The 52,625-nt window shown below is 69.4% G+C and carries 56 protein-coding genes and 3 pseudogenes; 31 read left to right on the forward strand and 28 right to left on the reverse strand.

The genetic code is table 11. The annotated features are described in order from the left end of the window. The 5 genes from ACWD3H_RS39585 to ACWD3H_RS39605 all read right to left on the reverse strand — a co-directional run. On the reverse strand, nt 1-737 hold a 737-nt coding region (locus ACWD3H_RS39585), incomplete at its 3' end, for a hypothetical protein (protein WP_451958670.1). Beyond that, nucleotides 734-949, reverse strand: a complete 216-nt coding sequence (locus ACWD3H_RS39590; protein WP_451958671.1) for a heavy-metal-associated domain-containing protein — start codon at nt 947-949, stop codon at nt 734-736. The genes ACWD3H_RS39585 and ACWD3H_RS39590, both read right to left, overlap by 4 nt. A gap of 69 nt (nt 950-1,018) precedes the next feature. Beyond that, nucleotides 1,019-1,300 carry a metal-sensitive transcriptional regulator gene (locus ACWD3H_RS39595; RefSeq protein WP_399532730.1) on the reverse strand — a complete coding sequence of 94 codons (282 nt, stop codon included), beginning with the start codon at nt 1,298-1,300 and terminating at the stop codon, nt 1,019-1,021. Nucleotides 1,301-1,439: 139 nt separating this feature from the next. Next, a complete protein-coding gene (locus ACWD3H_RS39600; protein ID WP_451958672.1) occupies nt 1,440-2,870 on the reverse strand; it encodes an MFS transporter in 1,431 nt (476 codons plus the stop codon). 142 nt (nt 2,871-3,012) lie between these two features. Beyond that, nucleotides 3,013-3,294: a heavy-metal-associated domain-containing protein gene (locus tag ACWD3H_RS39605; protein WP_451958673.1), complete on the reverse strand. Its 282-nt coding sequence runs from the start codon at nt 3,292-3,294 to the stop codon at nt 3,013-3,015. A 298-nt stretch (nt 3,295-3,592) separates the two neighbouring features. Between ACWD3H_RS39605 and ACWD3H_RS39610 the strand changes: the two genes are divergently transcribed. From ACWD3H_RS39610 to ACWD3H_RS39625, 4 genes and pseudogenes are all read left to right on the forward strand, one after another. Further along, nucleotides 3,593-3,742, forward strand: coding sequence for a DUF305 domain-containing protein (locus tag ACWD3H_RS39610; RefSeq protein WP_451958674.1), 150 nt, complete (start codon nt 3,593-3,595; stop codon nt 3,740-3,742). Nucleotides 3,743-3,965: 223 nt separating this feature from the next. Beyond that, nucleotides 3,966-4,481 (forward strand): DUF4396 domain-containing protein, encoded by a 516-nt coding sequence (locus tag ACWD3H_RS39615; RefSeq protein ID WP_355569390.1) that lies wholly within the window; start codon nt 3,966-3,968, stop codon nt 4,479-4,481. 315 nt (nt 4,482-4,796) lie between these two features. Next, nucleotides 4,797-4,940: pseudogene (locus tag ACWD3H_RS39620) on the forward strand (IS630 family transposase); the annotation flags it as partial. Between the two features lie 47 nt (nt 4,941-4,987). Further along, nucleotides 4,988-5,251, forward strand: coding sequence for a hypothetical protein (locus tag ACWD3H_RS39625; protein ID WP_451958715.1), 264 nt, complete (start codon nt 4,988-4,990; stop codon nt 5,249-5,251). Between the two features lie 121 nt (nt 5,252-5,372). Here the strand turns inward: ACWD3H_RS39625 and ACWD3H_RS39630 are convergent, their stop codons facing one another. Next, complete coding sequence (locus ACWD3H_RS39630) at nt 5,373-6,605, reverse strand: alpha/beta hydrolase family protein (RefSeq protein ID WP_451958675.1); 1,233 nt, start codon at nt 6,603-6,605, stop codon at nt 5,373-5,375. 163 nt (nt 6,606-6,768) lie between these two features. Here ACWD3H_RS39630 and ACWD3H_RS39635 point away from each other — a divergent pair, with 163 nt between their 5' ends. Together ACWD3H_RS39635 and ACWD3H_RS39640 are read left to right on the forward strand one after the other, a co-directional pair. Then, nucleotides 6,769-7,947: a sensor histidine kinase gene (locus ACWD3H_RS39635; protein ID WP_451958676.1), complete on the forward strand. Its 1,179-nt coding sequence runs from the start codon at nt 6,769-6,771 to the stop codon at nt 7,945-7,947. Beyond that, entirely contained in the window at nt 7,944-8,606 is a 663-nt protein-coding gene (locus tag ACWD3H_RS39640; protein WP_355556998.1) for a response regulator transcription factor, read from the forward strand. The genes ACWD3H_RS39635 and ACWD3H_RS39640 overlap by 4 nt, the downstream gene beginning before the upstream one ends. On the opposite strand, the gene ACWD3H_RS39645 is transcribed toward ACWD3H_RS39640, so the two are convergent. Both ACWD3H_RS39645 and ACWD3H_RS39650 read right to left on the reverse strand, forming a co-directional pair. Next, nucleotides 8,544-8,768, reverse strand: coding sequence for a Tn3 family transposase (locus tag ACWD3H_RS39645; protein WP_451958677.1), 225 nt, complete (start codon nt 8,766-8,768; stop codon nt 8,544-8,546). The genes ACWD3H_RS39640 and ACWD3H_RS39645 overlap by 63 nt on opposite strands. Before the next feature lie 127 nt (nt 8,769-8,895). Beyond that, the gene (locus ACWD3H_RS39650; RefSeq protein ID WP_355556992.1) at nt 8,896-9,285 is read right to left on the reverse strand and encodes a RidA family protein; all 390 of its coding nucleotides are present in this window, start codon (nt 9,283-9,285) and stop codon (nt 8,896-8,898) included. A gap of 42 nt (nt 9,286-9,327) precedes the next feature. Between ACWD3H_RS39650 and ACWD3H_RS39655 the strand changes: the two genes are divergently transcribed. Further along, entirely contained in the window at nt 9,328-9,930 is a 603-nt protein-coding gene (locus ACWD3H_RS39655) for a CGNR zinc finger domain-containing protein (RefSeq protein WP_451958678.1), read from the forward strand. A 300-nt stretch (nt 9,931-10,230) separates the two neighbouring features. Here the strand turns inward: ACWD3H_RS39655 and ACWD3H_RS39660 are convergent, their stop codons facing one another. The 3 genes from ACWD3H_RS39660 to ACWD3H_RS39670 form a co-directional block, all read right to left on the reverse strand. Beyond that, complete coding sequence (locus tag ACWD3H_RS39660) at nt 10,231-10,845, reverse strand: class I SAM-dependent methyltransferase (RefSeq protein WP_451958679.1); 615 nt, start codon at nt 10,843-10,845, stop codon at nt 10,231-10,233. Then, a complete protein-coding gene (locus ACWD3H_RS39665; RefSeq protein ID WP_451958680.1) occupies nt 10,842-11,393 on the reverse strand; it encodes a YciI family protein in 552 nt (183 codons plus the stop codon). Before ACWD3H_RS39665 ends, ACWD3H_RS39660 begins: the two co-directional genes overlap by 4 nt. 972 nt (nt 11,394-12,365) lie before the next feature. After that, nucleotides 12,366-13,223, reverse strand: a complete 858-nt coding sequence (locus ACWD3H_RS39670; protein ID WP_451958681.1) for an SDR family NAD(P)-dependent oxidoreductase — start codon at nt 13,221-13,223, stop codon at nt 12,366-12,368. Nucleotides 13,224-13,341: 118 nt separating this feature from the next. On the opposite strand from ACWD3H_RS39670, the gene ACWD3H_RS39675 reads away from it, so the two are divergent. Then, a complete protein-coding gene (locus tag ACWD3H_RS39675; RefSeq protein ID WP_451958682.1) occupies nt 13,342-13,776 on the forward strand; it encodes a MarR family winged helix-turn-helix transcriptional regulator in 435 nt (144 codons plus the stop codon). A 308-nt stretch (nt 13,777-14,084) separates the two neighbouring features. On the opposite strand, the gene ACWD3H_RS39680 is transcribed toward ACWD3H_RS39675, so the two are convergent. Beyond that, nucleotides 14,085-14,723, reverse strand: a complete 639-nt coding sequence (locus ACWD3H_RS39680) for a TetR/AcrR family transcriptional regulator (RefSeq protein ID WP_451958683.1) — start codon at nt 14,721-14,723, stop codon at nt 14,085-14,087. A 77-nt stretch (nt 14,724-14,800) separates the two neighbouring features. Between ACWD3H_RS39680 and ACWD3H_RS39685 the strand changes: the two genes are divergently transcribed. Then, nucleotides 14,801-15,208 (forward strand): RidA family protein, encoded by a 408-nt coding sequence (locus ACWD3H_RS39685; protein WP_355556964.1) that lies wholly within the window; start codon nt 14,801-14,803, stop codon nt 15,206-15,208. 340 nt (nt 15,209-15,548) lie between these two features. On the opposite strand, the pseudogene ACWD3H_RS39690 reads toward ACWD3H_RS39685, so the two are convergent. Both ACWD3H_RS39690 and ACWD3H_RS39695 read right to left on the reverse strand, forming a co-directional pair. Next, nucleotides 15,549-15,834, reverse strand: a pseudogene (locus ACWD3H_RS39690) (transposase); the annotation flags it as partial. Between the two features lie 215 nt (nt 15,835-16,049). After that, on the reverse strand, nt 16,050-16,778 hold the full coding sequence (locus ACWD3H_RS39695) for a MerR family transcriptional regulator (protein WP_451958684.1): 729 nt from the start codon (nt 16,776-16,778) through the stop codon (nt 16,050-16,052). Nucleotides 16,779-16,865: 87 nt separating this feature from the next. Here ACWD3H_RS39695 and ACWD3H_RS39700 point away from each other — a divergent pair, with 87 nt between their 5' ends. Continuing rightward, nucleotides 16,866-17,342 carry a DUF6194 family protein gene (locus ACWD3H_RS39700; RefSeq protein WP_451958685.1) on the forward strand — a complete coding sequence of 159 codons (477 nt, stop codon included), beginning with the start codon at nt 16,866-16,868 and terminating at the stop codon, nt 17,340-17,342. A 307-nt stretch (nt 17,343-17,649) separates the two neighbouring features. Here the strand turns inward: ACWD3H_RS39700 and ACWD3H_RS39705 are convergent, their stop codons facing one another. The 4 genes from ACWD3H_RS39705 to ACWD3H_RS39720 all read right to left on the reverse strand — a co-directional run bounded on the left by ACWD3H_RS39705 (nt 17,650) and on the right by ACWD3H_RS39720 (nt 20,590). After that, nucleotides 17,650-18,888 (reverse strand): MFS transporter, encoded by a 1,239-nt coding sequence (locus tag ACWD3H_RS39705; RefSeq protein WP_451958686.1) that lies wholly within the window; start codon nt 18,886-18,888, stop codon nt 17,650-17,652. 42 nt (nt 18,889-18,930) lie between these two features. Continuing rightward, nucleotides 18,931-19,506 carry a TetR/AcrR family transcriptional regulator gene (locus ACWD3H_RS39710; protein WP_355556949.1) on the reverse strand — a complete coding sequence of 192 codons (576 nt, stop codon included), beginning with the start codon at nt 19,504-19,506 and terminating at the stop codon, nt 18,931-18,933. Next, nucleotides 19,503-20,090 carry a sugar O-acetyltransferase gene (locus tag ACWD3H_RS39715; protein WP_451958687.1) on the reverse strand — a complete coding sequence of 196 codons (588 nt, stop codon included), beginning with the start codon at nt 20,088-20,090 and terminating at the stop codon, nt 19,503-19,505. Before ACWD3H_RS39715 ends, ACWD3H_RS39710 begins: the two co-directional genes overlap by 4 nt. A gap of 200 nt (nt 20,091-20,290) precedes the next feature. Continuing rightward, nucleotides 20,291-20,590, reverse strand: a complete 300-nt coding sequence (locus ACWD3H_RS39720; protein ID WP_451958688.1) for a DUF4158 domain-containing protein — start codon at nt 20,588-20,590, stop codon at nt 20,291-20,293. 225 nt (nt 20,591-20,815) lie between these two features. Here ACWD3H_RS39720 and ACWD3H_RS39725 point away from each other — a divergent pair, with 225 nt between their 5' ends. Together ACWD3H_RS39725 and ACWD3H_RS39730 are read left to right on the forward strand one after the other, a co-directional pair. After that, nucleotides 20,816-21,391 (forward strand): hypothetical protein, encoded by a 576-nt coding sequence (locus ACWD3H_RS39725; protein WP_451958689.1) that lies wholly within the window; start codon nt 20,816-20,818, stop codon nt 21,389-21,391. A 19-nt stretch (nt 21,392-21,410) separates the two neighbouring features. Beyond that, entirely contained in the window at nt 21,411-21,962 is a 552-nt protein-coding gene (locus ACWD3H_RS39730) for a hypothetical protein (RefSeq protein ID WP_451958690.1), read from the forward strand. Between the two features lie 108 nt (nt 21,963-22,070). Here the strand turns inward: ACWD3H_RS39730 and rox are convergent, their stop codons facing one another. Next, nucleotides 22,071-23,507 (reverse strand): rifampin monooxygenase, encoded by a 1,437-nt coding sequence (rox, locus tag ACWD3H_RS39735; RefSeq protein ID WP_451958691.1) that lies wholly within the window; start codon nt 23,505-23,507, stop codon nt 22,071-22,073. A gap of 1,096 nt (nt 23,508-24,603) precedes the next feature. Continuing rightward, the gene (locus ACWD3H_RS39740; protein WP_451958692.1) at nt 24,604-25,263 is read right to left on the reverse strand and encodes a TetR/AcrR family transcriptional regulator; all 660 of its coding nucleotides are present in this window, start codon (nt 25,261-25,263) and stop codon (nt 24,604-24,606) included. Between the two features lie 416 nt (nt 25,264-25,679). Here ACWD3H_RS39740 and ACWD3H_RS39745 point away from each other — a divergent pair, with 416 nt between their 5' ends. The 3 genes from ACWD3H_RS39745 (at nt 25,680) to ACWD3H_RS39755 (ending at nt 26,986) form a co-directional block, all read left to right on the forward strand. Continuing rightward, on the forward strand, nt 25,680-26,105 hold the full coding sequence (locus ACWD3H_RS39745) for a nitroreductase/quinone reductase family protein (RefSeq protein WP_451958693.1): 426 nt from the start codon (nt 25,680-25,682) through the stop codon (nt 26,103-26,105). Between the two features lie 49 nt (nt 26,106-26,154). After that, complete coding sequence (locus ACWD3H_RS39750; protein ID WP_451958694.1) at nt 26,155-26,424, forward strand: hypothetical protein; 270 nt, start codon at nt 26,155-26,157, stop codon at nt 26,422-26,424. 157 nt (nt 26,425-26,581) lie between these two features. Next, entirely contained in the window at nt 26,582-26,986 is a 405-nt protein-coding gene (locus ACWD3H_RS39755) for a hypothetical protein (RefSeq protein ID WP_451958695.1), read from the forward strand. On the opposite strand, the gene ACWD3H_RS39760 is transcribed toward ACWD3H_RS39755, so the two are convergent. Further along, entirely contained in the window at nt 26,980-27,189 is a 210-nt protein-coding gene (locus tag ACWD3H_RS39760; RefSeq protein ID WP_451958696.1) for a hypothetical protein, read from the reverse strand. The two genes, ACWD3H_RS39755 and ACWD3H_RS39760, sit on opposite strands and share 7 nt — an antisense overlap. Before the next feature lie 82 nt (nt 27,190-27,271). On the opposite strand from ACWD3H_RS39760, the gene ACWD3H_RS39765 reads away from it, so the two are divergent. After that, the gene (locus ACWD3H_RS39765) at nt 27,272-27,520 is read left to right on the forward strand and encodes a hypothetical protein (protein ID WP_451958697.1); all 249 of its coding nucleotides are present in this window, start codon (nt 27,272-27,274) and stop codon (nt 27,518-27,520) included. Nucleotides 27,521-28,135: 615 nt separating this feature from the next. Here the strand turns inward: ACWD3H_RS39765 and ACWD3H_RS39770 are convergent. After that, complete coding sequence (locus tag ACWD3H_RS39770; protein ID WP_451958698.1) at nt 28,136-29,896, reverse strand: NAD(P)H-binding protein; 1,761 nt, start codon at nt 29,894-29,896, stop codon at nt 28,136-28,138. A gap of 130 nt (nt 29,897-30,026) precedes the next feature. Between ACWD3H_RS39770 and ACWD3H_RS39775 the strand changes: the two genes are divergently transcribed. The 3 genes and pseudogenes from ACWD3H_RS39775 to ACWD3H_RS39785 all read left to right on the forward strand — a co-directional run. Then, entirely contained in the window at nt 30,027-31,028 is a 1,002-nt protein-coding gene (locus tag ACWD3H_RS39775) for an AraC family transcriptional regulator (RefSeq protein ID WP_451958699.1), read from the forward strand. Between the two features lie 441 nt (nt 31,029-31,469). Next, the gene (locus tag ACWD3H_RS39780) at nt 31,470-32,813 is read left to right on the forward strand and encodes a sensor histidine kinase (RefSeq protein ID WP_451958700.1); all 1,344 of its coding nucleotides are present in this window, start codon (nt 31,470-31,472) and stop codon (nt 32,811-32,813) included. Nucleotides 32,814-32,989: 176 nt separating this feature from the next. Next, a pseudogene (locus tag ACWD3H_RS39785) lies at nt 32,990-33,163 on the forward strand (hypothetical protein); the annotation flags it as partial. A gap of 3 nt (nt 33,164-33,166) precedes the next feature. On the opposite strand, the gene ACWD3H_RS39790 reads toward ACWD3H_RS39785, so the two are convergent. Both ACWD3H_RS39790 and ACWD3H_RS39795 read right to left on the reverse strand, forming a co-directional pair. Next, on the reverse strand, nt 33,167-34,072 hold the full coding sequence (locus tag ACWD3H_RS39790) for a hypothetical protein (protein ID WP_451958701.1): 906 nt from the start codon (nt 34,070-34,072) through the stop codon (nt 33,167-33,169). A 136-nt stretch (nt 34,073-34,208) separates the two neighbouring features. Then, nucleotides 34,209-35,573: an MFS transporter gene (locus ACWD3H_RS39795; RefSeq protein WP_451958714.1), complete on the reverse strand. Its 1,365-nt coding sequence runs from the start codon at nt 35,571-35,573 to the stop codon at nt 34,209-34,211. Nucleotides 35,574-35,640: 67 nt separating this feature from the next. Between ACWD3H_RS39795 and ACWD3H_RS39800 the strand changes: the two genes are divergently transcribed. The 3 genes from ACWD3H_RS39800 to ACWD3H_RS39810 all read left to right on the forward strand — a co-directional run bounded on the left by ACWD3H_RS39800 (nt 35,641) and on the right by ACWD3H_RS39810 (nt 38,050). Continuing rightward, on the forward strand, nt 35,641-36,375 hold the full coding sequence (locus tag ACWD3H_RS39800; RefSeq protein WP_451958702.1) for an AraC family transcriptional regulator: 735 nt from the start codon (nt 35,641-35,643) through the stop codon (nt 36,373-36,375). Nucleotides 36,376-36,537: 162 nt separating this feature from the next. Next, on the forward strand, nt 36,538-36,735 hold the full coding sequence (locus tag ACWD3H_RS39805; RefSeq protein ID WP_451958703.1) for a TetR family transcriptional regulator C-terminal domain-containing protein: 198 nt from the start codon (nt 36,538-36,540) through the stop codon (nt 36,733-36,735). A gap of 424 nt (nt 36,736-37,159) precedes the next feature. After that, the gene (locus tag ACWD3H_RS39810; RefSeq protein ID WP_355556889.1) at nt 37,160-38,050 is read left to right on the forward strand and encodes an IclR family transcriptional regulator; all 891 of its coding nucleotides are present in this window, start codon (nt 37,160-37,162) and stop codon (nt 38,048-38,050) included. A 22-nt stretch (nt 38,051-38,072) separates the two neighbouring features. On the opposite strand, the gene ACWD3H_RS39815 is transcribed toward ACWD3H_RS39810, so the two are convergent. Then, entirely contained in the window at nt 38,073-38,672 is a 600-nt protein-coding gene (locus tag ACWD3H_RS39815) for a flavin reductase family protein (protein WP_355615012.1), read from the reverse strand. 250 nt (nt 38,673-38,922) lie between these two features. On the opposite strand from ACWD3H_RS39815, the gene ACWD3H_RS39820 reads away from it, so the two are divergent. The 7 genes from ACWD3H_RS39820 (at nt 38,923) to hsaA (ending at nt 46,631) form a co-directional block, all read left to right on the forward strand. After that, nucleotides 38,923-39,792: an alpha/beta fold hydrolase gene (locus ACWD3H_RS39820; RefSeq protein ID WP_355615015.1), complete on the forward strand. Its 870-nt coding sequence runs from the start codon at nt 38,923-38,925 to the stop codon at nt 39,790-39,792. Further along, on the forward strand, nt 39,789-41,477 hold the full coding sequence (locus tag ACWD3H_RS39825) for an FAD-binding protein (protein ID WP_451958704.1): 1,689 nt from the start codon (nt 39,789-39,791) through the stop codon (nt 41,475-41,477). Before ACWD3H_RS39820 ends, ACWD3H_RS39825 begins: the two co-directional genes overlap by 4 nt. Next, entirely contained in the window at nt 41,474-42,508 is a 1,035-nt protein-coding gene (locus tag ACWD3H_RS39830) for a ferredoxin--NADP reductase (protein WP_355556876.1), read from the forward strand. The genes ACWD3H_RS39825 and ACWD3H_RS39830 overlap by 4 nt, the downstream gene beginning before the upstream one ends. A 136-nt stretch (nt 42,509-42,644) precedes the next feature. Further along, nucleotides 42,645-43,445, forward strand: a complete 801-nt coding sequence (locus ACWD3H_RS39835; RefSeq protein ID WP_451958705.1) for a 2-keto-4-pentenoate hydratase — start codon at nt 42,645-42,647, stop codon at nt 43,443-43,445. Between the two features lie 10 nt (nt 43,446-43,455). After that, nucleotides 43,456-44,358: an acetaldehyde dehydrogenase (acetylating) gene (locus ACWD3H_RS39840; RefSeq protein WP_451958706.1), complete on the forward strand. Its 903-nt coding sequence runs from the start codon at nt 43,456-43,458 to the stop codon at nt 44,356-44,358. A gap of 18 nt (nt 44,359-44,376) precedes the next feature. Beyond that, entirely contained in the window at nt 44,377-45,399 is a 1,023-nt protein-coding gene (gene dmpG / locus ACWD3H_RS39845; RefSeq protein ID WP_451958707.1) for a 4-hydroxy-2-oxovalerate aldolase, read from the forward strand. Further along, complete coding sequence (gene hsaA / locus ACWD3H_RS39850) at nt 45,396-46,631, forward strand: 3-hydroxy-9,10-secoandrosta-1,3,5(10)-triene-9,17-dione monooxygenase oxygenase subunit (RefSeq protein ID WP_451958708.1); 1,236 nt, start codon at nt 45,396-45,398, stop codon at nt 46,629-46,631. The genes dmpG and hsaA overlap by 4 nt, the downstream gene beginning before the upstream one ends. A 171-nt stretch (nt 46,632-46,802) precedes the next feature. Here hsaA and ACWD3H_RS39855 read toward each other — a convergent pair whose 3' ends face one another. From ACWD3H_RS39855 to ACWD3H_RS39865, 3 genes are read right to left on the reverse strand one after another with little or no spacing between them, the layout of a single operon-like run. Further along, on the reverse strand, nt 46,803-47,174 hold the full coding sequence (locus ACWD3H_RS39855) for a nuclear transport factor 2 family protein (protein WP_451958709.1): 372 nt from the start codon (nt 47,172-47,174) through the stop codon (nt 46,803-46,805). Further along, nucleotides 47,171-48,715, reverse strand: a complete 1,545-nt coding sequence (locus ACWD3H_RS39860) for an FAD-binding protein (RefSeq protein WP_451958710.1) — start codon at nt 48,713-48,715, stop codon at nt 47,171-47,173. The genes ACWD3H_RS39855 and ACWD3H_RS39860 overlap by 4 nt, the downstream gene beginning before the upstream one ends. Next, the gene (locus ACWD3H_RS39865; RefSeq protein ID WP_451958711.1) at nt 48,696-50,180 is read right to left on the reverse strand and encodes an FAD-dependent oxidoreductase; all 1,485 of its coding nucleotides are present in this window, start codon (nt 50,178-50,180) and stop codon (nt 48,696-48,698) included. The genes ACWD3H_RS39860 and ACWD3H_RS39865 overlap by 20 nt, the downstream gene beginning before the upstream one ends. A 418-nt stretch (nt 50,181-50,598) precedes the next feature. Here ACWD3H_RS39865 and ACWD3H_RS39870 point away from each other — a divergent pair, with 418 nt between their 5' ends. Next, nucleotides 50,599-50,820 (forward strand): hypothetical protein, encoded by a 222-nt coding sequence (locus ACWD3H_RS39870; RefSeq protein WP_451958712.1) that lies wholly within the window; start codon nt 50,599-50,601, stop codon nt 50,818-50,820. Nucleotides 50,821-51,080: 260 nt separating this feature from the next. Next, entirely contained in the window at nt 51,081-52,577 is a 1,497-nt protein-coding gene (locus ACWD3H_RS39875; protein WP_451958713.1) for an MFS transporter, read from the forward strand. Nucleotides 52,578-52,625 lie beyond the last annotated feature (48 nt).

Here is a 52,625-nt window from a genome sequence, read left to right on the forward strand (position 1 = left end):
AGCGCGACCAGGTGACCGTAGGCGCCCAGGTAGGGCTGCAGGTCGGTGACCGGGCGGCCGTCCTTGCTCACCTTCAGGGTGAGCTTGCTGGAGGCGCCGGGGGTGAGTGCCCCGTCGAGCTCTACGGTGTAGCCGTCGACCGTGGACGTACGGTTGGCCGCCGGCAACGCCTTGGGCTCGTAGGCGCCGCCCGCGTGCAGGTCGGCGCCCAGGGTCAACCCGGTGCCGCCCTCGGGGGCGAAGTCGGCGAACACCCGGTAGGCGCCCGCTTCGGGCAGTGTCAGCTTCACCGACCACACGCCCTCGCCGGCCGGCTCGGGGTGCAGGTGCTGGAAGCCGCCCAAATCGCGGGAGACCACGATGAAGTGCAGCTTCTTGTCGTGCAGCGTCTGGTAGCCGGTGACCGGGCGGCCGTCGGGGCCGGTGACGGTGAAACGGAAGTCGGTCGGCTCGCCGGGCGTGATGGTCGTCGTCTCAAGGGTCAGGGTGTAGCCGTCCTGGGACACTTGAAGCCCTCCTGGGATGGATGCTGCGGTCGCTGCCTGGCTGGGGGCCGGCTGTGCGTGCGTTGCGTGAGCGTCGGCCGTCTGGTTCGGGGGTAGGGGCGTATGGGCCTGGTGGCCGTTGGCGGCGGGCGGCGTTTCGGTGGAGCCCACCGCGGTGCCGGCCCCGAGGGCTCCGCCGAAGATCACGGCGAGTCCGAGGGCGTAGGCGCCGAGCTTGGCGGGTGTGTTCATGAGGGGGTCACCACTTCGTATCCGGCTTCCTCGACGGCGGCCGTGATCGCGGCGGCGTCGATGGGGTCGTCGCTGTCCACGGTGACCAGGCCGGTGGCCAGGTCCACGGTGACGCCGGTGACCCCGGCGACCTCGCCGACTTCTTCGGTGACCGAGCTGACGCAGTGGCCGCAGGTCATGCCCTTGACGGTGTAGGTGCTGGTGGTGGCCATGACGGCCCTCCTCTTCATGCGTGGATCTATGTGCTGGTCAGGATGGTTGTGGGTGGATCTATGGGTGGGTCAGGAGCGGACAAGGCGGGCGATGGCGTCGGAGGCTTCCTTGATCTTGGCTTCGGCCTCGGGCCCGCCCTTGGCGGTGGCCTCGGCCACGCAGTGCGCCAGGTGCTCTTCCAGCAGGGAAAGGGCGAAGGACTGCAGGGCGCGGCTGGCCGCTGAGACCTGGGTGAGGATGTCGATGCAGTACTTGTCTTCCTCGACCATCCGCTGCAGCCCGCGCGCCTGGCCCTCGATCCGGCGCAGCCGCCGCAGGTGGTCCTGCTTGTTGTCGGTGTATCCGTGCATCTGTCCCCCTACGTTCGGCTTCACATCTCCTCTAACACCATACCCCCCTATGGTATTCCGGGTGGTCGGTGAATCGGTGAATCGGATGCACCGCAGGGAGAGCGGAAGGGGGCGTGCCGGGGCACGCCCCCGAACCGCGTCAGGCGCGCGCCGCTTCCCGCTGCGCGTCGGTGTCGGTGGACGTCGGCTTGGCCTTGCGCATGAGCAGCAGGGTGAGCACGGCCCCTATGGCGGCCACGGCCCCGGCGCCGACGAAGGCGGCCTGGAAGCCGTCGGTGAGCCTGGGCAGATTCCCCAGCTCAGCGGCGCCCTGGGAGGTGGCGATCGCGGTCATGACGGCCAGGCCCAGAGCCGAGCCGACCTGGTAGGTGGTGTTGACGATGCCGGAGGCCAGCCCGCTCTCCTGCGGCCGCACCCCGGACATGGCCGACATCATCGCCGGGATGTAGGCCAGGGACATGCCGACCGCGGCGATCAGCGAGGCGGGCAGCACGTCGGAGACGAATGCCCCGTCCGGACGGACCAGGGACAGGCCCGCCACCCCGGCGGCAAGGATGAGCAGGCCACCGGCGATGAGCGGCTTGGCACCGAACCGGCCGAGCAGTCGGGCGGTGATGCCGATCATGAAGATCATGATGGCGATGGTCATCGGCAGTAGCGCCGCGCCGCTGGCGAAGGCACCGTAGCCGAGAACCTGCTGCAGGTAGAGGTTGAGGAAGTACCACATCGGGATCCAGGCGGCGCCGAGCAGCGCCATCGCCAGGTTCGCGGTGGCCAGGCCCGGGGTGCGCCAGATGCCCAGCGGCATGAGGGGCTCGCGCACCGTGCGCTGGATCACCAGGAACACGATCAGCAGCGCGAGTGCTCCGGCCAGCTCCAGCAGCGTCGCAGCCGAGCTCCAGCCCTGCTCGGGAGCGCGCACGATGGCGTAGACGGCCAGGGCGATGCCCGCGGTGACCGCGATGGCGCCCAGCACGTCGACCGAACCGCGCTTGCCCTGGACAGCAGGCAGTAGAGCCGGGACCGCGGCCAGGGTGGCCAGGCCGATCGGCACGTAAACAATGAAGACCCACGGCCAGCTCAGATACTCGGTGATGACGCCGCCGAGGAACACGCCGGCGGTGCCGCCGGCCGGGGCGGCGGCACCGTACAGGGCCATGGCCTTGCCAAGCTCGCGCGGGTTGTGTCCGAAGAGCATCATGAGCAGGGTCATCGAGGCCGGGGCGATGAGCGCGCCGCCGACCCCTTGGACGCCGCGGCCGAGAATCTCCACCCAGGCGTTACCCGCTGCCGCGGCGACGATGGAGCCGGCGATCAGGATGATCCAGCCGGTGGTGAAGACCTTGCGGGCGCCGAACAGGTCCGACAGACGGCCGCCGAGCAGCAGCAGGCCGCCGAAGGCGATGACGTAGGCGTTGAAGACCCACTGCAGGCTGCCCTGGGAGAAGCCGAGGTCGCGCTGCATGTCGGGCAGGGCGACACCGATGATGGAGGTGTCCATGATGACCATGAACTGCGCGGCGGCGAGCACGATGAGTGCTTGCCACCTGCGTGGATTGACGGCGTTCATGCCGCACTCCTGATTCCGCACATCCCCGCCGGGTGGCAGGATGTGTCGTAGGGGGTTGGGTGTGATTCGACTCGGACCGGCCCCGCAGGTGGGCGTGCACGCCAATGCACGCCCACCATTTGTCTGCTCAGGCGACGTTCCTCTAGGAAGCGCTGACAGGCGAGGTCTCGACCAGGGCGTAACCTGCCTGCTCCACCGCCGCGCGGATCTCCTCGTCAGAGAAGCCGGCTCCGCTGACGGTGACCGCGCCGCTGGCCAGGTCGACCTGGACGCCGGTGACGCCGCCGACCTTGCCTATCTCAGCGGAGACTGAGGAGACGCAGTGCCCGCAGGTCATCCCGCCGACCTGGTAGGCGGTTCCGCCGCTGGTCTCCACCTGCGCGGAGGTGGAGATCGTGGTGCCGCACGCACATGCCGTGCACATGAGGTTCTCCTCTCGCGTGTACCCCGGTGGGGTACCTCGATGTGTGACCTTAACATACCCCCTAGGGGTTCAATTCCCGTAGAGGAATCCGATTTCACGGATGAGGTGGATTACGGCGAACCACCCCAGATGGTCCGGACGTGCACAGCGCTGTGATCACCAAGTCTGCGGAGGGGGTGCTCTACGGCCCAGACATTGCCGGGAGCGGGGCACCCGGGCTGCCCGCCAGGCGCAGGGAGCGGCTGCCCGTGCTGGGACTCGTGAGGCACCTGCCGCAGTGCGCCGTCCCCCTCAGCCGGTGGGCACGCGACTGCTGCTGGTGAAAGCCTCCGGCAAGGCCTTCGACACCGCGTTCCTGCAGATGATGGCCGCCCACCATCGGGGCACGGCCGCGATGGCCGAAACCAAGAAGACCACCGGCTCCTACGCTCCTGCCAAGGGCCCGTGAGGAGCTGAGATCATCACCGCCTCGCAGAGCGAGGAGATCGACCAGATGAACGCCCCGCTCGGCACTAAGTAACCCCCTGTCCTGGCCCGGTGCCGGGGCCGCGTCGTTCGCGCGTCCCCGGTGTCCCGGCAGTGCTCTCTCTTGGCACTTGATACCCCCTATGGGTATATTTCCGGTTGGGCGTCATCAGGCGGGCCCGCAATCGAAAGGGATATGACAGGCCATGGACCACTCAACCCACGACCACAGCACGCACAGCCCCACCGGAAACGGCCACGCCGGACACGCGGGCGCGCACGGCGGCTCCTCCTGGCGCACCGCCGCCCAGGCGACACTGCACTGCCTGACCGGCTGCGCCATCGGCGAGGTCCTCGGAATGATCATCGGGACCGCGGTGGGACTGCACGCGGGCGCCACCGTCGCGCTGTCGATCACGCTCGCCTTCGTCTTCGGCTACGCCCTCACCATGCGCGGCGTCCTCAAGGCGGGCCTGGACATGCGCCAGGCGCTGAAGGTCGCCCTGGCCGCCGACACCGTCTCCATCGCGGTCATGGAGATCATCGACAACACCGTGATGCTCACCGTGCCTGGCGCCATGGACGCCGGTCTGGCCAGCGTCCTGTTCTGGGCGGCCCTGGCCTTCTCCCTGGCGCTGGCCTTCGTGCTGACCGTGCCGGTCAACCGCTGGCTGATCGCCAAGGGGCGAGGACACGCCGTCGTCCACGCCTACCACCACTGACGTATCAGGTCCGCGGCGTGACCTTAGCCTTGATCAGGCTGGGGTCAGAACACGTTAGCCATAGTGCGCCGGCTCACGGCCCGGTCCCAGAGTGACGCAGTAGGCGGCCAGATGTCGCCAGAGAATGCCACCTCATGAGTGACGAATAACGGTCGTCTGCCGTCACACTTGATCGTTTAGCGCTTCGCGACGATGAAAACGACGATAACCCGTGACGTAAATCAATGACGCGCATACTGACCATGAAATCTCGGCGTGACGGTGTGCCCGGAGCCGATTCCAGTGCGCTGTTCGCGCAGGTGTAGAGCTGAAGGTATGAGATACGCGGACAGAAGCGGGGGCTCGTCCGCCCAGGCTCGATCGCAGCGTGAGGAGCTGCGGTTTCGGGCGGCGGACATGTTCGCCGGGGGAATCGGCGCACCGCGGGTGGCCCGGCTGCTGGGCATCACCCGCACGTCTGTGCCGCGACGCGGGCGTTTCGGCATCCGGCCGGCGACGTTGCGCAAATGGGAGCGGGCCAGGCTGATCGTGCCCCGGCTACCACGTCCTACACCTCCGCCGACGTGCGCGACGTGCTGCCGGCCCACCAGCTGCGGCGGGGCGGGCACGGGCTGGAGCAGATCGCGCGGGTGCTGGAGCGGGTGCGGGTGGCGGGCGGACTGGAGCCGCTGCAGGCGACGCTGGGGGAGTGGCGCGACCGGCTGACGGTGCGGGGCCCGGCGATGCCGGCGGACGCGGCCGCGCTCGACACCTATCTGGGGACGCCATAGCGCCTGACGGCGAGTCAGTGGAACGCCGGCGCCGCCATGTCGTGGGATTCGCCGACCGCGGTGGTGGCGGCCCACCACCGCGGTCGGCGACTCGCCCTCGCTCGTCCGTGGCGGCCGGCGGTCAGGGAACCAGCGTGATCTCGGGATAGCGCTGGTCCGGCATGTCGAACAGGCGTGTGGCCTGCCCCTTGAGATGCAGGTCGAAGAAGGCGGTGATGTAGGCACGCTGCGCTGCCACCGACCGTGCCGGATCGATCGTGCCGACGAGATCCTTGACCTGGGGCAGCATGACCTGCAGGTCGGTGAACGATCCATGCGCCGCGCCGGCCAGTTTCAGCTCGCGCTTCCACCCGCTGGAGGCGTTCCAGAAGGACTTCCAGGTACGGTCGCCTGCCCGGGTGTGCGCCTGGGCGGCGAACTGCAGGAACGGCCTGCCCACCCCTGTCCGTGCTATGGGACCCACGTAGGAGCCGTCGAGGTTGACGCCCGCGTCGATGCGAGGGTCGTCGTGGGCGAGCTGGGCGGCCACGGATCCGCCGATGGACTGGCCGAGCATCCCGATCTTCGAGAGGTCCATGACACCGCGCAGTCCGGCGATCTTGTCGAGGCGGTCGAGTACGAACCTCATATCCGCCAGGCGGATCTCGGCATGCTTTCTGAGCAGCTTCGCGATGACGTTCGGCGTCAGCTTCGACGGCAGCGGGACGGCCCGCTCGACCCTCCCCCCGGGGAACTCGACCTGATCGGCCTCGTAGGTGTGATCCACGGTGACCACCAGGTAGCCACGGCTGGCCAGCTCCTCTACGAGCACCGTGCCGAGGGTCCGCGGTCCACCGTCCCCCGGCGCGAACAGTACCACCGGCAGCGCCCCGGCCTTCCGGTCGACCGGCGCCCCTTCCCGGGCGTGGGTCGTCGTGGCAGCCCAGTCCATGCTGCCCTGCTTGATTCCCATCGCGGGTGCCGAATGCCGGTCCCAGTCGGCTGCCGCCATCTGTGACATGTGCGGTGCCAAAGGACGATTGGAGGGTCCGGCCGGATACCAGAGGCTCACCATCAGCTCCCGATACGGCCGCGCCTTCACCAGCGGATCCCGCCGCGACGAGTCCACCAGCCGCAACGCACGAGTGCCGATCGAATACCGCCCCGTGGGGGCAGGCAACGTCAACCTGGTGGCAGGGGCGGAGGAAACGGCGAGCCTGGTGGCTGCCTCGGCGATCGTCGCGCCGCTGCCGGTGATCGCGGCCGTGACGGAGGAGGCGTTGGCGGGGTGGGCTGTCAACGGGATGGCGGCGGTGGTCGCGAGGGCGAGCGAGGCGATGGCCACGCGGCGGCGCGTGAATGCGGTGGTCGGCATGTGGTCGGCTCCGTTCTCGATGCGTAATCGTGGTTCAGGAGCTTTCCAGCGGTCTTCCGGCCCGCACGAGCGGCAGGGAGCTGATCCGGCCATACGACTTCGGGCTGACCCTCCTCCCGCAGGAGGAGAGAATTCGGGCTGGTAGGTCGCTTAGTGTGGCGGTATGAACGGCCGGTCCTGGATGCTCGACGCCCTGCTGGCCGCTGCGATCTTCCTTGTCACACTCGGCCCCGGCCAGGTTCTGCGGGGCGGTCTTGAGGTTGTTCTCCTCCAGGTCGGCCTTGTGCTGCCCCTGGTGTGGCGGCGGCGCGCCCCGCTGACGGTGTTCGCGTTGATCGCGGCGGTGGCAGGCCTTCAGTGGCTGGCTGGTGTGCAACTGCCCGCCGACGTGGCGCTGCTGGTGGCCCTGTACAGCGTCGGCACGCACGCGACGTGGCGGCGCACGCTCGCGGCCGCGGCGGTGGTCGAGGCCGGGGCGGTGCTGGCCTCGGCACGGTGGGCGCCAGAGGGGCGGTTCCTCCTGTCGGTGGTGGCGTTGACGGCGATGACTGCCGCCGCGGCCGTCACCGGTACGAGCATGCGGACCAGGCGTGCCTACCTCGCCGCGCTGGAACGCGACCGCGACCAGCGGGCCCGGCTCGCGGTCGCCGAGGACCGGGCTCGGATGGCACGCGACATGCACGACATCGTCACCCATAACCTCTCCGTCATGATCGCTCTCGCTGACAGCGCCCACTACGTCCGCGCCAGCGCCCCGGACAAGGCGGCCGCCGCCATCGGCCAGATAGCGGAAACCGGCCGCCAGGCCTTGGCCGATATGCGCCGTAGCCTCGCCCTGCACGCCAATGACCACGAGCCGGACGCTGCCGATGGGACGGGATTGCGGGCGGCCGAAGACCTGCGGCGTCACCCAACGCCCGGTCTCGCCCAGCTCCCGGCCCTGGTCGACCGGCTGCGAGCTGCCGGGCTCGCAACCAGCCTCCAGGTGTACGGCGACGCCGCCCAGATCCCGGCCGCCGCCCAGCTCACCGTCTACCGCCTGGTCCAGGAAGCCCTGACCAACGCGCTCAAACACACCTCGCCCGGAACCCGTGCCGAGGTCCGGGTCGAGGTCTCGCCCGAGGCCGTCACCCTGGAGGTCACCAACAACGGCACCACCCCGGCAACCATCGGCGGCGGGCACGGCATCAAAGGCATGCGCGACCGGGTGGCCGCCTACGGCGGAACCTTCTGGGCGGGTCCATTCCCGGCAGGAGGCTGGCAGGTATCGGCCCGGCTGGATCTCACCGCACCCCACCATGGGATCCTCCAGGAAGGCTCGCGAGGCGGGAGCGCGGCGTGACGATTCGAATCCTGCTCGCCGATGACGAGTCGTTGCTGCGAATGGCCTTCACGATGGTTCTCGAGATCCAGCCCGACATGTCGGTGGTAGGTGAGGCCGCCGACGGCGCCCAGGCCGAACGCCTGGCACGTCAGCTCCACCCCGACGTCGTCCTCATGGACATTCGCATGCCGGGCACCGACGGCATCGAGGCCACCCGCCGGATTGTCCGTGACTGCCCGCAGACCCGAGTGCTCATTCTGACCACCTTCGACCTGGACGAATACGCCTTCGCAGGCCTCAAGGCAGGCGCGTCCGGCTTCCTGCTGAAGAACTCCCGCCCGGACGATCTGCTGGCCGCCATCCGCAGCATCGCCGACGGCGACGCGGTGGTGTCCCCGAGGATCACCCGTCGCCTGCTGGAGAACTTCGCCCCGCAACTGCTCAACGGCAGCGGTCCCGGTCAGGACGAACGACTCGCCCGCCTGACCACCCGCGAACGCCAAGTGCTCATCCAGGTAGGCCGCGGCCTATCCAACGCGGAGATCGCTGCGGCCCTGCACCTGGCCGAAGCAACCGTGAAGACCCACTTGGGCAGAATCCTGGACAAACTCCAGCTACGCGACCGGGTACAGGCCGTGGTTTTCGCCTACGAGTCCCGCCTCATCCAGCCGGGTTGACCAGCCCGTACGGGTCCCGCTCCGGCGGCTGGGGGCGATGAACGACAGCAGCTCGTCGGAGACGTCGCGGCCCTGGGCGCGGAGCTCGCCGATCGCCTTGCCGTAGTACTCGGTGGTCCAGGTGATCACGGCGTTGGTGAGCAGGGTGAGGCACCACGGCATCTATCACCTCTGGGTCCAGGGCGCGCATGACGACGGGCGACCTCCACCTGGTCGTCGCTGCCGGGTCGTACCCAGCATCAAAACCGGGTCAACCCGACGACCGGCGGATGGTCCCGCCCCCGGGGCGTCACACGACGGCGACGGCGTCGATCTCGACGAGGAACCCGGGGCCCAAGCCGGCGACGACGTGGACCGTGATGGCCGGGGGTGGGTCGGCCGGGTTCCACGCCTGCTGGAAGGCGGCAAAACCCTCGTTCAATGCGTGGCCGTCCACCACGGCGATGGACCAGTGCACGATGTTCGCCAGGCTCGCCCCCTCGCTCTCCAGGATGGTCGCGAGGTTGCGCAACGCCTGGCTGCTCTGCTCCCCGACTGTGGGACCGACGACCTTACCGGCGGCGTCGACGCCGTTCTGCCCGCCGATGTAGATCGTCTTCGTCGGCTGTTCGACCACGACGGCCTGGCTGAAGGCCGGGTTGCGGTGCAGCCCCTCAGGGTTGATGTGCCGTGTGCTCATGTGTCGCCCTCCGCTGACGATGACACTGGTTATAGTGGTTTCATGCGAGCGAGTGCAACCGGACGGGTGCTGCACGACCCCAAGGGAGGGTCCTTCTGGTTCGACGCCGGCGCCGTCTGCCTGGACTTCGCCCACACGGGCGGCGAGGGCCGGTATGCGGTGTTCGAGACCCTCCACGAGCCCGCCGACCTAGGTGAATGGCTGGCCCAGCCGCCGCTGGCCGCGGTCATGACGGTCCCCGTGACGGCCCGCGAGCTGACCGCGGCCAAGGCCCTCCGCCAGGCGATCTGGGACGCGGCGCACGCCCGGGCGGCGCGTCGCCCCCTCCCCACCGGGGCGGTCGCGGCCATCAACCGGGCCGCGGCCGCGGCGCCGCTGGTCCCCGAGCTCGCCGTCGGCGGCACGACCGCGGGGTGGGCGCCGCCGGTGCGGGCAACGCAAGCGCTGTCGGCGCTGGCGCGGGAGATGATCGAGCTGCTGTCCGGGCCGCTCTCCGGGCGCATCCGCGAGTGCGCGAGCGACGACTGCCCGCTGGTGTTCGTCGACTCGTCCCGCCCCGGCGCTCGGCGCTGGTGCGCGATGGAGCGCTGCGGCAACCGCCACAAGCTCCGGGCTCTCCGCGCCCGGCGGGCCATGAACCCATGACACAGCCTCAAGCTGTTGTCCCAGCCCGTACGTGCCCGTTCCCACTGACTTCCCATGGGGCCGATCGATGGCCTCGTGGCGGCGGGCCGGAGGTGCCCGGCGAACGCCTATGTCCGTTTCGGACCTTGAGTTCTCAGTTCAGGCCGTGCGGTGCTGGGCGGGACCGCCGCGAGCAAGGTGCGGTCTGCGACGTTGCGTGAGAATGGGGTGTGTGAGCCGTAGTTCGGCGGCCCCTTCCTGTGCCGACTGCGGCGGCCCGCTGCCTGCGGGGTCGCGCAGGACCTGGCCGGTCGGCCCCGCTCAGTCCTGCGGTTTGCGCCAGGTGATGCTGTAGCGCAACAGCAGGTGGCGGCGGTACCGGGAGCCGGGCAGGATCTCGGCGGCCAGCGCTCGCATCTGCGGGTAGGTCACCGGTGGCGGCCACACCATGGGGGACGGATGCTCCCAGTGGCCCTTCGTGGCGCGGTGGAAGGTACCGACGGCGACGCCGGCCAGGTCGCGCGGCAGGTCGTTGGGCATGGTGCTGCGGGCGAGGCCGACGATGGCCAGGACGCCGCTGGGGCGCAGCAGCTCGCGCATGCGGGCCAATCCGGTGGCGGCGTCCATGTGGTGCAAGGTGGCCACGGATGCGACGACGTCGAACGAGGCGGGCTCGAAGGGATGGGTGAGGAAGTCGCCGAGGATGTAGCCGATGTCGTCCGGGTGCTCGCGGGCTTGGTCGATGCTGGGCGCGTCGAGGTCGATGCCGGTGACGTGCGGCACGGCCTGCCGCAGTTCACGGGCGAGCATGCCCTCGCCGCAGCCGACGTCGAGGGCGCGCTGGGCGCCATCGGGGACCGCGCTGAGGATGCGGGGGTGGTAATGGATGTTGTGGTTCCATCGCCTGCCGTCACTACCTGGACGTCCTCGGGTCATGACGGCCGCCCGCCGAACTGCCAGTCGTGCACCTCGATGTCGGCGTACCGGTCCGGGGTCAGGATGGCGCGTGCCGTGTCCGGGTCCGGCGCCCGGACCAGCGCCGCCGTGCCCAGCCAGGTGGCGCCGTCGTCGGACAACAACGGCCCGTAGGCGATCAGCACGTCCCGGTCGGGCGGTACGGCGAGGTCGGCGGCCTGCCCCGTGCCGAGGCCGAGCACCAGGTACCGGTTGCCGCCGGTCCGGCCGCCGGGGAAGTCCCACATGGTGCGCCCCAGCGTGTTGCGCCACCGTCGCAGCAGCACGTCCCGGTACACGCCGGCCTGGTAGTTCGGCTCGTCGAAGGCGAACGCGCGGGCGGCGACGGGATCGGGCAGGTCGACGATGTGCACGCTGCCGGTGGGTGTGTCGCCGGCGAGGGTCGGGCCCCGGGCGATCATCTCCTTCGCATACCGGTCCATATAGGACCAATGCTCTTCCAGTAGCTCGTCGCGCAGCGCTACGGAGCCGGGCCGGTCGCGGTGGTAGCAGAAGAACTCCATGCCCATAGTCTTCACCTACCAACAGATCACTTCGCACAAGTCATCCCGGAAACGCCCGGGTGCACCGCGCGATCAACGCCTACTTCGTCCCTGGCCGTAGCTGACCGCTCCCGCGCACGCCTCGCGGGCGTCGACCAGACCCACGCCGTCAGGGATCCGACTTCCGGCGGCTGAGAGCCAGGCCGAGTCCCCGACGAGGAACACCCCATGGACGTCGCGGACGACCGTTTCGTCGTCACGGTGGCCGGCGTGAACAAGGGCACCTGGGGCGGTCGGGAGTGGGTGAGACAGACCCGTACGTCCACCCCGCTTGACCGGGCGGGTGAGGGGCCACGCGGTCCCTCATGTTCTCTCGGAGTCCCGCTTCCCCCGCCCCACCAAAAGCGCAAGATCATTCTTAGCGATAACGGCTGCCCGCAGGTTCCTCAACCCCGATCTCCGACGGCGCGCTGCGGGAGAACATCACCCGTCCCACCAATAATTGGACATACCTCCCTGAATACTGACACCCTTCATGATCTTGCTCTGCGAGAATGTCCTCATTCCTCTCACACGGAGTGAGGGCATTCTCGGGAGCATTCAGGTGAAGCGCTTCATCGCCGGGCTCGCAGGCGCCGCGACCGCTGCCCTGGCCCTGTCCGCGTACGCCACGACCGCGCCCGCCCAGGCGGCCACCCTCTCTTTCCGCCGCTGTCGATCCGGTGAGCGCGCTCAGACAGCAGTTCCGCACCGGGCGCGGTGTGCGGGTCATCGAGACCATCCGACCAGATCATCGACGAAGACCAGGTGGACTACTCCACCAAGCCGGAGACCCCACTCAACTCGGTGATCGAGCAGCCCGCGGGCAACTGATTCCTGTTTCCCGTTCGAGCATTAGCACTGGGCCGTGACCGACCGGCGTCTCAACGTCGGCGGTGCTGCTGCAGCTGCTTCGGGCCGCCGCGACGGTCACATCGGATCGGCTACGGCCTGAGCGTTTCAAGTGCTGTTGGGTTGGCGAGGGTCGTGGAGGAGTTCGGCGGTGGCATCCCACAGCGCGCGCTGGACTGTTTCGCTGCGGCCGACCTCCGGGCATTCCAATGGCCTGGCGGTCTTGGCGGCGAAGTAGCCTCCCGTGATGCCGGCGAAGGCGGGGTCGGTCGTGAGTTTCACGATGATGTCGGCGCCGTGCTGGGGGTTGCCGATGTTCAGCCGGGTGAGGACCTTCTCCAGGGTCTCGGCGAGGGGGAGTTCACGCCCGAGCCCGGTGGCATTGAAGCCCGGGCACAGGCAGGTGACCGCGACGCCCGTTCCCTCAAGCCGGCGACCGAGTTCCTGGGTGAACATGATGTCCATCAGCTTGGTCCGGCCGTACAGCAGGCTCGACTCGCGGCGGGTGAAGTCCGCCGTGTCGGTCAGGTCCTTGAACGGGTCGATGGTGTTGGCCCGGCGTGAGGCGCGGGAGGCGACCGTGACGATCCGGGCGGGTGCCGAGGCGGTGAGCTTGTCGCGCAGAGCGTTGGTGAGCGCCCAGGGCGCGAGGTAGTTCACTGCGGTCATCTCGGCGAATCCCTCGGAGGTGACCCGCTGGGAGAAGGCATGCAGACCCGCATTGTTGATCAGTGCGTCGATCCGCGGGTAGTGCGCATCGATCTGCTCTGCGGACCGCCGAACATCGGCGAGCAGGGACAGATCGGCAAGGAAGACATCCATCGGGGTCTGGGGGGCGATCTGTTCGATCTCCTGCCGCAGCGCGTCTGCTTTGGGCCGGCTGCGGGCGACGATGCCGAGGTGGGCGCCGGTGCGGGCCAGGTCGAGAGCGGCCAGGCGGCCCAAGCCGTTCGTTGCACCAGTCATGACAATGACGGGCCGGGTGTTCATGGGCTCTCCCCTCAAGGGCAGTGATGAGGTACCTCATTAAGGTAGCATTCAATGAGGTACCTCAACAGTTGAGCGGCGGTGAAGAGTGATGACCATGAGTGACCGGATGGCGACACCCGAGGAGATCGGACTGCGGTACCTGTCGCTCGGATACCGCCTGCGCAAAGTCGTCGACGACGGCATGACAGCCGGGGGGCTGTCGCTGGCCCGCACGAAGGTCTTGCAGGTACTCGATCGGCGCGGTGCCATGCGGCAGTCGTCACTGGCGCAAGAACTCGGTCACGCCCCTCGGTCGGTCACCCAGTCCGTCGAGGCGCTGGAGCGCGAGGGGCTGGTCGAACGGGCGGCAGATCCCGAGGACGGGCGCTCCAAACTCGTCAGCCTCACTCCGGAGGGCGCCAGGGCGCTGGCCGCCGGTACGGCAGCCGGCGAGCGCGTCCTGCGCGAGGTCTTCGGGACGCTGGAGCGCGAACAACTGGTGGACCTGGGCAAACTCCTCGACGCCATCGCCGCGGGCCTCGGCGTTTGACACGTGGTGCCGTAGGAGCGAGAACCGGCCGCAACCATCAGGAGGCCTTGCGCTTGGGTTCGTGTCATGAGCCCCAAAGGAGAAGCGTTCGCGCCGACCCCGGGCACCACCGCGACGCATCACCGGACGTGTGGCAAAAACGGTTACCGGGGGTTGCTGGACGCCTCGGACTTTCCGGCGCGGTTCTCACACGTGATCAACACGGCTACGAAGCCGCACACGCCACCAGTCGATCATGATCGTCAAAGGATCCTTTCTCGGACAGCTCCGATACGGGGAGGAACGTATCGGGACTCGCCGTTGCGTTCCTACCCGGCCCCCGGCTCCTGGCCGGGTGGGGGCAGTTGCTTCCAACCCTGCTCGACCGAGGCGCGACATCTGCCGGGCTGATCTCCTGCGCCGATGAACAGCGCGGTCAGCATGGGGGCGCCGTGGTCAAGCGTCTGGCGGGGCAGAGGGCCGTTGGCGACCAGGGAGACCAGCCCATGGCCGATGGCCCAGCTCTGGATCGCCAGTTCCAGCGGGTCGGTGTCGGCGCGGAAGCGGTCGGTGTCCCTGGCCCGTCGGGCGGCTTGGACCAGATACTCCAGGGTCGCGTCCGCGGCCTTGAGGTCTTCGAGGTCGAAGTTCGCGTCGAACATGACCCGGTACAGGTCGGGGTGGTCCAGGGCGTTGCCGAGGTAGGCGGCGACCAGGGCGGTCAGGTCCCGAACCGGATCCTCGGACGTGGTCACCGTCGAGAACTTGGCCCCCAGGCGGGTGAAGCCCTCCTGTCGCAGCGCCTTCCACATGCCGTCCATGCCGCCGAAGTAGGTGTAGACGGCCATCGTCGATACGCAGGTCCCGGCCACCAGTGAGCGCAGGGTGATGGGCTCGCGGGTGCGGAGCATGTGTGCGGCCCGCTCGATGAGCAGAGTGCGGACCGCTGGGTCCTTCGTCCTCGCCATGGCACCAGAATACATAGCATTGCACTGCTATAGTTTCGGGATCCCGAGCCCACGGGCTCTCGCGACAAGGAGTCAACATGGCCATCACCCTGGTGAACCCCGAAGGACTGCCGAAGGTCGACATCTACCGGCAGGTGTCGGTCGCCACCGGATCGAAGCTGGTGTTCATCGCCGGCCAGGTCGCCCGCGATGCCGATGGGGGCAGAGTCGGCGAAGGAGACCTCGCCGCCCAGGTCGAGCAGTGCTACCTCAACATCGCCACCGCCCTGGCCGAGGTCGGCGGCTCCTTCGACGACGTGGCGAAACTGACCGTCTACCTCGTCGACTGGACCCCCGACAAGATGCCCCTGTTCGTGGAGGGAGTCGCCCGGGCCTCCGCGAAGCTGGGCGTCACCCCGCTCCCGCCGCTCACCGGGGTGGGCGTCGCCGCACTGGCCGAGCCCGACATCCTGGTCGAGGTCGAGGCCACCGCGGTCATCAACTGAATAAGAAATAAGTTCGGGGTTCCCGAGCGCCTATGCAGGTCATCTCGCCCCAGGGCCAGGGCGTTCTCTGTGTGGAGCACGTCGCTGTGGCGCTTGAGGAGATCTCGGGATCGGTGAAGCTCCTTCCTCTTCGCTGAGGTTTTGTAGTGGCGGTGAAGCCGAGGAGGTGCGTGCCGGTCCTGGTCGAGGGCGGTTCGGTCCGGTGCCGAGTGCCTTCCTGGGAGAAGAACGCCTGCTCACGCGGGGCGCGGCTCCGTGCACCAGCTCAGGCGCCCCAGCCGCTTGCCGGCCGGGCCGCCCGCCGTCCTGGGCATCGCTCACTGATCTTTAATGCGTGAAGTCACGGTGGTTTGAGGGCCAGGCCGGTCTCGGCCGGGCAGCCGTCTATCAGATACGGACGGTACTGGATCTTCTTCAGGCCGTGTTTGATGACGCTGATCAGGTGGTCGAGGCCGCACACGGCGAGATTGGCCGGCACGCCCCGGTTCGGCAGCGACCAGATAACCTTCGGCCGGGTCGAGGTCAGGGGCATATGACGGCAGCCGGAAGACGGTGAGCCAGTCGCCGCTGGCCAGGATGAACTGCCGCATTTCGGTGTAGGTGTGCCGGTTTAGATTGTCCCAGACCGCCGACGGAGTCGCCCGTGACCGCGATCCGCGACGGGGCAAGGACAAGGGCGGCGCCCCGTTAGGAAACGTGTTACCAGCCGCAAACCGCAACGTCTCCGCAGGTCAGGAAGGTTCGACCCGTCGGACCCATCGCAGCTCCTCGATGCAAGCCGCTGACCTGCGTCTTCTCTCTCATTTTGCGGCTGGTGAGACGTTTCTTAACGGCACCCCACCTACGCGGGTTCCGCGCAGGCAGGGTCGCGGGGTGCTGAGGTGGCGAGCGAGAGCACAGCACTGAGTGCGGCGGCACCGTCGAGGAGGGCTTTGGAGCGAGCCGCGATGCCGGCGTCTCTGGCAGCCAGCGCGGAGGCGACGTCCTCCAATCGGCGGGCGCGCCGTAGCTCCGGCATGAGGGCCCGAAGGGGGGCGATGCGGTAACCGGCCCTGCGCAGTTGGTGAACGATCCGCGCATCCTGCACTTGGTTGGGTGTGTATCGTCGCGTTCCTCGCGCGGGGTCGCGGTCAGGGACGACAAGACCCTCGGCATCCCAGTGCCGCAACGTCGAAGGGCGCACGCCGAGGGCGGCGGCGAGTTCGGAGACGCCCATCGAGTCCGATGCGCGTACGTCTTCGATCGGCTCGCTGGAGATCGCCCGGGCGGCCTCCTTGGCCTGCCTCAGTTCCGTGCGCTCCGCGTCGAGCCGGGCGTGCGCCGCGTCGAGAAGGGCGAGCACCTGCGAGGCAGGTGACCGGTGGACGGCCCGAACGATCTTCTTGGCCTCAGTCGGACCCGCGCCTGCCGCGAGGGCTCGGTAGGCCAACGCGGACTGTAGATGTATCTCTCCATAGATCCGGTAGCCCGTAGCCGTGCGCGCCGCCGGCGGCAGCACACCGTCGCGTTCGAGATTGCGCACCTGTTGAACGGAGCACCCGGCACGCCGCGCGACATCGACGGTACGCATGTCCCACGATTTGAGACCTGGCACCCCGAAACCCCTCACCCTCAGCCCCAAAGTCTCCATAAGCACTTTAATGAAACGCTAGAGCACATGACCATAGACGAGATCATCAGCTTCATCGACGGCCTCGACGGCGTCTTGACCCTCAGGCCGGCACCTGGCGACGGCTCGCCGGAGATCAGCTGGGGTGACACCTTCTTCTACTACGCGCCTGATGGTGTCACCCCGACAACGACCCAGCCCTTCGCGACGGTCGTGACCAAGAACTACCCCGGCGACGAGGCATCGCGCCTGGACCGGCCGGACACCTTCCGCGTGAACATCTCCGCCGGGAAAGAAGCGTTCATCCGGTGGACCGGTCACGCGCCACGCGAATCAGCCGCCACCGAGGTCGACCCCAGCGCTGCCGACACCGTGATCGCGCACCCCGTCTACGGCGCCGCCGGCTGGCTGGCAGTGCTGAACCCGGGCTCGCGTGCTGAAGCGGCAACCCGTGAGCTGCTGTGTACGGCCCATCACCTCGCACGCTCGCGCTATGAGCGACGCGCTGAATCCACGGCGCGCTGACGTGAGGTGGCCCTGGAGATCATGGAGTTTGAGGTGGCGTTCCCCGCCCGAGGTCTGCCTGCTGGTTGGTCTCCGATGGCTCGTCCAAGAGCACCGTTGGGGGCCGCCGTGGGCAGGGAGTGGCCAATCAACGCACCCGGACACCGTCCGGCGCCTGTGGACCGTCTCCGAGGAACTCACCGGCGTCACCTTCCCCGAGCGGCTGCACGCGACAGCCCTCAAGCATGAACCCCAGCTCCCTGGAGCCGACGCCCCGATCGACCCCTGGGGCCGGAAGCGGACAGCGCGTTCGGGGCAAACCCCCAGCCTAGGCCGGGGTGCGGTCCACCAGAACGCGGGCGAGAGCGACGGTGATGACGCCGGCCAGCACGACGGAGAGCAGGCCGACGCGCAGGCTGGTGAGGTCGGCGACGAATCCGACGAGGGGCGGGGACAGCAGGGATCCGCCACGCAGCAGCCAGCTGACGATGGTCAGACCGGTACCGGCGGGCAGTCCGGGTAGTTCGTCCGCGGCGTGCATGGCAGCGGGGACGAGGGTGGCGACGCCGAGCCCGGCGAGCGCGAAGCCGGCCAGCGCGGTGCCCACGGTGGGCACGGCGAGGGCGGCGCCCATGCCGACGGCTGCCAGGGCGCCGCCGGCGTGGACGACGGTGCGCTGGCCGAAGCGGTTCACGACGCGGTCGCCCGCGAGACGGCCGACGGTCATGGCGACTTGAAGCGCCACGACGGCCAGCCCCGCGGTGGCGGCATCGGTGCGCAGGTCGCCGCTGAGGTAGAGGGCGCCCCAGGACGCGCCGGCGTCCTCGACAAGCGCACCGCACGCGGCCAGCACGCCCAGCGCGACGAGCATCCATACGGCCGAATCGGTGAACGAACGCCGGCCTTTGCGGTGGGGTGGCGGGGCTGCCGGATGGCCGCCCGCGGCGCCGAGGTCCTGAGCTTCGGCGGGCCGTTCGATGTCTTCGGGGCCGGGCAGCAGGAACCGGTACGCGACGATGGCGACGATGCTGAACAGCGTCGCGGAGATGCTCAGATGGACCACCAGGGGGATGCGCAGGCCGGCGGCGGCCGAGCCCATCACGCCGCCCAGGACCGCGCCGATGCTCCACACCCCGTGCAGCGAATTGAGGATGGAGCGCCGGTAGAGGCGCTGGATCCGCAGGCCGTGGGCGTTCTGCGCGACGTCGACGACCGCGTCCAGAGCGCCAACGACGAACAGCGCGCCGCCCAGCGCGACCCAGCTCGGCGCGAAGGGGATGACCAGCGTCGCGAGAGTGGTCACGACGATCCCGAACGCCGCCACGCGCGCGGAGTGGAACCGGCGGATGGCGGCTCCGGCGAGCAGCCCGGCCAGCAGCGCGCCGATCGGGTACCCGGCCAGCGCGGTGCCGAAGACGGCGTTGCTCACGCCGAGGTCGGCCTTGATCTGCGGGTAGCGCGGGATGATGTTGAAGAACACGGCGCCGTTGGTGAGGAACAGCGCCGCGACGGCGGCGCGAGCCAGGCGTGTCTGACGGGTGGGCGCGGTGAGGGGGGCAGCGGGCATCGGCTTTCCGATCACATAAGCGCATGCGAGTGAGGGAGGGGATCAGCGCAGGTAGCGGTGGATGGCGTGGCGGACCTGCTCGGGCGTCATCGGGTCGGTCGACAGGGCGCTGTGCAGCACGAGCCCTTCGATGAGCGCGTCGAGCTCCCGGGCGGTGGTGGCGTCGAAATGGCGCTCCAGCGCCCGGCGGCTGCGTGTCATCCAGGCCTGCGTGACAGCCCTCAGGGCCGGGTTGCGCGCTGCGGCCACGTACAGCTCCACGGACAAGACGAGGTCGTGCTGTGAGCCGAGCAGGTTGTCCGACACCAGCGTGATGACGGCCTCGACCGCCGCGTCACGGTCGCGGGCCGCGCTCAACCGCTCGTCGAAGACGCGGGCCGCCGCGTCGGCGTGCCGGGTGAACGCTTCGGTCAGCACCTCCTCCAGCGATGTGAAGTGGTAGGTCATCGAGCCCAGCGGCACGTCCGCGGCGCGGGCGATCTCCCGGTGCGTCGTCCCGGCGACGCCACGCTCGGCGATGACGGTGAGCGCGGCGTCGATCAGCCGGTCCCGCCGCCTAGGGTCGTGCCGCCGCGCCCGCCGTGGAGCGGGTGACCGCGAGGCGGTGGGATCGCTCATGCCCTACCCGGCCCGATCGTGCGGATCACGCGGGCGGGATTGCCCACTGCGACCACGTTCGCCGGGAGATCGCGGGTCACCACCGCGCCGGCACCGACCACGGTGTTCTCCCCGATCGTGACCCCGGCCAGGACGATCGCCCCGCTGCCCAGCCACACGTTGTCGCCGATGCTGATCGGCTTGGCGGCCTCCCACTTCGCCCGGCGCAGCTCCGGATCCACCGGATGCGTCGGCGTCAAAAGTTGCACATTCGACCCGATCTGCACGTCGTCGCCGATAGTGATCGGCGCGACATCCAAGGCGACGAGACCGAAGTTGGCAAACGATCGCGCGCCGATGCTGAGGTGGCTGCCGTAGTCCACCCGCAGCGGCGGCCGGATCACCGTACCCTCGCCGATCGCGCCGAACAACTCGGTGAGCAGCCGGTACCGCTCCTGCGGGTCGCGGGCCGAGGTCGCGTTGTAGGCGTCCATCAGGTCGGCGGCCCGCAGCATGTGTTCGGCCAGCTCCGGGTCATCGGCGATGTAGAGGTCACCGGCGAGCATCCGCTCGCTCATCGAACGGCCATCAAGGTCAGATCTCATACGTACGAGCGTACACATTCAATGTACTCATGTACATATCGGCGAAAAGCGTGACAGCGTCGATGTCGACGTCCGCCAAGACGGTCACCACTCCACTGGGTGCCGACGCATGAAAGGGCTCTGACTTCGCTGGCCCGCAGATCAGCCCTCAGCGCCAACAACCACGACGGAGTCCTTCCACCTCGGTGCGGAACACCACGTCACAGGCATCGCCGCACGTGCTCCACCTCCATGACCGGCACCTCGCGGGCCTCGGCGAAGCGGCCCAGCCGCTGGAAGCACTTGAGTGCGAGCGTCAGCGCCGGCAGGTGTTGATCGGTGTCGGTCTTCTCCCGCGCCCACGCCAGATCCTCCTGGGAGGGGGAGTGGAAGGCGTACAGCTCACGCGTCGTCGTCAACCGCGGGAACACCTGATAAGCCGTCCGCTCCACAGACGTCACCGCACATGCCTCCCGGCACCCCGGCCCAACGGACGAGATACACCGTAGCGAGGCGAACACGTACGCAGCGGCGAAATGGATCAGAACCCGCCAGAGCAATCCAGTGTGGGTTTTGGGTTTATGTGGGCTGACCCCCGCCAGCAGATGACGAGGAGTCGTCCGCAAGCGGGCGGATAGTTGATCATCCGCCGGGCGGACGCCGTCTCCGCTGTGCGCGACTCATACTTTGGCCTGCGCTACGCCGTCTCTCTGGACGTATTCGCACGCAGAAAGGAGCCAAAGAAGATGAGAACGTACAGCAAGGCAGTACACGCCGTGATGGTGGCCGCTTCGGCGGCGGCCCTGGCCGTGGTCTCGCCCGCACCGGCCGCGTCTGCGGCGGCGGTGACGATCAGGGTCGTACCGGCCTACTCCGAGACCCAGGAGGAATCTTCCTCCTGGTTCGTCTGCCCTACCAACCAGGTGCTCACGGGGCGGTCGCACCGCGGGGACGAGAACGCCGACACGACGTACACCTGTAGTTGGATTTTCATCAACGACGAGCAGGTGCAGGTGAGCATCGGTGACTGGAGCCTCGAATACAAGGAGAACAACTCCAGCTACTCCTCCCCGCCGAACCAGGCGCTCGTCGGGCGCCGGCACATCCTCGACGAGAACGGCTGGACCCGGTACCGCTCCGCCTCCCTGGCGTGGCGGGGGCAGACGGTGCGGCTGATCGATCCCGTGTGGACCGGCAACCTCAAGGAGAGCAACCACAACTACCAGACCGGCACCCAGCGGGTCCTGATCGGTCGTGCGCACTCCGGGGACGAGAACGGCGACACCCGCTACCAGCACGCCTACGTGACCATCGACGCCTGACCCCGGAAAGGAGGACGACATGAAGAAGGTCACGTTCGCCGCGCTGGCGGTCGCCGCCGTCGCGGTGCTGAACGTCCCGGTCCCGGCCTCGGCAGCGACGATCAAGGTCGAGTACGTCTACAGCGGAACCGTGAAGGAGTCGGGTGGTGAGTTCGCCTGCCCGGCGGGCCAGGTCATGACCGGGCGGTCGCACAACGGGGACGAGAACGCCAACACCACCTACCAGTGCAGTTGGATCCTCATCGACGGCGTGCAGGTGGAGGTGTTCACCGGCGACTGGTTCGGCTACATGAAGGAGAGCAACTCGAACTTCTCCGCACCGCTCGACCAGGCGCTCGTCGGGCGCCGGCACTACGGTGACGAGAACGGCGCCACCGAGTACAAGACCGGGGCTCTTTACTTGCAGGGGCGCCAGGTCCGTATCACCAACCGGACGTGGACGAGTGCCTACACGGAGAGCGGCCACACCACGCAGGCCGGCTTCAACCAGGTCATGACGGGGCGCAACCACAGCGGTGACGAGAACGGCAAGACGCAGTACCAGTACGGAACGGTGACGTTCGCGGGCTGACCAGGTCGATCGCCGTCGCCCACTCCCGGGGCGGCGGCGGTCTTGTCACAGCGGCGACTTCAGTTCACCGCAAATAGGCCCCCGCCCTTTCGAGCCACAACTGCGCGCTCAGCCGGCGGCAGCGCCGAACCACCTGGACAGCTGGCTGAGCAGATCCTGCTGGTCTTCACCGACCCACGCCACGTGGCCGTCCGGCCGCAGCAGCGCCGCGGGCAGGTCCAGTTCCTCGCTGACGTCGACGACGTCGACGACGTGGTCGACCCGCTCTGCCCAGCCCGCCACCGAGAGCCGGCCGGTCTGGTCGAGCAGTAGCCCGCGGCCGCCGTGCATCAGCTCGTAGAGGCGACCCCGCTTCAGCTCCACGTCCCGCATCCGCCGGCCGAGCAGTTCATGCCCTCCGCCGAAGTCGTAGCGCACCCCGATCGCGATGATCTTCTCGATCAGGTACCGGTTCACCTCCTCGAAGTCCATCAGTTCCGACAACAGCCGGCGCACTGACCGGGGGCCCGGCTCGGTGGACATCAGCTCGCCCTGTGCGCGGGTGTTGTCCAGCACGTCGGCGGCCACCGGGTGCCGTTCGGTGTGGTAGCTGTCCAGCAGCCCCTCCGGTGCCCAGCCGCCGACCTCGGCGGCCAGTTTCCAGCCGAGGTTGAACGCGTCCTGGATGCCGAGGTTGAGCCCCTGCCCGCCCATCGGCGGGTGGATGTGCGCCGCGTCGCCGGCCAGCAGCACCCGGCCGGTCCGGTAGCGCTCGGCCAGCCGGGTGGCGTCGCCGAAGCGGGAGAGCCAGCGCGGTGAGTGCACGCCGAAGTCGGTGCCCGCGAAGGCCCGCAACTGCTGCTTGAACTCCTCCAGGGTCGGCGGAACCGTGCGGTCCTCGGCCACCCCCTCGGCGGGCACGACGACGCGGTACACCCCGTCCCCGAGGGGCCCGGCGCCGAACCTCAGCTGGGTCTTGCGGACCTCCGCGACGATGGCGGCGAGCGCCGCCGGATCCTCGGTCAGCTCCATCTCGCCCAGCAGCGTCTCGACTCTGGCGGGCTCGCCGGGAAAGTCGACGCCGAGCAGCTTGCGCACCGTGCTGCGGCCGCCGTCGCAGCCGACGAGGTAGCGCGAGCGCAGCTGCGTGCCGTCGGCCAGCTCGACGGTCACCCCGTGCTCGTCCTGGCTCAGCCCGACCAGTTCGCAGCCGCGCCGGATCTCGGCGCCGACCTCGGCGGCGTGGTCGGCCAGCAGGCGATCGGTGGTGGTCTGCGGGATGCCGAGGACGTAGGGATGAGTGGTGTCCAGCCGGTCGGGCGAGGGCTTGGTGATGCCGGCGAAGAAACCGCCGACCGGGTACTTCTTGCCGTGCGCGAGGAACCGCTCCAGCAGACCGCGCTGGTCCATCACCTCGATGCTGCGCACGTGCAGGCCGAGCGAGCGGACATACCTGGCCGGCTCCGCCTCCTTCTCCAGCACGAGCACATGCACGCCGTGCAGCCGCAACTCGCCGGCCAGCATCATGCCGGTCGGTCCGCCACCGGCAACGATCACGTCAATCATGAAACCCCCCCATTCAACAAGGCTGCGTTTCGGCCAGTTGCTTCGCGCAGTCCGGCGGCACGCACACCCGCACCTCCGCGCCGAGTGCCCGCAACCGCACCGCGAGTCCCACCGGCGGTTCGACGTCCCGCGTGATCCACGCGTCGACAGAAGAACACGTACTTCGCGAATCTCTGATTTCCGCAGGTTCTGGCCTCGGCCGACGATTCTGCAGCACGACCCGGGTCTTGCCGCAAGCCCCCCGGTGCGCTATACGTTGAGAGTGGCAGGGAGTGGGTAACCTCCTTGCCTTTGCCTTTTGTCGTCCACTGTGGATGACGGGCCCTCCTCTCGAATCCCGCGTCCTGTTCACCCCGTGAAGGTTGCGCGATAAAGGGTTGAGTGGCCGTTCCGACGCAGGTGGGGATCTTGTAACGGTTAGCTCGCTGCGCGACCCGGACGCGGCCGAGGACGACGAGGAGATCTGAGCCTGAGGCCGGGCGTCAGGAACGTGCGTCACCCGGCGGGTCGTCGGTGATCAAGTCGCCGGGCTGGCGGCCCGAGACGTGGCAGATACGGGTGAGGGTGTTGAAACGGATGGCCTTGGCTTGGATAGAGCTCGTCCGGGCAACTGGTGTTCGGTCCCCTCGTGAGTCAGCGCAGGCCGGCGGCTACCCGCGGGGCGAGGCCGGAGGCGAACATCATCAGCAGCGCCATCGGCATGAGAGAAGGCCGGACCAGCCGAGCACCGCCTGAAAGTACGGGAAGAGGACCACGAAGATCCCTGCCTGCACGCCGAAGCATGATCACCGCTGCGCCTACGCCGCTCAGGAAACGCGCACCCCGCACTGGTTCGGAGCCACCGGCGCTGGTCCCGTCGAGTACCTGAGTCTCATCGGGAAACAAGGCGAACGCGCGCACGTCCGTGCAGCACCGAGACATGGCCCGGCCGACTAAGAAAGCTCAGGGACCTCACGAGAAGTAGCGATCCTGGGAACCACCCGATCCGCGCGGACGGTTCGACTCCCGGCTGTCTGGCAACTTGGCGAATAGGGGCGACGGGCGGCGTGGATCCGATGATCGTCGAACACCTTGGCAAGTGGTACCCACGGCGCGGTCAAGACTCACCACGCGAGTCGGCGAAGCCGGTGAGCAGTGCCTCCAGGGCGAACTCGAAGCGGGCGGTGGGGCCGCGGTCCGCGCTGGCGCGGGCGGCTTCGGCGAGGAGCGGGTATCTATCAGCGGGCAGGTCGGCCAGGCGGCTGGTCTGGCCGAGTTCGCCGTGTGGCTGGGGCGCGTCGCCGACGCCGGCGCCGAGCGCGGCGTGCACGAGGATCAGCCCGTTGAGGGCGTACACCATGTCGAGGGCCCGCCGCGGCTGGAAACCGGCCGTGCACAGCGATTGGAGGAGCGTCTCCATCATGCGGTGATTCCCTGCGGTGGTCGCCGGCCGGGATAGGACGAGCGGGACCAGGTTCGGGTGGGCGGCAAGGGTGTCCAGCTGCACTCGGGTGTAGCCGCGCAGTCCGTCTCGCCAGTCGGTGCCGTCGAAGCTTACCGGTGCCGCGGTGGCGAGTTCTTCGACCATTCCGTCGAGCAGGGCGTCCTTGTTGGGGAAATGGTGGTACAGGGCCATCGCCTTGACTCCGAGCTCCGTACCGAGCCTGCGCATGGACAGTGCGGCGAGGCCCTCTCGGTCGGTGAGGCGGATGGCGGCTTGAAGGATGGCCCGGCTGTTGAGGCCGGCGTGCTGCCCGCGGCCTCGGCTGGCGGTCATGGTGCCCGTCTCATCTCATTTGACGTGTTGTACGACGTAAAACTAGCATGAGCCGCGTAGTTTTACGTCGTACAACACGAACGGGATCGCATGACCCGGCCCGGCCCGGCCCGGCGAACACCGGCCTGAACCGGACTTACCTGAGAGGAACCGCCACCCCATGACGTCGGCTCGTTTTACGGTCTGCCTCCGCTGCTGGGGTGGGTCGGCATGCTGCCCTGCCTGGCAGAAATCCTTGTGGTCGTCCTCGTGTGGAGAAAGCAGCCGCAAGGGGCCACACGCATGAGTCCCCTCACGGCCGACTCCGATGGGCTGCGGTGAGTCGAGTGCCACCGTCCATCCTCGGCGGCATCGCCGCGGTGAAGCGCGCGCTCTACCGCGGACGCACGGGCCGGCCGACAGCTCTCATCCGAGCGGTGAACCGCGTCGACGCGCTGCTGTATGCGTCGGGAGTTCTCACACCCCGGCAGACCGCGACGCTGGAAGTGACCGGAAGACGTTCAGGACGGCAGATCCCGTTGCCCATCACCGTCACCGAGCTCGACGGGCAGCGGTATCTGGTGGCGATGCTCGGCCCGAACGCGAACTGGGTGCGCAACGTCCGCGCCGCAGGCGGTCATGCCGTCCTGCGCCGACGGGGCCGCGAACAGATCACGCTCGACGAGGTCCCCGTCACCGAACGCGCTCCCGTGCTTCGTCGTTATCTCGCCATCGCCCCCGGTGCGCGGCCACATATCCCGATGAACCGGCGCGCCCCGTTGCCGGAGTTCGAGAAGATCGCGCACCGATACCCGGTCTTCCGGATTGCAGGCCCTGATACCCCGCTCAGGCGACCTACGTAGAGCCGGGCCGGCATCCCTCACCCCCGTGGAATACGAAGGGACACATGTCGTGAAGAACCCATTGAATCCCGCGGAGCCGAACCCCGCCATAGAAAATGTCCACCGCGCCGGGATGCCGGGCTTGTTCGCCGAGGCGCGTGACGGCGACCAGGTCTGGCGCGGCGCCGCCGGCCGTCCTGTCACCGCGAACCTGCAGAGGTGGAACAGACTCGGCTCCTCGGGCAAGCCGCAGCCCCATCCCGTCGACGACGCGCTTGCGGCCCTCTACCAGGTGGCGATGTACGGCAACGCCGGAGATGTCCCGCTGGAAGAGCGATGACCACCATCGGGTCTCCTGCGGCTCCCTCGCCACGTGACCGCGCTGGAGAGAGTCGCTTTCACCAAGACAGCCAGTATCTCAAGACAGGAGAGTCGAGATGGCAGTAGGAATGACCGCAGCACGTTCAACCAGGCGACGCCGGAGGCTCCTCGCGGCGATGTGGATCGGGCTTGTCCTGACCGTCATCGCCGCTGTCTACCCGTTCGTCGACCGCACCACGACGCATGCCCTGGCCGACCATATCCAGGCGGGCTATCCCTCCTACGGCGCCGGCGAGATCGATACCGCTGTCACCGCCTACCTGGCCACCTTGTCGGTGGTGGGAGGGTTGGGCCTCATCGGATGGCTCGGGACGCTGTGGGCAGCGAAGGCCGGCAAGAGGTCCACGCGTTGGGCGGCGACCGGCGTCTTCGCGGTCGCACTCTGCATCGCGCTCGCCGGGCTGACCGTGACAGACACCTCCGGCGACGTCGGGCTCGCGCCCGCGATCGGGTGGCTCCAGATGCTTCCCTGCGTGCCGGGACTGCTGGCCGTCGTGATGCTCTGGGAGCGGCGTCAATGACCACGGTGCCTGGAGACCGGCCGGATGCGCCCGAACTTGTCCGGGGTGAGAACCCTGGAGAAGGCGTGGATCCGGCCGTCGCAGAGGACGGGTTGTGGTTGCCCGTCCATGGTCATCCAGGCGGCCGGGGCCCCGTTGGCCTCGACGAGGGTCGACTTGCCGAAACTGTACGTGCGCGCCGGGCCGGCGATGAACGCCGGCACGTCGTCCCTGCCGAGGATCGAGCGAAGCGCGGCCCTGACCTTGCCGCCGCCGTCGCCGCATACGTCCCGTGGGAGGCCGCGGATGGTTGATCGCGCGGCCGAGATCTGCCGCCCCGAGGAGTTTCGCGACGTCTACCACCGGGTCTATCGAGAGCCGCCGTACTGTGAGGGCGCCGCGGTCGCGGACGAGTTCGCCGAACAGCTGGTCAGACACGCGGCACTGCCCGGCTTCTCCGTGACCACCGTGCTCGACGACGGTGTGCTCACCGGCTTCGCCTACGGGGTGCGCCTGGAGGAGGGATGGTGGCACCCTCGCCGATGCGGCCGATGAGTTCCTGTCGACCCACCGGGCCGCGAACCCCGACACCCATCGCGCTCACGCCTCGGCTGTCGACCGGACCGTCACAGCGGTCGGCGGCGGAGCGCGTCGCCTCGCCGACGTCGCCGACCGCGAGATCGGCGACGCCCTTCTCTCACTGTGGGGCGGATGCGCGCCCGCGATCTGGAGCCGCAACCGCGCCGCCGTCTCCTCCTGGCTCACCTGGTGCGCGACGAAGAAGAGGTGGGCCGCGCCATCGATCCCGGCCGGCGCCGAACGGCGCCGCGAGAACGTCGACCACACCAGGGCCGTCAGCAAAACCAAGATCGAACGGCTGCTGTCACGCCGCGACATCCCGCTCCGCGAACGCACCCTGCGGCGGATGTTCTACGAAACCACCGCCCGCGCCGCTCGACATCGAGGACCTCGACTTGGAGAACCGGTGCGCCCCGCTGAAGTCCAAGGGCGGCGACACCAAATGGGTCTACTGGGACGCCGGCACCGCCCACCTCCTGCGCCCCCCGACGCACCGGTCCGTACTCGCGGGCCGCTGTTCCTGTCCGACCGCCGCCCGGTCCCCGCCCGCCGTCCCAGCCCCGAGCACATCTGCCTCGACCCCGGAGATGCCTACGTCCAGGGCAAGATGGTGATCTTGCCGTGGGTCTGGCCCGCCTCGCTCCTGCGGTGGACCAGCGCGAGGTTGGACAGATGGTGGGATTCGGCGACGTCGACGATGAGCGCGCCGGCGTCGAGGAGTTCGACGATCTCGCCCAGCTGCTTGGCGTCGTTGCGGGCGACCATGTGCAGGGCGGTGACATCGGCGTCGGCGGGCGGCTCGACGGGGGTGGCGACGGAGGCGATGACGCCGCCCGGCCGTAGAAGGGAGACCAGGCTCACCGCGGCCTCGGGGGAGATCGGAGCGAGGTTGACGACGGCATCGACCGGGCCGTCCAGCGCATCCGCGAGAGCGGTGGTCGTGTAGTCGATGATCTGGTCGGCGCCGTACTTGCGGACCGCCGCGGCGCTGCGGCCGCTGGCCGTGGCGACCACTGTCGCGCCGGCGTGCCTGGCGAGCTGGACGGCGAACACTCCCACGCCGCCGCCGGCGCCGTTGATGAGCACGCGCCGGCCCGCGGTGATGTGGGCGTGCTCGAACAGCACCTGCCAGGCGGTGAGCGCGGCGACCGGGATCGCGGCCGCGTCGGTGAGGGGAACGGTGACGGGAGCCTTGGCCAGCACGCCGATCGGGGCGGTGACGTACTCGGCCGCGGCGCCGCCCGCGTCGAGACGGCCGATGACCCGGTCGCCCACGGCCAGCCCCGCCACGTCGTCGCCGACCTCGGCGATCGTGCCGGAGACGTCCCAGCCGAGGGTGTAGGGCAGGTCGACCGGCAGCACGCCTCGCAGCATCCCCGACCGCAGCGCGATCTCCGAAGGATTGAACGAGGTGGCGGCGACCCGGATCAGGGCCTCGCCCGGCCCGGGCGCGGGCCGCGGTACTTCTTCGTATCGGATGACGGAGGCATCGCCGTACTCATGGATGCGGGCGGCCTTCATGGTGTCGCGAAACTCGCCCGCGTGGTCGGCCACCCAGGTGCGGAACGTGCGTGCCGGGGCTCCGGTGACCTCTGCCACCGTGGCCGTGGTCACTCTCGGCGTGGTCGCCATCTCGGCCTGGGCCTGGAGGATGCCGTCCACGGCCGCGGGTGGCCAGCCCCGGGTGAGCATCTGCTGCCGCGCGGTCTGCGGCGAGGTCTCCTCCCAATGCACCGGGCGGCCGATCACCTCCCCGATGATGCTCGCCTGTTCGGCCTGGGTCAGTATCTCGGGCCCGGTCAGCTCATGGACCGCGCCGCTGTGCCCGTCGCCGACGAGTGCGCGCACCGCGACCGTCGCGAGGTCCCGCTCGTGCAGCGGGGGCATGGCGGCCGCGCCGTACGGCTCACGCACGACCGCCTCGGCGCGGATCTGCCCGGCCCACCGCAAGGCGTTGGCCGCGAAGGCGTGCGGTCGCAGGAACGTCCATTCCAGCCCGGACCGCTCGATCAGCCGCTCGACCTGTTGTTCGTAGTCGCGTACGGCCGCGGAAGACAGGTAGACGACGCGGCGGGCATGCGTGGCGACCACATCCAGAACCGCGGGCATCCCCTCGGCCGTGGCGAACGGCCAGAGGAGAAACACGGCCTCGGCCCCGTCCAAGGGTGCGTGCAGAGTGGCCGGATGGGCCAGGTCGCCCCGTACGACCTCGACGCCGTCCGGCAGGCCGGCCACTTCGGGATCGCGGGCCAGCGCGCGAACCTCTGCCCCCGCCTCGAGCAGCTGAGCCACGACCTGCCGGCCGACCGTGCCGGTCGCCCCGATCACCAGAATCTTGCGTTGCCCCGGCATAAAAGGCCCCCAATGGTTGATCACTTCGTGTGCGCTCAACCGTATGGGGATGAAGAGAGACAGCCAATGCGTAAAAATCTCATATTTATATGTGTACGTCTTCGTATAGCCGCAGAGATAGACTCTCCCCGTGGATGTGCTCAGCGATGTGATCGCCGCGATGCGCGCCGGGGAACCCCGTTCGGCGCGCGTTCGGTGGCACGCCCCCTGGGGGCAGCGGTTCCCCACCGTTCCTGGCTCCGCCGGCTTTCAAGTGGTCCTGCAGGGATCGTGCCGGCTGATCCCCCCGGACGGCGGTACCTCCATCGTGCTGAACGTCGGCGACGTGGTGTTCCTGCCCCACGGAAGCGGCTACGCGCTCGCCGACAGCCCCGCCACCCCGCTGACCGAACCCGTCTGCGACCCACTGAACGACCCTCGATTCGAAGACCGCTACGCCTCCGCGACCGTGGGGAAGACCGGACAGGACGGCTCGCAGGCGGTCACCGTGACCCTCTGCGGTGGATACCAGCTCGACCTCAGCCGAGCCCATCCGCTCCTGGGCGACCTGCCCGAGATCGTCCACCTGCCTGCCCGCCTCGGGCACCGTCCCGAACTGCGCGCCGCCGTCGACCTCCTCGGCGGCGAACTCGACGCTCCCCGCCTCGGTGTGGACACCGTCGTGCCCGCCCTGCTCGACGTGCTGCTGCTCTACATCCTGCGCGCCTGGTTCGACGAACAGTCCGAACGCGGCACGGCCGTCGGCTGGGCCGCGGCACTGGGCGACCCGGCGATCAGCTCCGCACTGCACGCCCTCCACCGTGATCCCGCACTCCCCTGGACGGTTGGGACACTCAGCAGCCAGGCGGGACTGTCGCGGGCGGCTTTCTCCCGGCGCTTCACCACCCTGATCGGCCGGCCGCCCCTCACCTATCTGACCTGGTGGCGCATGACCACCGCCGCCCGGCTTCTCCGTGAGTCCGATGCCCCGCTCGGCGAGGTGGCCACCCGGATCGGCTACACCTCGGAGTTCGCCTTCGCCACCGCCTTCAAGCGGGAGTACGGCACCGCACCGGGCAAATACCGACGACAGAGCCGAGCGGAAACCCAGAACAGTGAAGTCGACGTAATGGCACCACAACCTTCGTGGTGACCGTGCCGCCGGCTATTCGTCGTCGTGCAGCGCGCCGGGGGCACACAGCTCGCGGTGGCCACCGCTGCATCCTTGATCACGACGGACAGCGCACCCACCTCCACCCCCAGCGGGAACGTGACCGGCCCTCCCGAGCTCACGCGGCTCGCCGGCCCTTGGGGAGGGTTCGGACCCCGTTTTTGCGGTAGAGCCGGTTCGGGTGGGCCCGCTACCGCGCCTCCGTGTTCGGCTGGGCCTGGAGTCGCTGGCGGCGGCCGCTCTCGCCCGTTGCTTCTTTCGTCACGACATGGGCATTCCATGCGTTCCAGCTGACGTTTACACGGCTTTGGTCGTGAGTCTTCCCAGGACCGGTAAGGAGTCGCCATAGGGTGTGCGTCTGCTCATGAGGGGGGGATCAAGGTGAGCACGTGGCATGGGTGCTCCATCAGGACCCGCTTGACCGTGGTGGCCAGTACCGTCATGGCGCTGCTCTGCACTGCCGTCGCGGTGTTCACCCTGGTAGCGGTACGGGAGGCCTCTGTCGAGAACCGGACGAAACAACTCGTCACCCACGCCGTGGCCTTGACCAGGCAGCTACGCCACAGCGGCGTATCCCCGCACCTGCCGCCGGGCGGCCCCAACGAGGCGATCCAGGTGTTCGACCCGGCCGGCACGACGGTCGCCGCCACCCCGGGCTTCTCGGCACGCGAGCCGCCGATAACGAACCTTCACCCCGATGTCGACGGTTATACGACTGCGCGGCTGTGTGATCTGCATGCGTTCCCCGGTCAGTGCAAGATCGTGATCTCTTACCCCTTCCACAAGGCCGACGGCGTCTGGTTGCTCAACATGGCCGTCGCCGATGTTCCCTGGTACGTGGGCCCCCGGCTGCTGATCCCGCTCGCCGTCGGCTGGCTCTTGCTGGTCGGGGCGACCACTGCGGGCACCTACCGGATCGTGAGCAAGACCCTGGAGCCGGTGGGCGCGATCAGCGGCAAGCTCGCCCAGATCACCGCGAGTGATCTCGGCCACCGGGTGCCGGTACCGAAGTACCGAGACGAGCTGCGAGACCTCGCCGAGATCGCGAACCGGACCCTGGACCGGGCCCAGTCGGCGGTCGAACAGCAGCTGCGGTTCGCCTCGGACGCCTCCCACGATCTGCGCAACCCGCTGGCCGCCATGCGCGTGCAGATCGATGAGGCGCTCATGTACCCGCAGGAGACCGACTGGCCGCAAACGGCGAACGCGCTGCTGGACAGTGTGGAACGGCTTCAGGACCTGGTCACCGACCTGTTGCAGATCGCCCGGCTGGACGCGGGCATCAGCGGCCAACGCGATCCCGTCGACCTGACCGGCCTGGTGGCGGACGAGCTGGACCGGCGGCCACGCCGGGTCGCGGTGATCCGCCACCTCACCCCCGGCGTGATGATCAATGGGGAGCGGATCGGCCTGGCCCGGCTGCTGAACAACCTACTGGACAACGCCGAACGCCATGCCGACTCCGCCATCACGGTCACCCTCGCGCTCGAATCGGGCACGGCGGTGCTGGAGGTGTGTGACGACGGCGAGGGCATCGCCCCCGACCAGCAGGAGGTCATCTTCCAGCGGTTCGCCCGCCTGGAGGCCTCCCGCAGCAGGGACGCCGGCGGCACGGGGCTCGGCCTGCCGATCGCCCGGCAGATCGCCGAAACCCACGGCGGCACCCTCACCATCGAAGACAGCCCCCGCGGCGCACGGTTCGTGCTGCGCCTCCCCGGCCATGCCGCACCTTCCGCAGATCATGCTCGCACGCCGACGAAGATGTGACCTGGTAAACCGGTGGTTCGTCCTTGGTGGTGGCGAGCGTGTGGCGCAGGACGTGCGCGGTGGTGGGGTCGTCCAGGCCAGCCGTCTGGGCGATGATGCCGCCGGCGGCACGTGCGGCCCGCCGACCGACATCTCTCCTTTGACGCGAGCCGCGCACCGGGGCCAAGGGCACGGCGGTCATCCGCTACGAGGGGCCGCGCGGAGGCCCCGGCATGCAGGAGCTGCTGTATCCGACCGCCTATCTCAAAGGGCGGGGCCTGGCCAACTCGTGCGCCGTGGTCACCGACGGCCGCTTCTCCGGCCTGTCGATTGCCTTGGCGGCTCGTCACCAAGGCTCTCTCAGCTCGGCCTGCTCACTTGCGGCGCTCGGGAGCGCTCAGCACGTCGCTGAGGTCGTCGACCTCCAGCCCCCGCCCCGGCGTCGCCTTGGGCGCAGTGATCGTCATCGGCTTCTCCCAGTTCCGGTACTGCGTGGCCAGGTGCCCCCGCAGGATCCGGTCGTCTCCGAGCCCCGGGACCTCGGGCCGCGGGTGCGCGTAGAACCGCCAGCCGACCCGGTACGGCCACCCGCGGTCGTCGTACATGTACGTCCATGTCACCTCAGACGTCCCGAGGGCCGAGGTTCCCGCGGCCTCGCGGAAGCTGGGCGAGACGCGATAGAGCTCCTTGAGCGTGATCGTCCCGGTCAGGGAGTAGATCCGCTGCTTGCGGCCGGTGGTGTGGTCCTTGAGCCATGGCGCGACGCTCTTGCGGCTCTTGACGGACAGCAGCTTGCGCAGCGTGGCCGGCTCCAGGACGTTGATGAACTGGTCGCCGTACGCGGCGGCGGCGCCGCTCGCGCGGCCGGTGCGCGCCCAGGACTTCGCCCGCGGCGCGAGCTGGTACTGCCAGCCGCCCACGCTGACCGTGCGCAGTGTCCCCACCGTGCGGAGCACACCGGCGAAGTAGGGATCCTTGGCCGCCTCGTCCACCACCAACTGCTTGTTGCTGATGCTCAGCTGCCGGATGTGTTCTGAGGCGATCACGCCGGCCCGCCCCAGCTTGACCTTGCCGGTTCCGCGCACTCCCGTACCACTCCCGATGACGGTGCGCCTGCCGTTGCTCAGCTGCACCTGCCGCGTCAGATCCGTGGAGGCCCGGCCGTAGAACTCGGTCGTCGCGCCGGCACCGCGGGCGAGCAGGGAACGCAGGCCCGCCACCGGATCGGGTTCGGCGGCTCGGGCGTGGGCGGTGGTCGTGCTTCTGGAGGACTTCAGCACCCTGGCACCCAGGCAGCCGCAACCTCGTCCGCCGACACTTCCTCAACGTCGGCGAGGCGAACCCGTACGGGCTGCTGCCACAGGACAGCGGCCCGCGACGGCCGCGTCCTGGTGCAGGGGCCGGTGGCCCGGATCCTCACCGGGGAGCGGCCGCCGGCGTGCTTCGGCCGCCGGCTCCATGTCCAGCGGGCTGCCGCGGGCCGCCGGCACGCGACGGCAGTAGCACGACGATGAGCACAGCGCCGAGCGCCACGCAGAGCGCGCCCGCCGTGAGCCCGCCCGAGTAGCCCATGATGGCCAGCGCGGCCACCCCGACGGCGCCGCCGACCTGCTGGACGGAGGTGAACAGGGCCGAGCCGAGACCGGCGTCCTCCTCGGTGGTGCCGTCGACCGCGGCTGCGGCCATGACGGGCAGGCTCAGCCCGTTGCCAACGCTCAGTATGAGCATGCCGGGCAGGATGTGGGCGGCGTAGGAGTCGCCTGCCGCCACGCCGGACAGCAGCAGCAGGCCGGCGATGTTGACCAGGAACGCCAGCAGCAGCGCCCAGCGCGTCCCAATCCTGAGCGAGATGCGGGAGGACAGCCACATGCCCGCCAGAATGCCGGCGCCGTAGGGCAGGTAGGCGATGCCGGCCAGGAGCGGGCTGTACCCCAGAGCGGTCTGAATCTGGATCATCAGCAGGAACGACATCGCGTACATCGCCATCGAGAACAGCAGGGTCGCGCCGTTGGCGACCGCCCGCGTCCGCGAGGCCAGGAACGACCCGGGCACCAGCGGCGCCACCGCCCGCGACTCGACCACCAGGAACGCCACCGCCAAGGCGGCGGACAGCACGACGGCGCCGATGACGATCGGATCGCTCCAGCCGGTCTCGCCGGCCCGCAGCAGCCCGTACACCAGCGACACTGTGGCACCGGTGACCAGGACCGCGCCGGGAACGTCGAGGTGGCGCCGGCCGGGGGCGCGGGACTCGGGGACCAGGCGGGGGAGCAGCGCCAGGGCCACGGCGACGATGGGCAGGTTGATCAGGAAGATCCCGCGCCAGGACACCAGGTCGGTCAGCGCTCCGGACAGCACCAGGCCCGAGGTTCCGCCCAGGGCCGCGATGCCGCCCCAGATGCCCAGTGCCTTGGCCCGCTCCTCCGGCCCCGGATACAGCAACGTGATCATCGACATCGCCGCCGGGCTGGCCATCGCAGAACCCGCGCCCTGCACAAACCGCCCGATCACGAGCTGCCATGGCTCCTGCGCGAGCCCGCAGGCCAGGCTGGCCATCCCGAACAACGCCACGCCGATGAGGAAGACGCGGCGACGGCCCAGCAGATCCGCCATCCGGCCGCACAGCAGCAGCAGCCCGCCGAAGGCCAGGAAGTAGGCGTTGACGACCCAGGGCAACCCGGACGCGCTGAAGCCCAGCTCATCGCGGATGCTGGGCAGGGCCACGTTCACGACGGTGTCATCGAGCACGAGCATGAACTGGACAAGGCACAACACAATCATCGGCACCCGACGACGCTATGATCCGCCGCATTTGGCCACAATCCGCGGTGAGGCCAGACTGTGTCGCATGGAGGACATAGGCGCGATCATCGTCGGCCACTTCCCGCTGGCCTCGGGGGAGTGGATCCCCCCGCACAGCCACACCCACCACCAGCTTGCCTGGACCCGGCGCGGCGTCCTGAGCGTCGGCGTGGGCGAGGTGTACTGGGTCCTGCCGCCCACCAGGGCGCTGTGGCTGCCCGCGGGCGTCACCCACGCGACCGGCGCGACCCGCGACGCGGTGCTGTGCAGCCTGTACCTGGCGCCGGAGCGCTGCCCGCTGGACTGGCCCGAGCCCACGGCGGTCGGCGTCGACGGCCTGCTGGCCGAGCTGATCGGGTACCTGGCCCGCACCGACCTCACCGACGACGCGCGGTTGCGCGCCGAGGCGGTGGTGCCCGACCTGCTGCGCCCGCTGCCCACCCGGCCCATCGACGTGCCGCAACCCACCGACGAGCGCGTCCGGGTAGTGGCGGCCGCCCTGCTGGCGGACCCGGCCGACCCGCGCAGCCTGGAGGCGCACGCCCGTGCGGCGGGCGTGAGCAGGCGGACGTTGACGCGGCTGTTCGTGCGAGACACGGGCATGAGCTTCGACCATTGGCGCACGCAGGTACGGCTGCGCGCCGCCCTGCCGCTGCTGGCTGAGGGGCAGCCGGTATCGCGGGTGGCGCACAGCGTGGGGTACGCCACGGCGAGCGCGTTCCTGGCGGCCTTCCGCCGCACGGTCGGTACCACGCCCCGGCGCTACCTGCTCAGTCGTTGACTTTGATCTCCTTCACGGTAGCCGGGGAGATGGCCCTGGCAGCGCCGGAATGCCGATGATCTCGCCGGTCGGGCGTCAACGTCTTCCAGCCACCCGTCGGCGGCTCAATTCCAGAACTTGACCCCGGCTTAGGGCTTGTCCAGCACGGGCTGAGGCCTGCCCTTGAGGTGCAGGTCCAGGATGGCCGTGACGCAGGTGATGGCGTTCTACGCCGACCAGATCAGGGCCGCGCAGGCCGCCGGGCAGGTGTCCGCCGAGTTGGACGCCGCGAAGGAGGCGACGATCCTGTTCGCCTTCGCTCAGGGGATGGTGCATCCAGCCCTCGTCATGGTTCCCAACCGGTGCCGACGATCCATCTGAATGACGTTCGCTGTGTCGTAGCCAATGGGGGCGGCCCGGCTGGGCCGTCGTCGACGGGGCGCTCCGGGGTCTGCCTCAGCTAAACACGCTGCTGAGAGGCGGTCAAGCGAGGGCCTGGCCTACCCGGGTTTGTTGCGGAGGTGTGACGGTGTTGTGTCCGTTGACGCACTTATTGGCCACATGTTACATATGGCATGAATCTGATTCGGCGCGTTGCCACGCTTCGCGGCGTGGCGAGCGGCTTCTCGCAACCCGGAGCTCCTCGCGGAAATCTTCCCGGCGTAGAGGGGGTGCGGGCTCCCGTGTCCCACAGGACGAACCGAACAAAAAGTATCATTTGGTGATCTTTCTCCCTCTCTTCCCTGTTGCTCATCCCGTTGCTACATTTCGAAACAAGAATTCATTTCAGTTTTGGGGAGATGTGATGACCGCTCTCTCTGACCTTGGCCACGCCGCGTCCGCGCGGCGAGAGCTCCCGCCCTCGATGGTCGAGCGGATGACGCTGATCATCGACGCGTTCGACGGCCGTTTCACCCACCTCACGCTGGAGGACGTGGCGCGGTGCACTCACCTGCCGCGCTCGACGACGCATCGCATCCTCGACCAACTCGTACGACTGAACTGGCTGGAGCACTCGTCCTTCGGCTACAGCCTGGGCAAGCGGGCGCTCGGGATCGGCGGGGGCGACGGCAGCCACGGCGAGATCCGAGAGGCCGCCGCGCCGCTGCTGCACGACCTGCAGATGAGAACCAGGATGGTCGTCCATCTGGCGGTCCTGGACGGCTCGGAGGTCTTCTACCTGGACAAGGTCGGCGGGCGGTTCGCCCTGTCCGTGCCCTCCCGAGTCGGCGGCCGTGCCCCGGCGCACTCCACCGCGCTGGGCAAGGCGATCCTCGCCTGGCTGGAGCCCGAGCGGGTCGAGGAACTGGTCGGAGGCAAGGTAAGGCGGCTCACCAGCCGTACCATCGGCGACATCGGCACCCTGCACCAGGAGCTGAACCGTATCCGGCAGCGCCAGGGGCTGGCGTTCGAACGGGGCGAGAACGTCCCCAGCATCTCGTGTGCCGCCGCGGCGATCCGAGGCCACGAGGGCCCGGTGGCGAGCATCTCTCTCGTCGGCGACACCCGTACACCGCTGGAGAACGTCGCCCCGCTGGTGGTCGACGCGGCACGGCAGGCCTCGCTCGCCCTTTTCCCGGACCTGGACAGCCAGCGGGGGCGATCCCGTCAAGCCGCCCGGGTGCCGGACTGTAACTGGTCACCGGAGACCATGAACCGATTGCTCACCATGGGCGAGAACGACGGCTGGCTGTGATCCGCACGGCCCGTCGTCATTCTCAAGCCCGATCCCGGTCCCGCTGATCCGCCCAGCCCCACAGACCGGGGGCGAACAGCGCTTGTTCGGCGTCCGTCTCGTGGTCGATGCCGAACCGCCCGCGGAAGAACACCATGGGACGCCGCCCGGCGTTCCGCTCCACCTCCAGTACCCGACCGATCACCACGTCGTGATCCCCGGCGATGTGCACGTCGACGACCTCGGCGTGGACGCGCAGAAGCACATCGCGCAGCGCCGGAGTGCCCCACCGAGACAGCTCCCAGCCGAGCCCGTCGTACTTCCTGCCCTTGCTGGAGCCGAACCGGCTGCATAGGTCGGACTGCTCTTCGCCCAGCACGTTCACGCTGAACCTCCCGGACTTCCTGATCCTCGGCCAGGTGCGGCTGTTGTGGTCGGCGCAGAAAAGGATCAGCGGCGGTTCGAGGGACACCGACGCGAACGCCTGGCACGCGAATCCCACCGGCTCTCCGCCGTCGATGCCGGTGATGACCGTCACGCCGCTCGCGAACATGCCCATCGCCTGCCGCATTTCCGCGGGATCGGGCGGAGCCACGCCGACGGGATCCGGAGTGATCGAGGGCCGGGCGGTCTCGGCTGTCATGCGTTTCACCTCAGGTGACGTCGGACGCCGCCCCGTTGGCGGCTTCGGGCGACGAAGTTACGGACCTCCGGCGGACTTCACCGGGGCCGGATCCCGCTGAGCGGAAGGGGCGCGGGGCGCGGCCCGGTGTCCCGGCCGATCCCGGGCGGAGGCGGGCCGGGTCTCACTCATCGGGAGGAACGATCCGCTCTCCGGCTCTCGCGGGCTACCTTCCCCGAAGCCGATACTCCGCGATGAACGGGACGGATGAATGCTTACCGAGCTGACCTACGAGTCGACGGCGCGGGAACTTGCGACCGATCAGGGTGTACTGCGTTACCACGAAGCCGGCGAGGGCCCGCCGCTGCTGCTCCTGCACGGCTCGGGGCCCGGAGTCACCGGATGGCGGAACTTCCGAGGTAACCTCGCGGTCCTGGCGGAGCGCTTCCGCTGCCTGATCCTGGAGTTCCCCGGTTTCGGGGTGAGCGACTCCACCGGCGAGCATCCCATGGTGGGGGCGCAGGCAGCGGTGATCCGCTTCCTCGACGGGCTCGGGCTCCAGCAGGTCGACGTGATCGGCAACTCCATGGGCGGAATCGTCGGTGCCCAGGTGGCGATGGCCCATCCCGACCGGGTACGCCGGTTGGTCACCATCGGCGGTGTCGGCAGGAACCTGTTCAGCCCGGGCCCCGGTGAGGGCATCAAGCTGCTCATGGATTTCACCGAGGAGCCCACCCGGGAGCGGCTCGTCCAGTGGCTGGACTCCATGGTCTACGACCGGTCCCTGGTCACCGAGGAACTGATCGAGGAGCGCTGGGCGCTGGCCACCGAACCGGCCACCCTGGCCGGCGCCCGCCGGATGTACGGCAAGGCGGCGTTCGCCGCCGGCGCCGCGGCCGCGGCGGCCTCGGACGCCCCGCCGTACTGGGCGATGCTGCACAAGATCAAGGCCAAGACACTGATCACCTGGGGCCGCGACGACCGGGTCAGCCCGGTTGACATGGCGATCCTGCCGATGCGGTCCATCCCCGACGTCGAGGTGCACATCTTCCCCGACTGCGGTCACTGGGTGATGATCGAGCAGAAAGCCGCCTGGGAGAGCGTCGTGCTGGCCTTCCTGACCAGGAAGGACGAGCGGTGAGCGGGTGGGACCACGAGTTCGACCTGGTCATCGTGGGCAGCGGCGGCGGTGGCATGACGGCGGCGCTGACCGCGCACGACAGCGGCCTGTCCGCGGTGGTGGTCGAGAAGGGCACGGCGTTCGGCGGCAGCACCGGGATTTCCGGTGGCGGCATCTGGATCCCCAACAATCCCACCCTGCGGGCCGAGGGGCACGACGACAGCCGCGAGTCCATCCGCCGCTACCTCGACCTGCTGACCGAGGGCAGGGTCCCCGCGGCCCGGCTCGACGCGTTCGTGGACAACGGTCCGGCCGCGATGGAACTGCTCGGCAGGAGCAAGTGGATCCGGTTCTCCTGGACCAGGGGTTACGCCGACTACCACCCCGAGTTCGAAGGCGGCAGGCCGCTGGGCCGGTCGATCGAGCCGATCCCGTTCGACACCCGAAAGCTCGGTGAGGACGAGAAGTACCAGCGCCCCAACGGGATGAAGGGCCCGCTGGGTTTGTGGGTCACCAGCAAGGACTACCACGACCTGGCCATGGTCAAGCGCACCTGGAGCGGCCGCCGGGCGTCGATCGTCGCCGCCTGGCGGGTCTCGTCGAACCTGTTCCGCCGCCGCCACATGTCCACCGGCGGGCGCGCGCTCGTCGCCCGGCGGCGGATGGCGCTGAAGGACGCGTGGATCCCGCTGTGGCTGCGGACGCCGATGACCGAACTCGTCACCGACGAAAGCGGCGCCGTCACCGGCATCGTCGCCCGGCGCGACGGGAAGACCGTCCGGATCCGCGGCAGGTACGGGGTGCTGCTGGCGACCGGTGGTTTCGACCACAACCAGGAAATGCGCGACAGGTACCTGCCCGATGGCGGCCGAACCGACTTCGGCATGGGCGCCACGGAGAACACCGGCGACGGCATCCTGGCGGGAGAGCGGCTCGGCGCGGCCCTCGACCTGATGGACGACGCCTGGTGGATGCCGGCCGTACGGCACCCGGCGGGGGCGACCATCCCGCTGGTGTCCGAGCGGTGCATCCCGCCGTCGATCATCGTGTCGCAGCAGGGACGGCGGTTCACCAACGAGTCCGCCCCGTACGTCAACTTCGTGCACGACCAGCTGGCCGGCGGGCACGTACCCGTGTGGTTCGTGATGGACGCCAAGGCCCGGGCGCGGTACCCGTTCGCGCAGATCCTTCCCGGGATGCCGATACCGGAGGCGTTCTACGAGCAGGGCGTGGCGTTCCGTGCCGACACGCTCGCCGAGCTGGCGGTGAAGGTCGGCATGCCCGCCGACGCGCTGGCCGAGACCGTCGAGCGCTTCAACCGGTTCGCCAGGGCCGGCAAGGACGAGGACTTCGGCCGGGGCGACAGCGCCTACGACCGTTACTACGGTGATCCCACGCTGAGGAATCCGAACCTCGACGTGATCGACAAGGCGCCGTACTACGCCTTCCGCATCGAGGCCGGCGACCTCGGCACCAAGGGCGGGCTGGTCTGCGACGAGCACAGCCGGGTGCTGCGCCCCGACGACTCGGTGATCGAAGGGTTGTACGCCACCGGGAACACCTCCGCATCGGTCATGGGCAACGAGTACGCGGGTCCCGGCGCCACGATCGGCCCCTCGATCGTCTTCGGGTACATCGCCGCCCGGCACGCGGCGGGGCGATTCCAGCCGGCCGTTTCCGTGACCAGGGAGGAGTGGGGAGCATGACCCAGCCGGGACCGCTGAAGGCGCGGGTCGTCGAGGTCATCCGGGAGACCTCCGACGCGCACTCACTGGTGCTGGAGCCCGCCGACGGAGACCACACCCGGTTCGGCTACCGGCCCGGCCAGTTCCTCACCATCCGGGTGCCCACCACCCGCCCGGAGGGCGCGGCGCGCTGCTACTCCCTGAGCAGCTCGCCGGTGTGCGACGAGAAGCTCAAGGTGACGGTGAAGCGCACCCGGGGCGGCTACGGGTCGAACTGGATCTGCGATCACGTCACCGAGGGGGACATGCTGGAGGTGCTGCGACCGGCGGGCACATTCGTCCCCGTCTCGCTCGACGAGGACCTGCTGCTGCTCGCCGGCGGCAGCGGCATCACCCCGGTCATGTCGATCCTCAAATCGTGCCTGCGCGGAGGCTCCGGCGCCGTCTCCCTCCTGTACGCCAACCGCGACGAGAACTCGGTGATCTTCCGCGACGAACTGGTCGCGCTGACCGCCGAGTACGGCGAGCGGCTGACCGTCGTCCACTGGCTGGAGTCGGTGCAGGGCCTGCCCAGCGCGAGCAGCCTGGCCGCGCTGACCCGGCCCTACACCGACCGGGAGGCGTTCGTCTGCGGCCCCGGCCCGTTCATGGATCTCGCCGTGCGGGTCCTCGCCGACCTGGGTGTCCCGAGGCGGCGGGTCAACGTCGAGCGTTTCGAGTCGCTGGCCACCGACCCCTTCGCCGGACCCGGTGTCGCGGTCGACTCGTCGGGCCCCGGTAGCACGGTCGAGATCGAGCTGGACGGTGAGAAGAGGACGCTGACCTGGCCGAAGGGCAACAAGCTTCTTGACGTGCTGCTGGCGGCCGGCATGGAGGCGCCGTACTCGTGCCGTGAGGGGTCCTGCAGCGCCTGCGCCTGCGTACTGCTGGAGGGCGAGGTCGCGCTGGAGCGCAACACGGTCCTCGACGAGCAGGACCTCGCCGACGGGCTGATCCTTTCCTGCCAGGCGTTCCCGCTCAGCGAGCACCTCAAGATCACCTACGACGGGTGAAGCTCATCCGCGCCCGGAACCCTTTCACCGAGGGGGAGAGCCGTCACGGAAACCCCGCGTCACCGTTGACCATCCCCATCCATCAACTGCCCGCACCGCCCAAGCGCGATGCGGGACACGAATTCGGGAGGACTGAATGCTGGAGGTAACGCGACGGGAGTCCGCGGCCGAACGGCTGTGGGAGGCCGAGCGGGATCGGGTGCCGATCGAACCGCTGACCGACGCATACCCGGGCATCGGCGTGGTGGACGCCTACGAGGTCCAGCTCATCAACATCCGCCGCCGTCTCGCCGCCGGGGCCCGGGTGTACGGCCACAAGGTGGGACTCTCCTCCCCGGTGATGCAGCGGATGATGGGCGTGGACGAGCCCGACTACGGTCATCTGCTCGACACGATGGTGCTGTCGCAGAACACGTCGATCCGGGCCGACCGGTACTGCTATCCCCGGATCGAGGTGGAGATCGGGTACGTGCTCGGGGCGAGCCTTCCGGGCGAGGGGTGCACCGAGGAGGACGTGCTCGCCGCCACCGAGTACGTCGTGCCGAGCATCGAACTGATCGACAGCCGCATCAGGGACTGGCGGATCCGCCTGGCCGACACCATCGCGGACAACGCGTCCTCGGCCGGCGTGATCCTGGGCGACGCCCGGATGAGCCCGGCCGACCTGACGGCCGCGGGCATGGACGTCGCCGACATCGAGGCCGTGCTCTACGCCGGTGACGCCGAGATCACCAGGGGCAACACCAACGCGGTGCTGGGGAACCCGACCACCGCCGTGGCCTGGCTGGCCAGGAAGGTGGCCTCCTTCGGAGTGAAGCTCGAGGCCGGGCACGTCATCCTTCCCGGGTCCTGCACCAGGGCGATCGACGCGCGCCCCGGCGACGTCTTCCGTGCCGAGTTCGCCGGGCTCGGCTCCGTGACCGCTCGATTCGAATGAGGGTGACACAGTGACCAAGGCAACCGCCGCGATCGTCGGCTCGGGCAACATCGGGACCGACCTGATGTACAAGCTGCTCCGTTCCGACTTCATCCGGCCACGCTGGATGATCGGCATTGATTCGGACAGCCCCGGGCTGAAGCGGGCGGAGTCCGCCGGCCTGATCGCCTCGGCCGAGGGCGTCGAGTGGCTGCTCGCCCAGGCCGAACGGCCCGACATCGTCTTCGAGGCGACCTCGGCGTACGTCCACCGGGAGAACGCCCCCAGGTATCAGGCGCTCGGCATCCCGGCCGTGGACCTGACCCCGGCCGCGATCGGGCCCGCGGTGGTACCCGCCGTCAACCTCGGGGCCCACCTCGATGTGTCCAACGTCAGCCTGATCACCTGTGGCGGGCAGGCGACGATCCCGATCGTGTACGCCGTCTCCCGGGTGACCGAGGTGGCCTACGCGGAGATCGTCGCCAGTGTGGCCTCTCCGTCGGCGGGCCCCGGGACCCGGGCCAACATCGACGAGTTCACCCGCACCACCGCGCGGGGCATCGAGATGATCGGTGGTGCGCGGAAGGGCAAGGCCATCATCATCCTCAACCCGGCCGAGCCGCCGATGCTCATGCAGGACACGGTGTTCTGCTCGATCCCGCTCGACGCCGACCAGGACGCGATCGCGGCCTCGATCAAGGATGTGGTCGGCACCGTGGCAGCGTATGTGCCCGGCTACCGACTGCGCGCCGAACCGCAGTTCGACGACCCCACGCCGATGAGCGGCGGGCTCGCCCGGGTCGCCGTGTTCATCGAGGTCGAGGGCGCGGGCGACTTCCTTCCGCCGTACTCCGGGAACCTCGACATCATGACCGCCGCCGCCGCCAAGGTCGGCGAAGGCTTCGCGCAGCGCATTCTCGCCGAGCGCTCCTAGTCACAGGGAGATCGATCCATGTCCTACAGCTCCGACCTCGACATCCGGATCACCGACTCGTCGCTGCGTGACGGCTCGCACGCCAAGCAGCACCAGTTCACGCCTCAGCACGTCCGGTCCATCGTCGCCGCGCTGGACGACGCGGGCGTGCCGGTGATCGAGGTCACTCACGGCGACGGGCTCGGCGGCTCGTCGTTCAACTACGGCTTCAGCCACACCCCGGAGCAGGAGCTGATCAAGGCCGCGGTGGCGACGGCGAAGCGGGCGAAGATCGCGTTCCTGATGCTGCCCGGCCTCGGGCTCCAGGACGACATTCGCGAGTCCGCCGACAACGGCGCGAGCATCTGCCGGATCGCCACCCACTGTACCGAGGCGGACATCTCCGTCCAGCACTTCGGTCTCGCCAGGAAGCTCGGCCTGGAGACGGTCGGGTTCCTGATGATGGCGCACAGCCGGCCGCCCGAGGTCCTCGCCCGGCAGGGGCGGATCATGGCCGACGCGGGATGCCAGTGCGTGTACGTGGTCGACTCGGCCGGCGCGCTGATCATGGAGGAGACCGGCGACCGGATCGCCGCGCTCGTGGCCGAGCTCGGATCCGACGCCCAGGTCGGTTTCCACGGCCATGAGAACCTCGGCCTCGGCGTGGCCAATTCGGTCATCGCCGTGCGGGCGGGAGCCCTCCAGATCGACGGCTCGACGCGAAGGTTCGGCGCCGGTGCCGGCAACACGCCCGTCGAGGGGTTCGCCGCGGTCACCGAGAAGCTCGGCATCCGCACCGGCATCGACACCCTGAAGATCATCGATGCCGCCGAGGACGTCGTCCGCCCGGTCATGGACGGCGAGTGCCTGCTCGACCGGCTGTCGCTCACCATGGGGTACGCCGGTGTCTACTCCAGCTTTCTGAAGCACGCCGACCGCCAGGCGAGGAAGTACGGCGTGTCGGGCGCCGAGATCCTCATCGAGGCCGGGCGCCGTAAGCTCGTCGGCGGCCAGGAAGACCAGCTCATCGAGATCGCGGTCGCCCTCGCGGCGGGGAGATGAGAATCGGTACGGCGCACCGGCGTGAACGGCACGGGTCGGGCGAACGCGACTCTCCCACGTCTCCCGCGGGCGACGAGGTCCTGGACGCGGTTCGCGCACTGCTGCCGAAGATCGGGGAGCGGGCGGGCGCAACCGACGTGAACCGGCGGGTGCCCGAGGAGACGATACGGGAGCTCATCCAGACGGGGATCTTCCGGATGCTGCAGCCCAGGAGATACGGCGGCGCCGAGAGCGACCCCGTGAAGTTCTTCGAGGTCATCCGGGAGATCTCCGCGGTCTGCGGATCCACAGGCTGGGTGGTCTCCGTGCTCGGCGTCCACCCGTGGCAACTCGCCCTGTTCGACGAGGCCGCGCAGGACGAGGTCTGGGGGGAGGACCCGGACGTGCTCGTGTCCTCGTCGTACGCTCCGGTGGGGCGGCTCACTCCGGTCGAGGGTGGATACGAGCTCTCCGGCCGGTGGCGCTTCTCATCCGGTTGCGACCACGCGTCGTGGGCACTGGTCGGGGGCCTGGTGGTGGAGAAGCAGGGCAGGCCGGTGGACTTCATGACCCTCCTCGTCCCCCGCACCGACTACGTGATCGAGGACGTCTGGGACGTCATCGGGCTGCGCGGCACGGCCAGCAACGACATCATCGTGGAACGGGTGTTCGTGCCCGAGCACCGCGCCATGCGCAACTACGAGCAGGCACAACTACGCGGTCCCGGTCAGAAGGTGAATACCGGCCCGCTCTACCGGATGCCGTTCGCGACCGTCTTCACCAACGCGATCACCGCTCCCGTCGTCGGCATGGCGGCCGGTTGCTACCGGGCCTACGTCACCGCCATGCGTGACCGGGTACGGCTGAGTCTGGGCGGCGGCCGGTTCGCCGAGGAGCAGTTCGCCCAGGTCGCGGTGGCCCGGGCCGCTTCGGAGATCGACGCGGCGGTGCTGCAGACGGACCACAACGTGCGCGAGGTGTACGAGTACGCCGTCCGGGGCGAGCGTATTCCGATGGAGCTGCGGCTGCGCGTCCGCAGGGACCAGGTCCGTGCCACCCAGCGGGCGGTGGAGGCGATCGACAGTCTCTTCAAGACCGCCGGAGGGAACTCGCTCGGCCGAGGCAACCCCATCGAGCGGGCCTGGCGGGACGCGCATGCGGGCAGCGTCCACGTCGCCAACGACGTCGAGCGTGCCCTGGGAATGTACGGCAAGGGCGAGTTCGGCCTGACCGTCGAGGACAGTCTGGTCTGATGCCGACCGGTCCCGCCGGGCATCCCGGCGGGACCGGGACGGGCGGGTGGAACGGCCACAGGCCCGGCGCGCGATGCGCCGGGCCTGTGCCACGGACGGGTTCAACCTATGCGGCAGGGCGGTCTGCCCGGCGGCGGAAGACGACGACCCGGCCGGCCGCGCACCGAGGGGTCACCGTGCCTCCCGCATGTCGTCGCCGCTCCAGTACGCCCTCATACTGGCGATCCGCTGGTCTTCGTCAAAGGTCATCACGTCGATCGGCTCGATATCGAACGTCCGGTCACCCAGCTTGGTCCGCACCCGGAAGTGGAAGGCGGCGCTGTTGCCGGCGATGCGGATGGCCAGCAGCTCGGTGTCCCGTCGTGCGCCCTCGAGCGCCGAGTAGAACTCGCGGATCGCGGCGCGGCCACGGCGCGGCTCGCTGCCCACCGGATCCTCCAGCGTCCCGTCCTCCGTGTAGCAGGACGCTATGTCGTCAGCGGTCCCGTTCGCCACGGCGTCCAGGTAACGGACGACGGCATCGTTGATCTTCCCGGCGCTCATCGGTCCTCCAACCGGAGCCGGGTGGCGGCGCGGTAGCCGAAGACCATTCCGGAGCCGAGCGGGACTCCGGGGGCCGGGTAGGCATGCCCGGCGACCGAGGCGGCCGAGTTGCCGACGGCGTACAGGCCGGGGATCGCGTTTCCGTCCTCGCCGAGTACCTGCCCGTCCTTTCCGACCCGTGCGCCGCCTTTGGTGCCGAGATCGCCGAGCACCACCTGCACCGCGTGGAACGGAGCCCGCTCGATCGGGACGAGGCAGCTGTTCGGGCCGTCACCGGCGGCGAAGAACAGGTCGTAGGGATCCTCGCCGCGGTGGAAGTCGCTGTCCACGCCGGAGGCGGCGAAGCCGTTGAACCGCGTGACGGTCTTGCCGAGCACGTCGGCGGGCACGCCGATCCGCTCGGCGAGGCCGGTGAGAGTGTCGGCGCTGCGCCACAGGCCGGCCGTGCGGAACTCCTCGGGATCGGGCGCCGGCTGGGAGATCCCCGGCGCGTTCGGGAAGCGCTCGTCGAAGATCCACCAGACCGGAAGGTGCGACACACCGGTGGCGTGCCCCGCGCGGATCTCGTGGCCCATCCGGTCGTACGGCAGCGACTCGTTGGCGAACCGCTCGCCCGCGGCGTTCACGAAGATGCCCCCGTGCAGGCCGAGGGTGAAGGCGGCGTGGCCGTTGGGGAACAGTACGGCCGGGCACCACCACGCCTCGTCGGTCAGGTCCGTCGCGGCGCCCACCGCCTGGAGCGCGGCGAGCGCGTCCCCGGTGTTCGACCCGGGGGCGGCCGACGACCAGTCCGCGCCGGGCAGGCCCTGCAGCTCGCGCCGAAGCTCCGCGTTGCGCTCGAACCCGCCGGCGGCCACGATCACGCCGCGCTCGGCGCGGATCATCAGTGCGCGGCCCTCGTGCTCGGCCTCCAGGCCGACGACCCGGCCGTCTTCGACCACCAGCGAGCGCATCCGCGTTCCGGTCCGTAGCGTGGCGTTCCCGGTGCGGTCCAGGGCGAGCAGCAGCCGGCCAATGAGGGCCTGCCCCCCGGTCAGCGTCTTCCGCTCCTGCGGCACGCCGAACTGGTCGATCGAGATCGGCGGGCGCACCTGACCGAGCCTGGCGCCCAGCAGGTGCGCCGGCAGCGGCTTGGGGCAGATTCCCCGGCCGCCGGGGGCGCGCCCCGGAGCCGCGAAGTATTCCGGGAACGGCAGGTACTCGAACTCCAGCACCGGGTCGCGGTCCAGGAACTCCACCAGCTCGGGCGCCGTCGAGACGTAGGCCTCCTGCAGCGCGGCCGGTGTGCGGTCGCCGACGACGGCCCGGAAGTACTCCAGTCCCCGCTCCACGCTGTCCTCGACGCCCGCCTGGCGCAGGATGTGGTTGCCGGGCAGCCACAGGCCCGACCCGGAGTAGGCGCTGGTGCCCCCGAAGTACTTCGTCTTCTCCAGCACCAGGGTGCGCAATCCGTCCGCCGCCGCTGTGTAGGCCGCCGTCAGCGCGGCGCCCCCGGATCCCACGGCGACGACGTCGGCCGTCTCATCCCACTGAACTGGCACTGATCTCCTCCAGATCGCTCGTGATGGCGGGCGGCGCGGCGGCCGTGCGGCCGGCGACCCGCCCGAAGGCGAGGGCATCGGCGATGTGGAACCCGCCGTCCTTCGCCCAGCTGTATGTGGAGCTCACCGACCCCGCGGCGTACAGGCCGGGGATGGCCGAGCCGAACGGGTCGAGGACCCGGCAGTGCTCGTCACGGCGCGGCCCCCCGCTGGTCCACCCCAGCAGCGGTGCCAGCTCGAACGCGTAGTAGGGGCCCTGCTCCAGCGGGGTGAGGCTCTCGGCCCGGCGGCCGAACCGTTCGTCGCGGCCGGCGGCGCAGGCCGCGTTCCAGTGGCGGACCGTCTCGGCGAGGGTCTCTGGGGCGACGCCCAGCCCGGCGGCCAGCCCTTCGACGGTGTCGGCGCGCCGGATCCAGCCGCGATCGATCTCGGCCTGGTTGTCGAGGCTCCATTCGTAGCCCTCGATGAGCACCTTCCATCCGACCGGCAGGTACTCGCGCGGCGGGCACAGCGGCCCGGCGCGGCGCGTGCGCTCGTCGAACACGACGTACGCGGGCTGCGCCGGATGCAGCTCGTCGCGGCCGCGAATCCGCGACTGGCCGTGGCCGCCGAGCGCCGGGGTCTCGTCGACGAACCGACGCCCGTCGGGCGCGACCCAGATGTAGCCCGTCGCGGGCGGCACCATGAAGAACCCGGTGTCCGAGCCGGGGACGCGTATCCCGCTGAACGCGGTCATGTTGCCCATGTGCCACAGGTCGGCCCCGGCCTTCTGCGCCATCCGGTGTCCGTCACCGGTGCCCGCCGGGCTTCCCCAGACCGGGCACGGCGCGAGTCGCAGGTAGTCGCGCACCATGGCGGGGTCGTTTTCGAAGCCACCGGTCGCCAGCACCACCCCGGTCCGGGCCCGCACCCGCAGTGGCCCGTCGCCGGACTCGGCGACGACACCCGTGACCACCCCACCGTCGATGACCAGCTCCCGGCCGGGCGTGGCGTAGCAGATCTCGACGCCCCGGGCGAGCGCCGCGTCGACGAGGAACCGGTACAGCAACTGGTCGCCCATCCGGCCCTCCAGGCTGTGGTAGCCGCCGTAGCAGTCGGCGCCGTCGAGGTGCGGGAACTCCGGGGGATAGGCACCGTTCACGGCCACGGCCGCGCCGAGGCCCTCGATCCACCGGGTGTTGTGCCGGGTCTCCTCCGCCCAGGTGCGGATGACCGCCTCGGACACCGGGAGATCCCCGCACAGGCTGCGCAGATAGACGGCGGCGCGCTGGGCGTCGAGGTTCTCGAACCAGCTGCCGCCCGAAACCCGGGTGTTGCCGCCCGCGGTCTCGGGCGGGCACTTCTCCAGCACCAGGACCTCGGCGCCGGCCTCGCGAGCCGAGATGGCGGCGGCGAGACCGGCCGCGCCGGCACCGAGGACCACGACCCCGGTCTGCCGGTCATATGGCTGCTGTGCTGACTGCATCGTCACTTCCGTCCGCATCGGCCCGCCGGAACCCGGGGGCGTGGTCTTCCGGGTAACCGGACCGTAATCAACGGCCTCGCCGCGCTCCCGGGCCGGTCCCGCTCAGCAGGACGAGCGGGGCAAGACCGGGGCGAGGGGCCGGTCGGCGGCGCGAACAGCCTGCCGATCGCCGGTTCCGACCGGCCGCCGGGTACGGACGTCGTCGTGCGGATGAGATTTGTGTCACCGCCTTCTCACCATTGGGTCCCGCTCATTGGGATGCCCGACGTGATCCGCGTCACTGGGCGCTTAGCGTCTGCGCCAGTGCACGACGCCGCTCATCGCAGGTGCTCGATGAAAGGCACGGTCACCGTCGAACAGGAGGCCGAGGATGATGGTCAACGGCGTTGCTCAACCGGCCTGGGCGCAAGGACCGCCGGTGAGCGCGGCTCCGTACGCCTTCCTCAAGCTCGCCGGCGGACCTGACCCCGCCGAGGGCAGGCTGGAGCATTTCGACTGGCTCGTCGGCTGCGGCGTCCCGTTCGTGCCGAAGCTGTGGAACGAGCCATCCTGGGAGGCGCCGACCGGGTACGGCCTGATGCACACCGGCGCAGAGGGCGCCCATCCCTTCGCGGACCCGCTGTCCGCCGCGGCGGCCTGAACCAGACGAGCCGGTTGCGCTCCGCGCCGCCCCTGATCTCCCCGAGCCCCGGCGGTTCCCCGCCGGGCCGGGATGACCGTACCCCCATCGTGGGGGACCTGCGGTCCGTCATCGACCGGAAAACGTGCGTGACACCGCGGTGTCCGCGTGGTGCCAAGGAGGAACAGCATCCCCCCGCCGGGACCTGCGCCACGAAGACGCTGAGGTCCGCGGCCACGCCGAGATTCATTGAAACATCACGTTTTTCTGGAGGCCTGACGATGAGTACTACGGATACGACGGCGGAGACGGGCGGGTGGACCCCACGGCTCGTCCTCTCCATGGTGACGATGGTCATGATCCTGGAGGGGACCGCGCTGGGGTTCAGCCTCGTGTCGACGGCGCTGCCGGCGATCACCACCCACTTCAAGACGGACCAGGGAGGCTGGCTCCTCACCGGCTTCATCCTCTCCGGGGCCGTCCTCTGCCCGCTGGTGGGGAAGCTGGCCGACATCCACGGCAAGCGGCGGATGATGATCGTCTGCCTGCTGACGAGCACGGTCGGCTCGGTCCTGGCGACCGTGGCACCGACATTCGGTGTGCTCATCGCGGGCCGGCTGCTGCAGGGCACCGTGCTGCCCACGATGTTCCTGAGCTACTCGCTGATGCGCGACGTGTACCCGCGGCGGATCCTGCCGCTGGCCAGCGCGGTCGCGATGACCGGCACCGGGGTCTTCTCCATCGGCGTGCCGTTCCTCATCGGATGGCTGCTCGACAACTGGGGCTTCCGCGGCCTGTTCGCCTTCGACATTCTCTGGATGGCGATCCTCACCCCGCTGCTGCTGCTGACCACTCCGGAGACGCCGCTGCGCGTCCCCTCGCGGGTGGACTTCCTGGGCGCCGGCATGCTGGGCTTCGGCCTGGGCATCGGGCTCCTGGGGATCAGCTTCGGCAGTACGTGGGGCTGGGGCTCGGTCACCACCCTGGGCGCGTTCGCCGTCGGCCTGCTGCTCATGGCCGGGTTCGTCATGCGGTCGCTGAACTTCTCCGATCCGCTCGTCGACCTGCGGATCTTCACCCGCCGGCCGATCCTGCTCGCCGCGGTGACGGCCGCCACGGCATACGGGACGACCGGCCTCTCCGGCTCGATGTCTCCGATGATCGGCTTGACGCCGAGCGAGGCCGGGCTCGGCTACGGCCTGGGGATGACCGCGTCGGAGTACGCGATGATCTCGGCTCCGCAGTCGATCGCCATGGTGATCATGGGCGTTGTCGTCGGCAAGCTGCTCAATCGTGTGGGCGGCGCGACCATGATGAAGATCGGCCTGCTACTTCTCCTCGTGGGCGGTCTGCAACTCGGCTTCAACCACGGCAGCTACCTTCAGGTCCTCATCGCCGCCCTGCTGCTGGGCGCCGGGACGGGCCTGGCCTACGGCTCGATCCCCGGCATGGTCATCGCCGGCGCCCCGGCCGACAAGCAGGGTTCCATCGCCGGGATGGTACAGGTGAGCTACAGCGGCTTCTCCAGCACCACACCGGTCATCCTGTTCGTCATCATGGGGCAGTTCGCAATGCGTACCCCGGACGGCACCGTCCTGTACCCCGAGAGCTCCATCAACGCGGGTGCGCTGTTCATGGCGGGCCTGATCATCATCGGGCTGCTGCTCGCCTCGACGGTCCTGCGGGTCCGCAAGCAGGATTCGCTGCTCAACATCCCGGATTCGCTGCCCGAGCCGCCCTCCGCCACCGTGGCGGCGGCCCCGGACGGGGGGCGCTGACCCTCACGGCGGCGGCCGCTCCACCGATCTCCGGATCGGTGGAGCGGC

The sequence above is a fragment of the Streptosporangium sp. NPDC002607 genome (genome assembly GCF_053592655.1).

What these genes read in the sequence shown, in the direction of transcription:
- ACWD3H_RS39590 (WP_451958671.1), bottom strand. Translation starts at nt 949, where the DNA reads ATGGCCACCACCAGCACCTACACCGTCAAGGGCATGACCTGCGGCCAC.
- ACWD3H_RS39595 (WP_399532730.1), bottom strand. Translation starts at nt 1,300, where the DNA reads ATGCACGGATACACCGACAACAAGCAGGACCACCTGCGGCGGCTGCGC.
- ACWD3H_RS39600 (WP_451958672.1), bottom strand. Translation starts at nt 2,870, where the DNA reads ATGAACGCCGTCAATCCACGCAGGTGGCAAGCACTCATCGTGCTCGCC.
- ACWD3H_RS39605 (WP_451958673.1), bottom strand. Translation starts at nt 3,294, where the DNA reads ATGTGCACGGCATGTGCGTGCGGCACCACGATCTCCACCTCCGCGCAG.
- ACWD3H_RS39615 (WP_355569390.1), top strand. Translation starts at nt 3,966, where the DNA reads ATGGACCACTCAACCCACGACCACAGCACGCACAGCCCCACCGGAAAC.
- ACWD3H_RS39625 (WP_451958715.1), top strand. Translation starts at nt 4,988, where the DNA reads ATGGGAGCGGGCCAGGCTGATCGTGCCCCGGCTACCACGTCCTACACC.
- ACWD3H_RS39630 (WP_451958675.1), bottom strand. Translation starts at nt 6,605, where the DNA reads ATGCCGACCACCGCATTCACGCGCCGCCGCGTGGCCATCGCCTCGCTC.
- ACWD3H_RS39635 (WP_451958676.1), top strand. Translation starts at nt 6,769, where the DNA reads ATGAACGGCCGGTCCTGGATGCTCGACGCCCTGCTGGCCGCTGCGATC.
- ACWD3H_RS39645 (WP_451958677.1), bottom strand. Translation starts at nt 8,768, where the DNA reads ATGCCGTGGTGCCTCACCCTGCTCACCAACGCCGTGATCACCTGGACC.
- ACWD3H_RS39650 (WP_355556992.1), bottom strand. Translation starts at nt 9,285, where the DNA reads ATGAGCACACGGCACATCAACCCTGAGGGGCTGCACCGCAACCCGGCC.
- ACWD3H_RS39655 (WP_451958678.1), top strand. Translation starts at nt 9,328, where the DNA reads ATGCGAGCGAGTGCAACCGGACGGGTGCTGCACGACCCCAAGGGAGGG.
- ACWD3H_RS39660 (WP_451958679.1), bottom strand. Translation starts at nt 10,845, where the DNA reads ATGACCCGAGGACGTCCAGGTAGTGACGGCAGGCGATGGAACCACAAC.
- ACWD3H_RS39665 (WP_451958680.1), bottom strand. Translation starts at nt 11,393, where the DNA reads ATGGGCATGGAGTTCTTCTGCTACCACCGCGACCGGCCCGGCTCCGTA.
- ACWD3H_RS39670 (WP_451958681.1), bottom strand. Translation starts at nt 13,223, where the DNA reads ATGACTGGTGCAACGAACGGCTTGGGCCGCCTGGCCGCTCTCGACCTG.
- ACWD3H_RS39675 (WP_451958682.1), top strand. Translation starts at nt 13,342, where the DNA reads ATGAGTGACCGGATGGCGACACCCGAGGAGATCGGACTGCGGTACCTG.
- ACWD3H_RS39680 (WP_451958683.1), bottom strand. Translation starts at nt 14,723, where the DNA reads ATGGCGAGGACGAAGGACCCAGCGGTCCGCACTCTGCTCATCGAGCGG.
- ACWD3H_RS39685 (WP_355556964.1), top strand. Translation starts at nt 14,801, where the DNA reads ATGGCCATCACCCTGGTGAACCCCGAAGGACTGCCGAAGGTCGACATC.
- ACWD3H_RS39695 (WP_451958684.1), bottom strand. Translation starts at nt 16,778, where the DNA reads ATGCGTACCGTCGATGTCGCGCGGCGTGCCGGGTGCTCCGTTCAACAG.
- ACWD3H_RS39700 (WP_451958685.1), top strand. Translation starts at nt 16,866, where the DNA reads ATGACCATAGACGAGATCATCAGCTTCATCGACGGCCTCGACGGCGTC.
- ACWD3H_RS39705 (WP_451958686.1), bottom strand. Translation starts at nt 18,888, where the DNA reads ATGCCCGCTGCCCCCCTCACCGCGCCCACCCGTCAGACACGCCTGGCT.
- ACWD3H_RS39710 (WP_355556949.1), bottom strand. Translation starts at nt 19,506, where the DNA reads ATGAGCGATCCCACCGCCTCGCGGTCACCCGCTCCACGGCGGGCGCGG.
- ACWD3H_RS39715 (WP_451958687.1), bottom strand. Translation starts at nt 20,090, where the DNA reads ATGAGATCTGACCTTGATGGCCGTTCGATGAGCGAGCGGATGCTCGCC.
- ACWD3H_RS39725 (WP_451958689.1), top strand. Translation starts at nt 20,816, where the DNA reads ATGAGAACGTACAGCAAGGCAGTACACGCCGTGATGGTGGCCGCTTCG.
- ACWD3H_RS39730 (WP_451958690.1), top strand. Translation starts at nt 21,411, where the DNA reads ATGAAGAAGGTCACGTTCGCCGCGCTGGCGGTCGCCGCCGTCGCGGTG.
- rox (WP_451958691.1), bottom strand. Translation starts at nt 23,507, where the DNA reads ATGATTGACGTGATCGTTGCCGGTGGCGGACCGACCGGCATGATGCTG.
- ACWD3H_RS39740 (WP_451958692.1), bottom strand. Translation starts at nt 25,263, where the DNA reads ATGACCGCCAGCCGAGGCCGCGGGCAGCACGCCGGCCTCAACAGCCGG.
- ACWD3H_RS39755 (WP_451958695.1), top strand. Translation starts at nt 26,582, where the DNA reads ATGTGGATCGGGCTTGTCCTGACCGTCATCGCCGCTGTCTACCCGTTC.
- ACWD3H_RS39765 (WP_451958697.1), top strand. Translation starts at nt 27,272, where the DNA reads ATGGTTGATCGCGCGGCCGAGATCTGCCGCCCCGAGGAGTTTCGCGAC.
- ACWD3H_RS39770 (WP_451958698.1), bottom strand. Translation starts at nt 29,896, where the DNA reads ATGCCGGGGCAACGCAAGATTCTGGTGATCGGGGCGACCGGCACGGTC.
- ACWD3H_RS39795 (WP_451958714.1), bottom strand. Translation starts at nt 35,573, where the DNA reads ATGATTGTGTTGTGCCTTGTCCAGTTCATGCTCGTGCTCGATGACACC.
- ACWD3H_RS39800 (WP_451958702.1), top strand. Translation starts at nt 35,641, where the DNA reads ATGGAGGACATAGGCGCGATCATCGTCGGCCACTTCCCGCTGGCCTCG.
- ACWD3H_RS39810 (WP_355556889.1), top strand. Translation starts at nt 37,160, where the DNA reads ATGACCGCTCTCTCTGACCTTGGCCACGCCGCGTCCGCGCGGCGAGAG.
- ACWD3H_RS39815 (WP_355615012.1), bottom strand. Translation starts at nt 38,672, where the DNA reads ATGACAGCCGAGACCGCCCGGCCCTCGATCACTCCGGATCCCGTCGGC.
- ACWD3H_RS39820 (WP_355615015.1), top strand. Translation starts at nt 38,923, where the DNA reads ATGCTTACCGAGCTGACCTACGAGTCGACGGCGCGGGAACTTGCGACC.
- ACWD3H_RS39830 (WP_355556876.1), top strand. Translation starts at nt 41,474, where the DNA reads ATGACCCAGCCGGGACCGCTGAAGGCGCGGGTCGTCGAGGTCATCCGG.
- ACWD3H_RS39835 (WP_451958705.1), top strand. Translation starts at nt 42,645, where the DNA reads ATGCTGGAGGTAACGCGACGGGAGTCCGCGGCCGAACGGCTGTGGGAG.
- dmpG (WP_451958707.1), top strand. Translation starts at nt 44,377, where the DNA reads ATGTCCTACAGCTCCGACCTCGACATCCGGATCACCGACTCGTCGCTG.
- hsaA (WP_451958708.1), top strand. Translation starts at nt 45,396, where the DNA reads ATGAGAATCGGTACGGCGCACCGGCGTGAACGGCACGGGTCGGGCGAA.
- ACWD3H_RS39855 (WP_451958709.1), bottom strand. Translation starts at nt 47,174, where the DNA reads ATGAGCGCCGGGAAGATCAACGATGCCGTCGTCCGTTACCTGGACGCC.
- ACWD3H_RS39865 (WP_451958711.1), bottom strand. Translation starts at nt 50,180, where the DNA reads ATGCAGTCAGCACAGCAGCCATATGACCGGCAGACCGGGGTCGTGGTC.
- ACWD3H_RS39875 (WP_451958713.1), top strand. Translation starts at nt 51,081, where the DNA reads ATGAGTACTACGGATACGACGGCGGAGACGGGCGGGTGGACCCCACGG.